This window comes from Erwinia tasmaniensis Et1/99 (genome assembly GCF_000026185.1).
Lineage (GTDB): Bacteria > Pseudomonadota > Gammaproteobacteria > Enterobacterales > Enterobacteriaceae > Erwinia > Erwinia tasmaniensis.
Genome location: NC_010694.1, coordinates 346030 through 403700, shown reverse-complemented (window position 1 = coordinate 403700; position 57671 = coordinate 346030). Strand labels below are relative to the sequence as shown.

57 protein-coding genes and 2 tRNA genes (2 of these 59 only partly in view) are annotated in these 57671 nt (G+C 53.9%); 26 read left to right on the top strand and 33 right to left on the bottom strand.

Going from position 1 to position 57671, the window contains the following annotated elements; genetic code table 11:
• From nusA to rlmE, 9 genes are all read right to left on the bottom strand, one after another.
• A protein-coding gene (gene nusA / locus ETA_RS02860) for a transcription termination factor NusA (RefSeq protein ID WP_012440107.1) crosses the window boundary here: on the bottom strand, window positions 1-1195 show its 5' portion. It extends 311 nt beyond the left edge of the window; only the first 1195 of its 1506 coding nucleotides appear in the window; the start codon lies at window positions 1193-1195; the stop codon falls past the left edge of the window.
• A 24-nt stretch (window positions 1196-1219) separates the two neighbouring features.
• Window positions 1220-1672, bottom strand: coding sequence for a ribosome maturation factor RimP (gene rimP / locus ETA_RS02855; RefSeq protein ID WP_023653568.1), 453 nt, complete (start codon window positions 1670-1672; stop codon window positions 1220-1222).
• Between the two features lie 210 nt (window positions 1673-1882).
• Window positions 1883-1959, bottom strand: a tRNA-Met gene (locus tag ETA_RS02850).
• A gap of 48 nt (window positions 1960-2007) precedes the next feature.
• Window positions 2008-2094 (bottom strand) — tRNA-Leu (locus ETA_RS02845).
• Between the two features lie 54 nt (window positions 2095-2148).
• Window positions 2149-2481: a preprotein translocase subunit SecG gene (secG, locus tag ETA_RS02840; RefSeq protein WP_012440105.1), complete on the bottom strand. Its 333-nt coding sequence runs from the start codon at window positions 2479-2481 to the stop codon at window positions 2149-2151.
• A gap of 322 nt (window positions 2482-2803) precedes the next feature.
• Window positions 2804-4138, bottom strand: coding sequence for a phosphoglucosamine mutase (glmM, locus tag ETA_RS02835; protein ID WP_012440104.1), 1335 nt, complete (start codon window positions 4136-4138; stop codon window positions 2804-2806).
• A gap of 4 nt (window positions 4139-4142) precedes the next feature.
• Window positions 4143-4979, bottom strand: a complete 837-nt coding sequence (gene folP, locus ETA_RS02830; RefSeq protein ID WP_012440103.1) for a dihydropteroate synthase — start codon at window positions 4977-4979, stop codon at window positions 4143-4145.
• Between the two features lie 85 nt (window positions 4980-5064).
• Entirely contained in the window at window positions 5065-6999 is a 1935-nt protein-coding gene (gene ftsH / locus ETA_RS02825; RefSeq protein WP_012440102.1) for an ATP-dependent zinc metalloprotease FtsH, read from the bottom strand.
• A gap of 114 nt (window positions 7000-7113) precedes the next feature.
• Window positions 7114-7743, bottom strand: a complete 630-nt coding sequence (gene rlmE / locus ETA_RS02820) for a 23S rRNA (uridine(2552)-2'-O)-methyltransferase RlmE (protein WP_012440101.1) — start codon at window positions 7741-7743, stop codon at window positions 7114-7116.
• A 127-nt stretch (window positions 7744-7870) separates the two neighbouring features.
• Between rlmE and yhbY the strand changes: the two genes are divergently transcribed.
• A complete protein-coding gene (yhbY, locus tag ETA_RS02815) occupies window positions 7871-8164 on the top strand; it encodes a ribosome assembly RNA-binding protein YhbY (protein WP_012440100.1) in 294 nt (97 codons plus the stop codon).
• A gap of 295 nt (window positions 8165-8459) precedes the next feature.
• Here the strand turns inward: yhbY and greA are convergent, their stop codons facing one another.
• Window positions 8460-8942 (bottom strand): transcription elongation factor GreA, encoded by a 483-nt coding sequence (greA, locus tag ETA_RS02810; protein WP_012440099.1) that lies wholly within the window; start codon window positions 8940-8942, stop codon window positions 8460-8462.
• 249 nt (window positions 8943-9191) lie between these two features.
• On the opposite strand from greA, the gene dacB reads away from it, so the two are divergent.
• The 3 genes from dacB to pmrB are packed head-to-tail and all read left to right on the top strand — an operon-like array spanning window position 9192 to window position 12344.
• Entirely contained in the window at window positions 9192-10625 is a 1434-nt protein-coding gene (gene dacB / locus ETA_RS02805) for a serine-type D-Ala-D-Ala carboxypeptidase (protein WP_012440098.1), read from the top strand.
• Between the two features lie 4 nt (window positions 10626-10629).
• Window positions 10630-11292 carry a two-component system response regulator PmrA gene (gene pmrA / locus ETA_RS02800; RefSeq protein WP_012440097.1) on the top strand — a complete coding sequence of 221 codons (663 nt, stop codon included), beginning with the start codon at window positions 10630-10632 and terminating at the stop codon, window positions 11290-11292.
• On the top strand, window positions 11289-12344 hold the full coding sequence (pmrB, locus tag ETA_RS02795) for a two-component system sensor histidine kinase PmrB (protein ID WP_012440096.1): 1056 nt from the start codon (window positions 11289-11291) through the stop codon (window positions 12342-12344). Before pmrA ends, pmrB begins: the two co-directional genes overlap by 4 nt.
• Before the next feature lie 166 nt (window positions 12345-12510).
• On the opposite strand, the gene cgtA is transcribed toward pmrB, so the two are convergent.
• From cgtA to rplU, 4 genes are all read right to left on the bottom strand, one after another.
• Window positions 12511-13689, bottom strand: coding sequence for an Obg family GTPase CgtA (gene cgtA, locus ETA_RS02790; protein WP_012440095.1), 1179 nt, complete (start codon window positions 13687-13689; stop codon window positions 12511-12513).
• Window positions 13686-14672: a DMT family transporter gene (locus ETA_RS02785; RefSeq protein WP_049778773.1), complete on the bottom strand. Its 987-nt coding sequence runs from the start codon at window positions 14670-14672 to the stop codon at window positions 13686-13688. The genes cgtA and ETA_RS02785 overlap by 4 nt, the downstream gene beginning before the upstream one ends.
• Window positions 14673-14784: 112 nt before the next feature.
• A complete protein-coding gene (rpmA, locus tag ETA_RS02780) occupies window positions 14785-15042 on the bottom strand; it encodes a 50S ribosomal protein L27 (RefSeq protein WP_012440093.1) in 258 nt (85 codons plus the stop codon).
• Between the two features lie 15 nt (window positions 15043-15057).
• The gene (gene rplU, locus ETA_RS02775) at window positions 15058-15369 is read right to left on the bottom strand and encodes a 50S ribosomal protein L21 (protein WP_004155106.1); all 312 of its coding nucleotides are present in this window, start codon (window positions 15367-15369) and stop codon (window positions 15058-15060) included.
• Between the two features lie 257 nt (window positions 15370-15626).
• On the opposite strand from rplU, the gene ispB reads away from it, so the two are divergent.
• Window positions 15627-16601 carry an octaprenyl diphosphate synthase gene (gene ispB, locus ETA_RS02770; RefSeq protein WP_012440092.1) on the top strand — a complete coding sequence of 325 codons (975 nt, stop codon included), beginning with the start codon at window positions 15627-15629 and terminating at the stop codon, window positions 16599-16601.
• Window positions 16602-16917: 316 nt separating this feature from the next.
• Window positions 16918-17178 (top strand): helix-turn-helix domain-containing protein, encoded by a 261-nt coding sequence (locus ETA_RS02765; RefSeq protein ID WP_042959237.1) that lies wholly within the window; start codon window positions 16918-16920, stop codon window positions 17176-17178.
• 45 nt (window positions 17179-17223) lie between these two features.
• Here ETA_RS02765 and murA read toward each other — a convergent pair whose 3' ends face one another.
• The 7 genes from murA to mlaF form a co-directional block, all read right to left on the bottom strand.
• On the bottom strand, window positions 17224-18486 hold the full coding sequence (murA, locus tag ETA_RS02760; protein ID WP_012440090.1) for a UDP-N-acetylglucosamine 1-carboxyvinyltransferase: 1263 nt from the start codon (window positions 18484-18486) through the stop codon (window positions 17224-17226).
• Window positions 18487-18565: 79 nt separating this feature from the next.
• Window positions 18566-18820, bottom strand: coding sequence for a BolA family iron metabolism protein IbaG (gene ibaG, locus ETA_RS02755; protein WP_012440089.1), 255 nt, complete (start codon window positions 18818-18820; stop codon window positions 18566-18568).
• A gap of 227 nt (window positions 18821-19047) precedes the next feature.
• The gene (gene mlaB, locus ETA_RS02750; RefSeq protein ID WP_012440088.1) at window positions 19048-19344 is read right to left on the bottom strand and encodes a lipid asymmetry maintenance protein MlaB; all 297 of its coding nucleotides are present in this window, start codon (window positions 19342-19344) and stop codon (window positions 19048-19050) included.
• A complete protein-coding gene (gene mlaC / locus ETA_RS02745) occupies window positions 19344-19979 on the bottom strand; it encodes a phospholipid-binding protein MlaC (protein WP_012440087.1) in 636 nt (211 codons plus the stop codon). Before mlaC ends, mlaB begins: the two co-directional genes overlap by 1 nt.
• On the bottom strand, window positions 19979-20539 hold the full coding sequence (gene mlaD / locus ETA_RS02740; protein ID WP_012440086.1) for an outer membrane lipid asymmetry maintenance protein MlaD: 561 nt from the start codon (window positions 20537-20539) through the stop codon (window positions 19979-19981). The genes mlaC and mlaD overlap by 1 nt, the downstream gene beginning before the upstream one ends.
• Before the next feature lie 3 nt (window positions 20540-20542).
• Complete coding sequence (mlaE, locus tag ETA_RS02735; protein WP_012440085.1) at window positions 20543-21325, bottom strand: lipid asymmetry maintenance ABC transporter permease subunit MlaE; 783 nt, start codon at window positions 21323-21325, stop codon at window positions 20543-20545.
• 7 nt (window positions 21326-21332) lie between these two features.
• Window positions 21333-22145, bottom strand: coding sequence for a phospholipid ABC transporter ATP-binding protein MlaF (mlaF, locus tag ETA_RS02730; protein WP_012440084.1), 813 nt, complete (start codon window positions 22143-22145; stop codon window positions 21333-21335).
• A gap of 222 nt (window positions 22146-22367) precedes the next feature.
• Between mlaF and ETA_RS02725 the strand changes: the two genes are divergently transcribed.
• From ETA_RS02725 to npr, 11 genes are all read left to right on the top strand, one after another.
• Window positions 22368-23348: a calcium/sodium antiporter gene (locus ETA_RS02725; RefSeq protein ID WP_012440083.1), complete on the top strand. Its 981-nt coding sequence runs from the start codon at window positions 22368-22370 to the stop codon at window positions 23346-23348.
• Between the two features lie 12 nt (window positions 23349-23360).
• Window positions 23361-24350 (top strand): arabinose-5-phosphate isomerase KdsD, encoded by a 990-nt coding sequence (kdsD, locus tag ETA_RS02720; RefSeq protein WP_193345522.1) that lies wholly within the window; start codon window positions 23361-23363, stop codon window positions 24348-24350.
• Window positions 24351-24368: 18 nt separating this feature from the next.
• The gene (gene kdsC, locus ETA_RS02715; protein WP_012440081.1) at window positions 24369-24935 is read left to right on the top strand and encodes a 3-deoxy-manno-octulosonate-8-phosphatase KdsC; all 567 of its coding nucleotides are present in this window, start codon (window positions 24369-24371) and stop codon (window positions 24933-24935) included.
• Window positions 24932-25507: an LPS export ABC transporter periplasmic protein LptC gene (gene lptC, locus ETA_RS02710; protein WP_012440080.1), complete on the top strand. Its 576-nt coding sequence runs from the start codon at window positions 24932-24934 to the stop codon at window positions 25505-25507. The genes kdsC and lptC overlap by 4 nt, the downstream gene beginning before the upstream one ends.
• Window positions 25479-26027: a lipopolysaccharide ABC transporter substrate-binding protein LptA gene (gene lptA, locus ETA_RS02705; RefSeq protein WP_012440079.1), complete on the top strand. Its 549-nt coding sequence runs from the start codon at window positions 25479-25481 to the stop codon at window positions 26025-26027. The genes lptC and lptA overlap by 29 nt, the downstream gene beginning before the upstream one ends.
• A 5-nt stretch (window positions 26028-26032) precedes the next feature.
• Entirely contained in the window at window positions 26033-26758 is a 726-nt protein-coding gene (gene lptB / locus ETA_RS02700) for an LPS export ABC transporter ATP-binding protein (protein WP_012440078.1), read from the top strand.
• 48 nt (window positions 26759-26806) lie between these two features.
• Window positions 26807-28240, top strand: coding sequence for an RNA polymerase factor sigma-54 (gene rpoN, locus ETA_RS02695; protein WP_012440077.1), 1434 nt, complete (start codon window positions 26807-26809; stop codon window positions 28238-28240).
• Window positions 28241-28262: 22 nt separating this feature from the next.
• A complete protein-coding gene (gene hpf, locus ETA_RS02690) occupies window positions 28263-28550 on the top strand; it encodes a ribosome hibernation promoting factor (protein WP_012440076.1) in 288 nt (95 codons plus the stop codon).
• Window positions 28551-28726: 176 nt separating this feature from the next.
• On the top strand, window positions 28727-29209 hold the full coding sequence (gene ptsN, locus ETA_RS02685) for a PTS IIA-like nitrogen regulatory protein PtsN (protein ID WP_042958555.1): 483 nt from the start codon (window positions 28727-28729) through the stop codon (window positions 29207-29209).
• 195 nt (window positions 29210-29404) lie between these two features.
• Window positions 29405-30259: an RNase adapter RapZ gene (gene rapZ / locus ETA_RS02680; RefSeq protein WP_012440074.1), complete on the top strand. Its 855-nt coding sequence runs from the start codon at window positions 29405-29407 to the stop codon at window positions 30257-30259.
• A complete protein-coding gene (npr, locus tag ETA_RS02675) occupies window positions 30256-30528 on the top strand; it encodes a PTS phosphocarrier protein NPr (RefSeq protein WP_012440073.1) in 273 nt (90 codons plus the stop codon). Before rapZ ends, npr begins: the two co-directional genes overlap by 4 nt.
• 72 nt (window positions 30529-30600) lie before the next feature.
• Here npr and mtgA read toward each other — a convergent pair whose 3' ends face one another.
• Complete coding sequence (gene mtgA / locus ETA_RS02670; RefSeq protein WP_012440072.1) at window positions 30601-31326, bottom strand: monofunctional biosynthetic peptidoglycan transglycosylase; 726 nt, start codon at window positions 31324-31326, stop codon at window positions 30601-30603.
• Window positions 31327-32115: 789 nt separating this feature from the next.
• Window positions 32116-34455 (bottom strand): aerobic respiration two-component sensor histidine kinase ArcB, encoded by a 2340-nt coding sequence (gene arcB, locus ETA_RS02665; RefSeq protein ID WP_012440071.1) that lies wholly within the window; start codon window positions 34453-34455, stop codon window positions 32116-32118.
• 975 nt (window positions 34456-35430) lie between these two features.
• On the opposite strand from arcB, the gene ETA_RS02655 reads away from it, so the two are divergent.
• Window positions 35431-40965, top strand: coding sequence for a glutamate synthase-related protein (locus tag ETA_RS02655; RefSeq protein WP_012440070.1), 5535 nt, complete (start codon window positions 35431-35433; stop codon window positions 40963-40965).
• Between the two features lie 51 nt (window positions 40966-41016).
• Window positions 41017-42774 (top strand): sulfite reductase subunit alpha, encoded by a 1758-nt coding sequence (locus tag ETA_RS02650; protein ID WP_012440069.1) that lies wholly within the window; start codon window positions 41017-41019, stop codon window positions 42772-42774.
• 153 nt (window positions 42775-42927) lie between these two features.
• On the opposite strand, the gene sspB is transcribed toward ETA_RS02650, so the two are convergent.
• The 5 genes from sspB to zapE form a co-directional block, all read right to left on the bottom strand.
• A complete protein-coding gene (sspB, locus tag ETA_RS02645) occupies window positions 42928-43425 on the bottom strand; it encodes a ClpXP protease specificity-enhancing factor (RefSeq protein WP_012440068.1) in 498 nt (165 codons plus the stop codon).
• Between the two features lie 4 nt (window positions 43426-43429).
• Entirely contained in the window at window positions 43430-44071 is a 642-nt protein-coding gene (gene sspA, locus ETA_RS02640; protein WP_012440067.1) for a stringent starvation protein SspA, read from the bottom strand.
• 303 nt (window positions 44072-44374) lie between these two features.
• Entirely contained in the window at window positions 44375-44767 is a 393-nt protein-coding gene (gene rpsI, locus ETA_RS02635; RefSeq protein ID WP_004168023.1) for a 30S ribosomal protein S9, read from the bottom strand.
• A gap of 15 nt (window positions 44768-44782) precedes the next feature.
• Window positions 44783-45211 carry a 50S ribosomal protein L13 gene (gene rplM / locus ETA_RS02630; RefSeq protein WP_004155066.1) on the bottom strand — a complete coding sequence of 143 codons (429 nt, stop codon included), beginning with the start codon at window positions 45209-45211 and terminating at the stop codon, window positions 44783-44785.
• A gap of 240 nt (window positions 45212-45451) precedes the next feature.
• Entirely contained in the window at window positions 45452-46579 is a 1128-nt protein-coding gene (gene zapE / locus ETA_RS02625; protein ID WP_012440066.1) for a cell division protein ZapE, read from the bottom strand.
• 176 nt (window positions 46580-46755) lie between these two features.
• Here zapE and zapG point away from each other — a divergent pair, with 176 nt between their 5' ends.
• From zapG to degS, 3 genes are all read left to right on the top strand, one after another.
• Entirely contained in the window at window positions 46756-47154 is a 399-nt protein-coding gene (gene zapG / locus ETA_RS02620; protein ID WP_012440065.1) for a Z-ring associated protein ZapG, read from the top strand.
• Between the two features lie 113 nt (window positions 47155-47267).
• Window positions 47268-48653 carry a serine endoprotease DegQ gene (degQ, locus tag ETA_RS02615; RefSeq protein WP_012440064.1) on the top strand — a complete coding sequence of 462 codons (1386 nt, stop codon included), beginning with the start codon at window positions 47268-47270 and terminating at the stop codon, window positions 48651-48653.
• An 80-nt stretch (window positions 48654-48733) separates the two neighbouring features.
• Window positions 48734-49795, top strand: coding sequence for an outer membrane-stress sensor serine endopeptidase DegS (gene degS, locus ETA_RS02610; RefSeq protein ID WP_012440063.1), 1062 nt, complete (start codon window positions 48734-48736; stop codon window positions 49793-49795).
• A gap of 48 nt (window positions 49796-49843) precedes the next feature.
• On the opposite strand, the gene mdh is transcribed toward degS, so the two are convergent.
• Window positions 49844-50779, bottom strand: a complete 936-nt coding sequence (mdh, locus tag ETA_RS02605) for a malate dehydrogenase (RefSeq protein WP_012440062.1) — start codon at window positions 50777-50779, stop codon at window positions 49844-49846.
• A gap of 439 nt (window positions 50780-51218) precedes the next feature.
• Here mdh and argR point away from each other — a divergent pair, with 439 nt between their 5' ends.
• From argR to yhcN (ETA_RS02590), 3 genes are all read left to right on the top strand, one after another.
• Window positions 51219-51689 (top strand): transcriptional regulator ArgR, encoded by a 471-nt coding sequence (gene argR, locus ETA_RS02600; RefSeq protein ID WP_012440061.1) that lies wholly within the window; start codon window positions 51219-51221, stop codon window positions 51687-51689.
• Window positions 51690-52179: 490 nt separating this feature from the next.
• Complete coding sequence (gene yhcN / locus ETA_RS02595) at window positions 52180-52443, top strand: peroxide/acid stress response protein YhcN (RefSeq protein WP_012440060.1); 264 nt, start codon at window positions 52180-52182, stop codon at window positions 52441-52443.
• Between the two features lie 110 nt (window positions 52444-52553).
• Window positions 52554-52823, top strand: a complete 270-nt coding sequence (yhcN, locus tag ETA_RS02590) for a peroxide/acid stress response protein YhcN (protein ID WP_012440059.1) — start codon at window positions 52554-52556, stop codon at window positions 52821-52823.
• Window positions 52824-53031: 208 nt separating this feature from the next.
• On the opposite strand, the gene aaeB is transcribed toward yhcN (ETA_RS02590), so the two are convergent.
• Genes aaeB through aaeX form a run of 3 tightly spaced genes read right to left on the bottom strand, consistent with a single transcriptional unit; the run spans window position 53032 to window position 56147 of the window.
• The gene (gene aaeB, locus ETA_RS02585) at window positions 53032-54990 is read right to left on the bottom strand and encodes a p-hydroxybenzoic acid efflux pump subunit AaeB (RefSeq protein WP_012440058.1); all 1959 of its coding nucleotides are present in this window, start codon (window positions 54988-54990) and stop codon (window positions 53032-53034) included.
• A 13-nt stretch (window positions 54991-55003) separates the two neighbouring features.
• Entirely contained in the window at window positions 55004-55936 is a 933-nt protein-coding gene (gene aaeA / locus ETA_RS02580) for a p-hydroxybenzoic acid efflux pump subunit AaeA (RefSeq protein WP_012440057.1), read from the bottom strand.
• 7 nt (window positions 55937-55943) lie between these two features.
• Window positions 55944-56147: a p-hydroxybenzoic acid efflux pump operon protein AaeX gene (gene aaeX / locus ETA_RS02575; protein ID WP_012440056.1), complete on the bottom strand. Its 204-nt coding sequence runs from the start codon at window positions 56145-56147 to the stop codon at window positions 55944-55946.
• A gap of 277 nt (window positions 56148-56424) precedes the next feature.
• Here aaeX and aaeR point away from each other — a divergent pair, with 277 nt between their 5' ends.
• Window positions 56425-57342, top strand: a complete 918-nt coding sequence (gene aaeR / locus ETA_RS02570) for an HTH-type transcriptional activator AaeR (protein WP_012440055.1) — start codon at window positions 56425-56427, stop codon at window positions 57340-57342.
• Between the two features lie 90 nt (window positions 57343-57432).
• Here aaeR and tldD read toward each other — a convergent pair whose 3' ends face one another.
• On the bottom strand, window positions 57433-57671 hold the end of the coding sequence (tldD, locus tag ETA_RS02565) for a metalloprotease TldD (protein ID WP_012440054.1). Its footprint extends 1207 nt past the window's final position; 239 of the gene's 1446 nt are visible here — the last part of the coding sequence; its start codon lies beyond the right edge, outside the window; it ends in the stop codon at window positions 57433-57435.

Below are 57671 nucleotides of genomic sequence, written 5' to 3'. Positions count from 1 at the left end.
ACAGCTCGTTGATCGGCACGTAAGCCAGCTCTTCCAGAGAAGAGAAGCCTTCTTCTACCAACAGGGTAGCAAAGTCTTCATCAATATCGAGATGTTTGGTAAAGACGTCGATGGCAGCATGAGCTTCAGCCTGATGCTTAGCCTGCAGGTCGTCGACCGTCATCACGTTTAGCTCCCAGCCACTTAGCTGCGAAGCCAGACGCACGTTTTGGCCATTACGGCCGATCGCCTGGGCCAGATTTCCGGCTTCCACAGCGATATCCATGGTGTGATTGTCTTCATCCACCACGATAGAGGCGACATCCGCCGGGGCCATTGCGTTGATCACGAACTGTGCAGGATTGTCATCCCACAGCACGATATCAATACGCTCGCCACCCAGCTCACTGGATACCGCCTGAACACGCGCACCACGCATACCTACACAGGCGCCGACCGGGTCAATACGCTTGTCGTTGGTTTTCACGGCGATCTTGGCTCGGGAGCCCGGATCGCGCGCGGCGGCTTTAATTTCAAGGACTTCTTCGGCTATTTCCGGCACTTCTATGCGGAAAAGTTCGATCAACATTTCTGGTTTAGAACGGCTGACGAACAGCTGCGCGCCACGCGCTTCAGGGCGCACGGCATACAGTACGCCACGAATACGATCGCCAGGGCGGAAGTTTTCGCGCGGCAGCATATCTTCACGAATGATAACGGCTTCTGCGTTGGTACTGGAACCATCGTTTGGCCGAACTTCGAGTGAAATGTTGTCACGGCTGACTTTCTTCACTACGCCAGTGATGATTTCGCCTTCCTGCTCGCGGAACTGGTCGACGACCATTGCACGCTCGGCTTCGCGCACTTTCTGAACGATAACCTGCTTGGCCGTCTGGGTTGTAATACGATCGAAGGTGACAGATTCAATCTGATCTTCGACAAACCCGCCAAGAGAGAACGATTCATCTTCATAGAGTGCAGCTTCCAGCGTGATTTCGCGGGTAGGCTGGGTGACTTCATCAACAATCAGCCAACGGCGGAAGGTATCAAAATCGCCGCTTTTGCGATCGATACTGACGCGCACGTCAATTTCCTGCTCGTATTTTTTCTTGGTGGCTGTGGCCAGCGCGCTCTCCAGCGCTTCGAAAATCTTCTCGCGTGGGAGGGACTTCTCATTAGAGACCGCTTCTACAACAGCTAAGATTTCTTTGTTCATCCTGGTATGCCTCAATCCGGACTTTTAAAAGTGGGGAACCAGGTTCGCCTTCTGGATGTTACTCAGCGCGAACACTTCGTCGTTACCCTCAACGGCAACGGTGATCATCTCACCCTCGACAGACTTAATGATACCCTGCCATTTGCGACGGTTCTGAACCGCCATACGCAGCACCAGGCTCACTTCTTCGCCAGTAAAACGCGCGTAATGCTCTGCGGTAAACATTGGTCGATCAAGGCCCGGCGAGGAAACTTCGAGGTTGTAGGCCACGGTAATCGGGTCTTCGACGTCCATTACCGCACTGACCTGGTGGCTCACATCAGCACAATCATCAACATTGATGCCATCTTCACTATCAATATAGATGCGCAAGGTGGATGTGCGCCCGCGTACAAACTCAATACCAACCAGTTCGTAGCCTAGCGCTTCTACCGGTGCTGAGATCAGCTCTGTTAATTTTTGCTCTAATGTGGACAATCCCACCCCCAAGACGTAAAAAAAGGGCCTATAGCCCAGTGATGCTGCTTCCTGATAACAAAAAACCCCGAAATATCGGGGCTTATTGTGACTGGACCCTGTAAACCGCGAATCGCGGTTCGGCACAGTCCGAAAGAATTTTTTCCAAAATAATCTGCCATGCACATTGCGAAGTAAACAGTATATTTGAAAAAGAACTCTAAGGGAAAGTGGTTGCGGGGGCCGGATTTGAACCGACGACCTTCGGGTTATGAGCCCGACGAGCTACCAGGCTGCTCCACCCCGCGTCCGAATAATACGCATAACTTGCATAATTCACAAGCAAAACTTTGATTTGGTACCGAGGACGGGACTTGAACCCGTAAGCCCATGCGGGCACTACCACCTCAAGGTAGCGTGTCTACCAATTCCACCACCACGGCACTAAAGAGGCGACTTTTTGATTTCTGTCGCGTCGAAACTACTGCACTAACAACTTACTGCGGGATATCGCTGCCCGGCGTTGCCGGTTTGGCTGGCTGAGTCTGTTGTGACTGCGCCGGCTGAGACAGATTTTCCCACTCGCTTCCTTTCTGAGTTTTGTTGCTGTTGATGTTACCCAAGATCAGGCTGATGATGAAGAACAGGGTCGCCAGCACTGCGGTCATACGGGTCATAAAGTTACCTGAACCGTTAGAGCCAAACAGCGTACCGGAAGCGCCTGCACCAAATGATGCTCCCATATCAGCGCCTTTGCCTTGCTGAAGCATGATCAGACCAACAAGGCCGATTGCCACAATAAGGAAAACTACTAAAAGAGCTTCGTACATAATCAACCTTGTTCCTTGCGCGTTAACCGCACATCAAAAGCTTCAAACCAGTGAGAAAGATAGTTTATCACTACCCATCAGAAGCGGGTGTGAATACTAACCAAAGGGGGCCGCGCACGCAAGAGCAATTTCGTTAGCCCATTCCGATTGCGGAAAAAAACGACAAAGAGCGGATTTCAACAGGATAAACGTGTATTTAATAAGCGAAAAAAGCCATGTCAGGCCAGGTGCAGGCAGGACAGCCGGTATAAACCGATCATCCTTACCGGGCACATGAGGCGATTACTGGGCAGCTTTAATCGCCGTATCAAAAATCACCGTATCAAACCGCCTTCACCGCATCGGCAATACGGTTGGCCAAGGTGCTGACCAGGGCTTCATCTTCCCCTTCCACCATCACACGAATTAACGGTTCGGTGCCGGATTTACGCAACAGTACGCGACCACGCCCCTTGAGCTCAATTTCAGCTTCAGCCGTTACCGCCTTGACCCGCGCGTCCTCCAGCGGGTCACTGGAGCCACTGAAGCGGACATTCACCAATATTTGTGGCAGTAGCTTCATACCGCTGCATAAATCGTGCAGGCTCATATGATTGCGCACCATTGCAGTAAGTACCTGCAAACCGGCTACGATGCCGTCACCGGTGGTTGTTTTGTCCAGTAGGATAACATGCCCGGAGTTTTCAGCCCCAAGCCGCCACCCCTTCTCTTTCAGCTTCTCAAGCACATAGCGGTCGCCTACTTTTGCACGGGCAAAAGGAATACCAAGCTGTTTTAGCGCCAGCTCCAGGCCCATATTGCTCATTAAGGTGCCGACCACGCCGCCGCGCAGCTCCCCCTGGCGCAGCCCTTCACGAGCAATCAGATACAGGATCTGATCGCCGTCGACTTTATGCCCCAAATGGTCAACCATCATGATGCGATCGCCGTCACCGTCGTAGGCAAGGCCAACGTCGGCTTTTTCTGCCAGCACGCGCTCCTGCAACAGCCGCAGATCGGTTGCGCCACACTCTTTGTTGATATTCATGCCATCGGGCTGAACGCCAATTGAGATGACCGTGGCCCCCAGTTCACGCAGCACGTTCGGGGCAATGTGATAGGTTGCGCCGTTGGCGCAGTCAACCACGATTTTCAGTCCGTTGAGGCTAAGCTGGCTGGGGAAGGTGCCTTTGCAAAACTCGATGTAGCGCCCGGCGGCATCGACGATACGACTGGCACGGCCCAGCGCAGCAGACTCTACGCAGGTGATCGGTTTTTCCATTTCAGCTTCAATCGCCGCTTCCACGTCATCAGGCAGCTTGGTGCCCTCGGTCGAGAAAAACTTGATGCCGTTGTCGTCAAACGGGTTATGTGAAGCAGAGATCACAATTCCAGCTTCGGCACGGAACGTACGGGTTAGATACGCCACCGCCGGCGTGGGCATTGGCCCGGTGAATGCCGCAGACAGTCCCGCCGCCGCCAGGCCTGCTTCAAGCGCTGATTCAAGCATATAGCCGGATATACGCGTGTCTTTACCAATGATAATCTGCTTGGATCCGTGGCGCGCCAGGACTTTCCCTGCGGCAAAGCCTAACTTCAGGACGAAATCCGGCGTGATGGGCGACTCACCGACCTTGCCGCGGATCCCATCTGTACCAAAATATTTACGCTCGCTCATAATATTATTTTTCCCTTGCAGACTGAGTGGCTTCGACAACGCGCATTGCCTCTACGGTTTCTTTGACATCGTGCACACGCAAAATATGGGCCCCCTGCATTGCGGCAATGACCGCGCACGCCAGGCTGCCGGTCAACCGCTGTGAAGGCCCTACGTTCAGCAACTGGCCGATCATACTCTTACGTGATAATCCGACCAGCAGCGGCAGACCAAAGTGGTGGAAATCGGCCAGATGCGCCAGCAGCTGATAATTGTGGGACAGATTCTTACCGAAACCAAAACCCGGGTCGAGCAACAACTGCGATTTTTTAATCCCGGCGGCTTCGCAGCGGGCAATATTATCCACAAAGAACTTTTCCACGGCGCGCACAACGTTCGGGTATTGCGGCGACTGCTGCATGGTTTTAGGCTCACCCTGCATGTGCATCAAACAGACCGGCAACCCCGTTTGCGCAGCCGCCGCCAGCGCACCGGGCTCTTGTAAGGAGCGAACGTCGTTGATGATATGCGCCCCGGCGCGGGCCGCTTCGAGGATCACCTCTGGCTTGGAGGTATCAACCGAGATCCATACCTCAAAACGTTGAGCGATAGCCTCCACCACCGGAATAACGCGCTCCAGCTCCTGCTCAACGCTGACTTCCGCGGCGCCGGGCCGCGTGGACTCGCCGCCAACATCAATAATCGTTGCTCCGGCGTTGATCATCTCATTCGCGTGGGTCAGTGCCTGGATTAATTCGTTATGCTTACCGCCATCAGAAAAAGAGTCAGGGGTGACATTCAAAATCCCCATCACGTGGGGATGAGAAAGATCGAGCACGGCATCTCTGGCGTACAGCTTCATAACAAATTGTCTCCGTGAATCGGGCTATAAAAAAACCCCGGACATTGCCGGGGTTGATAATAACAACAGTTTACAGCCTGGGCCGTTACTTGTCGCCTAACTGCTCTGACATGGTATTGCCTGGGTTAGGCGCATTCGGTTCGTCCACCGGATGCGGCGCCTGTGGCGTACCGTTTCCACCAGAGTTGTTGGTGCTGCCCGGATCTTCCCAGCCTGCCGGCGGACGCACTTCACGGCGTGCCATCAGATCGTCGATCTGAGGAGCATCAATGGTTTCATACTTCATCAACGCGTCTTTCATCGCGTGAAGGATGTCCATATTCTCGCCGAGGATCACACGAGCCCGCTTGTAGTTAATCTCCACCAGGGATTTAACTTCCTGGTCGATGATACGCGCCGTTTCGTCGGACATGTGCTTAGCTTTCGCTACCGAACGGCCAAGGAACACTTCGCCCTCTTCTTCTGCATACAGAAGCGGTCCGAGTTTTTCCGAGAAGCCCCACTGGGTCACCATGTTACGGGCAATCGACGTAGCGACTTTGATGTCGTTCGATGCGCCGGTGGAAACATGCTCAACGCCGTAGATAATCTCTTCAGCCAGGCGACCGCCGTACAGAGTAGAAATCTGACTTTCCAACTTCTGACGGCTGGCGCTGATGGCATCGCCTTCAGGCAGGAAGAAGGTCACACCCAGAGCGCGCCCACGCGGGATAATCGTCACCTTGTGCACCGGATCGTGTTCCGGTACCAGGCGGCCGATAATCGCATGCCCCGCTTCGTGATACGCGGTCGACTCCTTCTGCGCTTCGGTCATCACCATAGAGCGACGTTCCGCACCCATCATGATTTTGTCTTTGGCTTTTTCAAATTCAACCATAGACACAACGCGCTTGTTACCACGAGCGGCAAAGAGCGCCGCTTCATTGACCAGGTTAGCCAGATCGGCACCGGAGAAGCCTGGCGTACCGCGCGCAATGATTGCCGCATCGATATCCGGGGACAACGGCACACGGCGCATATGGACTTTAAGGATCTGCTCACGGCCACGAACATCCGGCAAGCCGACAACAACCTGACGGTCAAAGCGGCCCGGACGCAGCAACGCCGGGTCAAGTACGTCAGGACGGTTAGTCGCGGCAATAACAATGATGCCTTCGTTACCTTCAAAGCCGTCCATTTCTACCAGCATCTGGTTCAAGGTTTGCTCACGCTCATCGTGACCACCGCCTAAACCGGCTCCGCGCTGACGCCCCACGGCATCAATTTCATCGATGAAGATGATGCAGGGTGCCGCTTTCTTCGCCTGTTCGAACATGTCACGAACGCGGGACGCACCCACACCGACAAACATTTCAACAAAGTCAGAACCAGAGATGGTGAAGAAGGGAACTTTGGCTTCACCGGCAATCGCTTTCGCTAACAGCGTTTTACCGGTACCCGGAGGCCCGACCATCAGTACGCCTTTCGGGATCTTGCCGCCAAGCTTCTGGAAACGGCTCGGCTCACGCAGGTATTCCACCAGCTCGCTAACTTCTTCTTTTGCTTCGTCACATCCGGCAACGTCCGCAAAGGTGGTCTTGATTTGATCTTCTGTCAGCATGCGGGCCTTGCTCTTGCCGAAGGACATCGCGCCCTTTCCGCCGCCGCCCTGCATCTGACGCATAAAGAAGATCCAGACACCGATAAGTAGCAGCATTGGGAACCATGAGATGAAGATAGAAGCCAACAGGCTTGGCTCTTCAGGTGGTTCGCCTACTACTTTTACATTTTTCGTCAACAGGTTATCGAGTAACTTGGGATCGTTAACAGGAATGTAGGTGGTATATCGATTACTGTCTTTTTTGGTTACGTTAATCTCACGCCCGTTAATACGTGCCTCGCGGACCTGATCCTGGTTCACTTCCGACAAGAAGGTTGAATAATCAACTCTACGGCCATTCGACTCGCTGGGCCCAAAGCTCTGGAATACAGACATCAGCACGACTGCGATGACTAGCCAGAGGATCAGGTTTTTCGCCATGTCACTCAAGGGATTAACCTCATATTACAACGGTGTTAACAGACAGCGTAGGGTACTATATATCCTTCACACTTGGAATCGCTGCGATACTGACAGCCATTCCAGCTATTCTGGTTATAGTTTGCGCCCTGTCGCTACAATGTACACTTCACGCGAACGAGAGCGCGAAGCGTCCGGCTTACGAATTTTTACTTTCGTAAACAGGGAGCGAATTTCCCGCAGGTATTCTTCAAAGCCATCTCCCTGAAACACTTTCACTAAAAAACTGCCGCCGGGTGCCAGAACGTCCCGGCACATCGCTAACGCCAGCTCACACAGGTACATTGACCGGGGAATATCTACCGCAGGCGTACCGGTCATGTTAGGGGCCATGTCAGACATCACCACCTGAACTTTGGTCTCTCCCACACGCTCCAACAGGGCTTTCAGTACCAGTTCCTCTCGGAAGTCCCCCTGCAGGAAATCGACGCCAACGATCGGGTCCATTGGCAGAATATCACAGGCGATAACGCGCCCCTTTGACCCAATCTGCGTGACCACATACTGTGACCAACCGCCGGGTGCCGCCCCCAAATCAACCACGGTCATGCCTGGTTTGAAAAGTTTGTCACCCTGCTGTATTTCGTCAAGTTTAAACCAGGCGCGCGAACGCAACCCCTTTTTCTGTGCCTGAAGCACATATTTATCGCTAAAGTGTTCCTGTAGCCAGCGGCTGGAACTGGCCGAACGCTTTTTACCAGTCATACAATTTCCAACTATGATCCAACGTAGCGATAAATAAACCGCATAAATCAGCGCTGCCGATTTGGTGATACACCAGAGATGGCGGTAGAATGACCCGTTTTCAATCCCAATGTAAGTAAAATATACGATGAATCTGAGTACCAAACAAAAACAGCACCTGAAAGGTCTGGCCCATCCGTTGAAGCCAGTTGTTATGCTGGGCAACAATGGTTTGACCGAAGGGGTGCTGGCCGAAATCGAACAAGCACTTGAGCACCATGAACTTATCAAGGTGAAAATCGCCACAGAAGATCGTGAAACGAAAACCCTGATTGTTGAGGCAATCGTGCGCGAAACACGTGCAGTTAACGTGCAGGTTATCGGCAAAACGCTCGTGCTGTACCGTCCAACGAAGGAACGCAAGATCGCCATTCCGCGCTAGAGCAAGATTACGGCCGACATCGCCGACTTCCTGCCGGGCTACGATTCTGGAGAAAGTGCCACGCTCCTGACTCTGATAAAAGGCCGCCCAGCGGCCTTTTTCTTATCTTTACAAAAACATTCACCTGCACTGAATAATCTGCGTCCCATTAAAACGGCAACGGTTCTTATCCCGGCAAGCTGACACAAGTCAGTGATCCGCATGTACGACAGCATTGGCGGGGTGGGTCTACACACCGTGTGCAGCCATACACGCAAAACTCATCTGTGACGAATATTCTTGAGAGTAGCAGAAATCAGAGATATTCCACTTTTACGATTTCGTACTCGACATCGCCGCCGGGGGTTTTGATGACGGTCACATCATCAGCGACTTTACCCACCAGGCCGCGCGCCATCGGTGAATTCACCGAGATCAAATTTTGCTTAAAGTCCGCTTCATCATCGCCAACGATGCGGTAGGTTGACTCTTCGTCAGTCTCTACATTCAGCACGGTCACGGTCGCACCGAAGATCACTCGGCCATTGGCATTGCCGGCCATTTGGGTGACATCAATCACCTGGGCATTCGACAATTTCGCTTCAATTTCCTGAATGCGTCCTTCGCAGAACCCCTGCTCTTCACGCGCGGCATGATATTCCGCGTTTTCTTTCAGATCGCCGTGTTCACGCGCATCGGCAATTGAGGCAATAATTCTGGGCCGTTTGACGGTTTTCAGCTCTTCCAGCTCTTCGCGCAGCTTGTCCGCGCCCCTTAACGTCATCGGAATCTGATTCATCTCAATACCTCGTAAAATCTGTCCTGTTCAAAGTGCCGCCGTCCTGACGACTAGTATGCAGAAAAGGCGTTCTGCGGCGTCTGTTACTGATTTAAAACGAAAGAAACCTGACCCGGAGCAAGCTCCAGGCCAGAATCAATTTCGCAATTTGATACGTATTTTACCCCAGAGTTCCATAGGGGTCATCGTTTACTTTCCACCACGATGCACCGTAGTATGGCAGCATCACCTGTCTGTTACCGCGAGATTATGCGATTTTCACGAATTGTTACCGGCATTACCTGCGCATTTATGCTGCAAGCGCAGGCTGCGCCCGTCGAAGAATACAGCGAATTTTTACCCGACGGCGCAAATCTGGCGCTGATGGTACAGAAAATTGGTGCGGCTGCGCCATCAATTGATTACCACAGCCAGCAGATGGCGTTACCAGCAAGTACGATGAAAGTCATCACTGCCCTGGCTGCTCTGTTACAACTCGGCCCTGACTACCGTTTCCATACCCAGCTGGAAAGCAAAGGCAGCCTGAGTGGTAATACGCTGCGTGGCGATCTGGTGGCACGCTTCGGCGGTGATCCCACGCTGACGCGTCAGGATCTGCGCAATATGGTGACGACCCTGAAAAAGCAGGGAGTCGAGCACATTGAGGGCAACCTGGTCATCGATACGTCGGTGTTCGCCAGCCACGACAAGGCCCCAGGCTGGCCGTGGAACGATATGACCCAGTGCTTCAGCGCACCGCCGGGGGCCGCTATCGTCGACCGTAACTGCTTCTCGGTATCGTTATACAGCGCACCAAACCCGGGTGATAAAGCCTTTATTCGCGTGGCGTCTTATTATCCGGTCAATATGTTCAGTGAAGTGCGCACGCTGGCAAAAGGCTCACCCGACGCCCAGTACTGCGAGCTGGACGTGGTGCCCGGCGAGCTAAACCGTTTCACGCTAACCGGCTGCCTGACGCAGCGTGCTGAACCGCTGCCGCTGGCGTTTGCGATTCAGGATGGTGCCAGCTATGCCGGGGCGTTGCTGAAGGCAGAGCTACAGAATGCCGGAATTGACTACAGTGGCCATCTTGTCCGCCAGACGTTGCTAACCGAGCCTGCCACGGTGCTGGCGCAAACCCAGTCGGCCCCGCTGCACGACCTGCTGAGGATCATGTTGAAGAAGTCGGATAATATGATCGCCGATACGATATTCCGCACCATCGGCCGCGAGCGTTTCGGCGTGCCGGGCACCTGGCGAGCGGGTTCCGATGCCGTGCGTCAGATCCTGCGCCAGAAGGCAAATATCGATTTGGGCAACAGCATTCAGGTGGATGGTTCGGGGCTGTCGCGCCACGATTTAATTTCTCCCGCCACCATGATGCAGGTCCTTCAGTACATTGCGCAAAACGACGGTCAGCTGGACTACATTTCGATGCTGCCGCTGGCCGGTCATGACGGCACACTGCTTTATCGCGGCGGTCTGCACGAGGCGGGCGTTGACGGTAAGGTTTCGGCCAAAACCGGTTCACTTCAGGGCGTCTATAATCTGGCCGGCTTTATGACTACCGCCAGTGGCCAACGCGTGGCCTTTGTGCAGTTCCTGTCAGGCTATGCCGTCCCGCCGCAGGATCAGCGCCAACGCCGCATCCCTCTGGTTCGCTTCGAAAGCCGACTGTACAAGGACGTTTACCGGAATAACTGATCTGATGAAAATATTGATCGTAGAAGATGATGCGCTGCTGCAACAAGGCCTTAGCCTCGCCCTGAGTGGGGAAGGTTATGCCGTTGACTGCGCGGCGAATGCGGCTCAAGGGGCTGCATTTTTGCAAAGCGGTCAGTATAGCCTGGTGGTGCTGGATCTCGGCCTGCCGGATCGGGATGGAGCCCATCTGCTGCGTCAGTGGCGTAAAGAGCAGCAGGACCTGCCGGTGCTGATCCTCACTGCGCGTGATGCGCTATCGGATCGGGTCGATGGGCTGGATGCCGGTGCCGACGACTATCTGATTAAACCCTTTGCGCTGGCGGAGCTGAAAGCGCGCGTTCGTGCGCTTATTCGCCGCTATCAGGGAAAAAGCGATAACCTGTTGCAGCATGGCGATATCTCCCTCAACCTCTCCTCGCAGCAGGTGGCTGTCGACCTTCAGCCGGTGGACGTCACGCCCAAGGAGTTTTCACTGTTAACCCGCCTGCTGATGCGTATTGGTCAGACGGTGCATCGTGAAACATTGCAGCAGGATCTCTACAGCTGGCAGGATGACACCTCCTCGAACACGCTTGAGGTTCACATTCATAATCTGCGGCGCAAGCTGGGTAAAGAGCGAATCAAAACGGTACGCGGCGTGGGTTACCGGCTGGAAGAACGCCCATGAACAGTATGCGTAAGCGTTTGCTGATCATGCTGGCGCTGATCCTGCTCAGCTGTCAGCTCATGAGTGCATTATGGTTATGGCACGAGAGTCGCGAGCAGATCGGATTTCTGGTCAATGAAACGCTCACGGCCCACGCGCGCAATGAACAGGTCGAGAATGAGATCCGCGAAGCGGTAGCCTCATTGCTGCTGCCTTCGCTGGTAATGGTGTGCTTTACCCTGCTGCTTTCCTTCTGGGCAATCAGCTGGATTATCCGGCCTCTGCGCGCGCTGCAAATCAGCCTGGTCACCCGCTCGGCGGATAATCTTACTCCGCTTCCCCTCCATTCGGAGATGGATGAGATTGCCGCGGTGACCGGCTCATTAAATCAGCTGTTGAGCCGGCTTGACCACTCTTCACAACAGGAACGCCTGTTTACCGCCGATGTCGCCCATGAGCTGCGTACGCCGCTGGCGGGGCTGCGCCTGCACCTGGAACTGCTTGAGCAACAGGGGATACAGCAGGGTGCCATGCTCGTAGCGCGTATCGATCGGTTGATTCACGTCATCGAACAGCTGCTTATGCTGTCGCGCGCAGGCCAGGCTCTGACCGGCGGTCATTACCAAACGCTTAGCTGGCATGAGGTCGTCGATCCGCTGCGGATGGAAATAGACGAGTTGTTAACGCTTCGACAGCAGCGGCTCACGGTCAGCGGTGATACGGGGATCGGGGTACAGGGCGATGCCGTACTGCTCCGTCTGATGCTGCGTAATTTACTTGAAAACGCCTCACGCTACAGCCCCGAGGGCTCAGCCATTACGCTGCTGCTGACGGATGACGTGGGAGGCAGCAACATCACGGTGCGTGATGAAGGGCCGGGCATTGATACCGCCGCCCTGCAAGATGCCGTTAAGCCATTTCATCGCATGGACAGGCGTTATGGCGGCAGCGGCCTTGGCCTGAATATCGTGCAGCGTATTGTACAAATCCATCACGGCCACCTCAGCCTGAACAATCGCAGCGACCGCAGTGGCCTGGAAGCCTGCTGCTGGCTACCACACCAACTGAATTAATACTTTCGGTTGCAGAATAATGCCCACTGTCAGCCTGTCATATCCCCTCGATGCAGGCTTTCGCCGTGAACGGTACAGGATGCCGCCGAACGCAGGAAGGTGGGGGCGATGGCGGGATAGCAAAACGGGACGCCGTTGGTCTGGGTCCCGTTTATTTTAGCGAGGCTTAACGCTGATAGATGGTTTCGACGCCCTCTTCGTCGTCTTCATCCCAGTCGTCGTCCCAGTCATCGTCTTCTTCCACTTCCGGCTGCGCTTCTTCCAGCTGCTGGCGGTGGTAGTCATCCCACATGAATTCGACTTTTTCCGGCTGTTTGGCGACCAGCTCAGCTTCTTTCGGGTTGGCTTTAATAAAGGCCATCACGTCCCAGCACAGCGCATTCACGCCCGCACGGTTTGCAGCAGAAATCAGGTAGTATTTCTCGGTCCAACCCAGCGCTTCTGCAATCGCTTTAGCACGGGACTCCGCCTCTTCCTCATCCAGCAGGTCAACCTTGTTGAACACCAGCCAGCGCGGCTTCTGGAACAGCTTCTCGCTGTATTTTTCCAGCTCGCCAAGGATAATGCGCGCATTCTCCACCGGATCGCTTTCATCGATCGGAGCCAGATCGATGGTGTGCAGCAGAACGCGGCAGCGCTCAAGGTGCTTCAGGAAGCGGATCCCAAGACCTGCGCCCTCTGAAGCGCCTTCGATCAGACCCGGAATATCGGCAACGACAAAGCTTTGTTCGCTGTCCATACGTACTACGCCCAGGCTCGGCACCAGCGTGGTGAAGGGATAATCCGCCACTTTCGGCTTCGCAGCGGAGACGGCACGGATAAAGGTCGATTTTCCGGCGTTAGGCAGGCCAAGCATGCCCACGTCCGCCAGCAGCATCAGTTCCAGCTGCAGGTCGCGTTTTTCGCCCGGTGTGCCCATGGTTTTCTGACGCGGAGTACGGTTAACCGATGATTTAAAACGGGTGTTACCCAGCCCGTGCCAGCCGCCTTTTGCCACCATCATTTTCTGCTGATGATGCGTCATATCGCCCAGGGTTTCACCGGTTCCCTGATCGATAATGCGCGTTCCGACCGGAACTTTAATCAAAATGTCGTTGCCCCGTTTACCGGTACAGTCGCGGCTCTGGCCGTTCTGACCACGCTCTGCGCGGAAAGACTTTTCAAAACGGTAATCGATCAGGGTATTGAGGTTCTCATCAGCCTGCATATACACATCGCCGCCGTCGCCGCCGTCGCCGCCATCAGGGCCGCCACGCGGGATATATTTCTCACGACGGAAGCTCACGCAGCCATTACCGCCATCGCCAGCTACTACCAGGATCGTCGCTTCATCAACAAACTTCATTTTACTTCTCCGTCACTCATACGCCCGGGATCCAATGCGCATGACATCGGAACGGGATTGCTCCGCCGTGGCCATAAGCGATGACCAATTGCGGAAAACATGGCGCCTGACACCACGACAATTGCTCCGACAAACCCTAAGGTATTAAGCTGCGGAATAGCAAAAAAGTCGGGCCAGCCAAGCGATAATAATTCTGAAAAAATCAGGGTAAAAAGAGGCGTCAGCGTCACAATAGCGCTCACCTGTGCCGCCTGCCAGCGTGCGTAGGCTTCCGCCAATGCACCATAACCTACCAAAGTATTTAGCGAGCAAAAAATCAGGCACCCGAGCTGCCAGCGATCTAACTGCCACAGCAGATCAAGGTGTGCCAAAGGCAACATGGCCATCGCACATAAAGTGTACAACAAAAGCAGGATCTGTTGCGAGGCCAGGCGACGCAGCAAAATTTTCTGCGTGACGCCGTACACAATCCACACCAGCGCGGCGCTGACGCCAAGCATGACTCCCCAGGTGTAATTGCTCATGCGGGTAAAAATTTCCACCAGGCTGGTATTAAAGAACATAACCAGACCACAAAGCAGCGTAATGCCGCCAATAATCTGGCTAGCCCGCATCTTCTCCTTCAGGATAAAGACGCTGGCCAGCATCATGCCTGGCGGTGCCAGTTGGGCAATCACCTGGGAGGCCGTTGGGCTTAGATACTGCAACGATGAGCTGAACAGCACAAAGTTACCCACCAGTCCGGCGGTGGCAATCACAACCCACATCAGCCAGCGTGGACGGCGAAAAAACGCCTTAGGGGGCAGCTGGCGCTTCAACGCCAAAATCGCACCCAGCCCAAGAGTGGCAAGGAAAAAACGGTAAAACACCACCGTAAAGGGGTCCATCACCTGCAGCACCAGCTTCATGGCGATAGGGAGCGATCCCCAGCTCATGGCGGTGATCAGCGCTAGAACAATCCCCATTCCTGCCTGTTGTTTGATAACTGACATCAGTGTTCCCGGCAGAATGTAAAAAGCCCCGCAGTCTAGTGCGGGGCTTTTTTTTTCGTCGCAGTGAGCGGCTTAACGGCTGCTCTGCGGCACGAAAACCTGATTACTCAGCAACGATGCTGATGTATTTACGGTTATTCGGGCCTTTAACTTCGAACTGGACCTTGCCATTCGCCGTAGCAAACAGGGTGTGGTCACGACCGCAGCCTACATTGTTGCCCGCGTGGAATTTGGTGCCACGCTGACGAACGATGATGCTACCAGCCAGTACAGTTTCGCCGCCGAAACGTTTTACGCCCAGACGTTTTGCATTGGAGTCACGACCGTTACGAGTCGAGCCGCCAGCTTTCTTATGTGCCATTTGTCAGATCTCCTCTTAGGCGCTAATGCCAGTGATCTTCACATCAGTGAACCACTGACGGTGACCCTGCTGCTTACGGTAATGCTTACGACGACGGAACTTAACAATCTTGATTTTGTCGCCACGACCATGAGCAACGATTTCCGCTTTGATCACGCCACCTGAAACTAAAGGTGCGCCGATTTTAACGTCTTCGCCATTGGCGATCATCAGAACCTGGTCGAACTCAATCGTTTCGCCGGTTGCGATGTCCAGCTTTTCCAAGCGAACGGTCTGACCTTCGCTTACTCGGTGTTGTTTACCACCACTTTGGAAAACCGCGTACATATAGAACTCCGCTTCCGCGCTTGCCTTCTTTTGATTTCAGGCTGCGCTATAAATATTCACAATAGGGCGCGAATTCTACGCAAATTCACCGCTAAAGACAAGTGTCTGTTACGCTGTATTGCAGAAAAAAAACGCAACGCGATTGGGGACCTTTCACCGCCGCGTTTTTCAAGTACAATCTGTAAGACATTTCATGCCACAGGCACGGGTAAAGGCGCTTATCATAGCTGCGAACTGAGCGATAGCTGAACAGACTAATGAACTTAGAACAGATAAACGAACTCACCGCGCAAGATATGGCGGACGTCAATGCGACAATACTTGACCAACTGAACTCAGATGTGTCCCTTATCAACCAGTTGGGTTACTACATTATCAACGGCGGAGGTAAACGCATCCGCCCAATGATTGCCGTTTTAGCCGCGCGGGCAATCAACGACTATGCGGGTAAACAGCATATTACCGTGGCAGCACTGATTGAATTTATTCATACGGCCACACTGCTGCACGACGACGTGGTAGACGAATCCGATATGCGCCGTGGCAAAGCCACCGCCAACGCCGCGTTTGGCAACGCGGCCAGCGTGCTGGTCGGTGACTTTATCTACACTCGCGCTTTCCAGATGATGACGAGCCTCGGCTCGTTAAAGGTGCTGGCGCTAATGTCAGAGGCGGTCAACGTCATCGCCGAAGGGGAAGTGTTGCAGCTGATGAACTGTAATGACCCGGATATCACCGAAGAGAGTTACATGCGGGTGATCTACAGCAAAACGGCGCGTCTGTTCGAAGCGGCAGCACAGTCCTCTGCCATTCTGGCCGGTGCCACCGCATCCCAGGAGCAGGCTCTACAGGATTACGGTCGTTATATCGGCACCGCATTCCAGCTGATTGACGATCTGCTTGATTACAGTGCTGATGGCGATACCTTGGGTAAAAACGTCGGGGATGACCTGAGTGAAGGGAAACCTACCCTGCCGTTGCTGCACGCGATGCGCAATGGAACGCCGGAACAGGCCAGCCTGATCCGCACGGCTATTGAAGAAGGTAATGGACGCCACTTACTGGAAACCGTTCTGGAAACAATGAATCAATGCGGTTCTCTGGAGTGGACGCGCAATGCGGCTGAACAGGAAGCGGATAAAGCGATTGCCGCGCTGAAGGTACTGCCGGAGTCACCGTGGCGATCCGCGCTGGAAGCGCTGGCGCATATGTCGGTCCAGCGTACTTTCTGATAGTAAAATCTCAAGTGAAGCCTGGTACAGCGCCTGGCTTCCTTATTTTACCGCTCCCCTCCCCCTGCTCAATTTCCTGAGCGCTATCAAAACATTCTGAAACAACAACACGCAGTTACCTGAACTTTGCGCATCCTTACGCAAAATAAAGTTTACCTCTGGAATTAACTGGAATTTAGTGGAACTAAAGTGTTATAAAAATCCGGTCAAACCCAGATGTGACTGGTTTTTTATGAAGGGAGATCGGCAAAAAGCTGGTGAACAACGTAGATCACTGACCGCTGTTTTTAAAAAAGTGCTCAAGGAGGATAAGCACGTGAAATATAATCGACAAGACTGGCACCCCGCCGACATTATCGCCGCCTTGCGTAAAAAAGGCACCACGCTTGCAGCACAATCACGACAGGCAGGCTTGAGTTCATCCACCTTAGCCAACGCATTATGCCGTCCGTGGCCGAAAGGCGAATGGATAATCGCGCGAGCGTTAGATATTCATCCATCCAAGATCTGGCCAAGTCGTTACTTTGATATGAAGACCCACCGTCTTATCGACCGCCATGAGCGGACTCCCCGATAAAAAAAGGCCGGTATCACTACCGGCCCTTTTTACTTAGCGAAATGATTACTCTTCGCCGCTGATCCGCTGGATATTTGCCCCGAGGGCTATCAGCTTATCTTCAATATGTTCATATCCACGGTCGATGTGGTAAATGCGATCCACCACCGTGACCCCTTCAGCAATACACCCCGCCAGTACCAGGCTGGCAGAGGCACGCAGATCGGTCGCCATAACCTGTGCGCTGGAAAGCTTCTCTACGCCATGGCAGATCAGCGTATGGCTTTCAATTTCGGCGTGCGCACCCATGCGGGCCAACTCTGGTACATGCATAAAGCGGTTTTCGAAGATGGTTTCAGTAATCACCCCCGTGCCTTCAGCCACCAGATTCAACAGGCTGAACTGAGCCTGCATATCGGTTGGGAAGCCGGGATGCGGTGCCGTGCGCAGACTGACCGCCTTCGGGCGTTTACCGTGCATGTCCAGGCTTACCCAGTCATCGCCGACCTCAATTTCCGCCCCGGCTTCGCGTAGCTTGGCCAGCACCGCATCCAGCGTGTCGGGCTGCGCCGCGCGGCAGATAACTTTACCGCCGGAAATCGCACCTGCCACCAGGAAAGTACCGGTTTCAATACGGTCAGGGAGCACGCGATAAACACCGCCACCGAGGCGCTCAACGCCTTCAATAGTGATGCGGTCACTGCCGGCTCCGGAGATTTTCGCGCCGAGGGTGTTAAGGAAGTTGGCGGTATCAACAATTTCCGGCTCACGCGCGGCATTTTCGATAACGGTGGTGCCCGTAGCCAGCGTTGCCGCACTCATAATGGTGACGGTTGCCCCAACGCTGACCTTATCCATAACGATATGCGCCCCCTTCAGGCGACCATCGACAGACGCTTTAACGTAACCTTCTTCCAGCTTGATCTCGGCACCAAGCTGCTCAAGACCGGTAATATGCAGATCGACCGGTCGGGCGCCGATAGCGCAACCGCCGGGAAGCGAGACCTGTCCCTGCCCAAAACGTGCCACCAGTGGACCCAATGCCCAAATGGAGGCGCGCATGGTTTTCACCAGCTCATAAGGGGCGCAGTAGATATCGACTTTGCTGGCATCCAGGTACACAGAACCATTTCGTTCAGCCTTCACGCCAAGCTGGCTGAGGAGCTTCATCGTGGTATCGATATCTTTCAGTTTTGGAACATTCTGGATCTCTACCGGCTCTTCAGCCAGCAGAGCAGCGAACAGGATCGGTAATGCGGCATTTTTAGCACCGGAAATTGTGACTTCACCACTCAGCCGGGTCGGACCCTGTACACGAAATTTATCCATTGCAACTACTCTCTGTTGTCAGACAATAAATCTGCTGTGCAGCCCCTCACCACAAAGCGCGTGGTGAAATCTGCGCAGCTTAAAAACCGTTTAGCTTACGGTCACGCGCCCATTCTTCAGGGGTATAGGTCTTGATAGAAACCGCATGAATACGGTTATCGGCAATATAAGCCATCAGGGGAGCATAGACCGTCTGCTGCTTCTTAACGCGGCTCAGCTCGCCGAAAAGTTCACCGACAGCGATGACCTGAAAATGGCTGCCATCGCCGCTCACGTGGACTTCCTGCAACGGTAACGCGCTCATTAGCACGGACTGAATTTCACTATTTTCCATGAGGCTTCAAATTTCACTTGATAATAAACAGGCGTACATCTTAGTGGAATCTGCCCTACTCTTAAACAAACAAAAAATGTCGGAGGCATAAGAAAAAGGCTAAATCAGGGTCCACAACAGGATGGGCGCGGCACATCATAAAGGGCCAGAACGGCCCTTAGGGAATGAAAGGTAATAAAGTCAATATGTTCCCGCCTTTCACACGGCGAGCGGCGCTCAACAGATCCCTAATCGCTGCTGCTGATAATTTTTTGCAGGTTATAAAGGGCGATCAGCGAGTTCAACCTGTCATTGATACCGGTAAAACGCGGATTTCTGCCGTGCAAGATAGCAATTTGACGCAGATGGACCAATAACGCCAGCCCTCCAGAGTCGACGCGTTCCAGCCCGGAAACATCGATACTCTCCACGTGCTCCATCACCTGCTCACGCTGCTGCCACAATGGCAGTAGCGTTTCACGCTCCAGCTCACCGATGAGACAAAGCTGCCCCGCCTTCATCTCCCAGCGCAGTTGATCGCTCATTATGACTGTTTGTCCAGCGTGACGGGCTGCTGTGCATTGGACTTCAGCCGTTCGGTTAAGCCATCAATCCCTTTCTGACGCAGAAGATCGCTCCACTCATTCTGCTTAGTGGTGATCATACTCACCCCTTCGGCGATCATGTCATACGCCTGCCAGTGGCCGTTAACGCTGTTTTTACGCCATTGGAAGTCCAGACGCACCGGCGGGCGGCCGTTAGGATCGATGATAGTGACGCGGATAGCGATAATATTCGCCCCATCAATCGGCTGCTCTGGCGCAATTTGATAGGTCTGGCCACTGTACATCGCCAGGGCCTGGCCATAGGCCTGAACCAGATAGTCGTTGAAGGCGTTGAAATAGGCATCACGCTGCGCAGGAGTGGCATCTTTATAGTAACGCCCCAACACCAGTGCACCTGCGTATTTTACCTGTACGTAAGGCAGCAGCTCCTCGCGCACAATCTGACGCAGGTAATCAGGATTTTTCCTGATAGCAGGTTGTTCATCCTTAAGACGAGTGAAGGTTTTGGCTGCAGCTTCATCCATCAGCTTGTAAGGATTAGTCTGGTCAGCGGCGGCATTCACCGCTAAGGGTGCCAAAACCAGCATCGCTACCATGAGTAAACGTTTAAACATTATTTTCCCTCTTCTGGATTATTCGCTGCTTCAGGGGCTGGCTGCCCCTGAACGGGCTTATCACCTGCAGCAGGTGGATTCTTTACATCACCGTTGCCGCTCTTGTAAAGAAACTGGCCGATGAGATCTTCCAATACCATCGCAGACTTGGTGTCCTGAATAGTACCGCCATCTTTCAGTATAGCGGTTCCCATTTCCGGATCGTCAAAGCCGATATTCAGCGCCAGATACTGCTCCCCCAGCAGGCCGGAGGTGCGCACCGCCAGCGAGCTGGTATCGGGGATGTTGTTGTACCGATCGTCAATATCCATGCTAACCTTGGGCGAGTAGTTTTTTGCATCGAGCGTAATGTCCGATACGCGGCCAATGACCACCCCGCCGACTTTTACCGGAGAACCCGGCTTTAATCCACCCACGTTATCGAAGGTCGCATACAGCTTCCAGGTCGTCACGCTGCCGAGTGATTTGAGATCGGTCACGCGCAGACAGAGAAAAATAATTGCGCAGAGCGCTAACAGTAAAAAGGCACCTACCCAAATTTCACTTTTTTTTGTTTGCATTGCTTAGTTCCCAAACATCAGTGCCGTAAGCACAAAATCCAGACCAAGTACTGCCAGTGAAGCATGTACTACAGTACGCGTTGTTGCCCGACTTATCCCTTCAGACGTCGGAATGGCATCGTAGCCGTTGAACAGCGCAATCCATGTCACGGTCAGCGCAAATACGGCGCTTTTTATCGTACAGTTGATAATATCAGTGCGCAGATCGACCGCATTCTGCATCGCAGACCAGAAAAACCCCGGATCGATGCCTTTCCAGCTCACGCCAACCAGCGCCCCACCCAGAATACCCACCGCGACAAAGATTAATGTCAGCAGCGGCATGCTGATGAATCCGGCCCAGAAGCGCGGCGAGATAATACGCCGCAACGGGTCAACCGCCATCATTTCCATGCTGGAAAGCTGTTCGGTGGCTTTCATCAAACCAATTTCAGCCGTCAGCGCCGATCCGGCTCGCCCGGCGAACAGCAGTGCCGTCACCACCGGGCCCAGCTCACGCAGTAACGACAGCGCCACCATCATGCCGAGACTGGTTTCAGCGCTGTAGGTTTTCAGGACCAGGTAGCCCTGCAGGCCCAGCACCATACCGATAAACAGTCCAGAAACCACGACGATCAGCAGCGATAACACACCGATGCTATACAGCTGTTTCACCAGCAGCGGCGCATGCTTGCGAAAGCGCGGAATGCCAAACAACGCATGGAACAACATTAATCCGGCGCGACCAAAGGAGGCGCAGAAATTAATTCCCTGACGCCCTAATGACGCCAGCGCTTGTAAAAACATCAGTGTGTTAACTCCCAGAGCCGACTAAATCTTGCAAATAATCCCCAGCGGGGAAGCGGAATGGCACCGGCCCGTCGGCAATCCCATCGATAAACTGACGCACGCGGGCATCGTCATTTTTACGCAGCTCGGGTGCCGTTCCCTGCGCGATCACTTTCTGCCCGGCAATAATATAGGCGTAATCGGCAATGCTCAGCACCTCAGGCACATCGTGAGAAACGACGATGCAGGTCACGCCTAAAGAATGATTGAGTTCGTCGATAAGCTTAACCAATACGCCCATGGTGATCGGGTCCTGGCCAACAAAAGGCTCGTCGAACATAATCAGATCCGGCTCCAGCGCGATCGCCCGCGCCAGCGCCGCGCGCCGCGCCATACCGCCAGACAGCTCGGCAGGTTTGAGATTGGCCGCGCCGCGCAGCCCAACGGCCTCCAGCTTCATTAAGACCGTGCTACGCAGCAAGGGGGCCGGCAAGCGAGTGTGCTCACGCAGCGGCCAGGCCACATTGTCGAATACGCTGAGATCGGTGAACAGCGCTCCCGACTGGAACAGCATGCTCATTTTTTTTCGCGCTTCGTACAGCGCGGAACGGGAAAGTGTTGGAATATTTTGGCCGTTGAACCATATTTCTCCGCTATCAGGCGGGATCTGCCCACCGATTAAGCGTAGCAGCGTGGTTTTTCCAATCCCGGAAGGACCCATGATAGCAGTGACTTTTCCTTTCGGCACCGTAAGAGATATGTTATCGAAAATCGACCGATTGCCGCGGGAAAAGCTGACGCCCCGGACGTCCACCAGATTCGTTCCCGTCTGGCTCATAGTTACCTCGACCCTTATTCTTAGCGATTAATTTACCCCCGATGGTAACGTATTACCCCAGGTGATGAACACTTTTACAGAAACTTACCGCATAAGATGTACCTTGAGTTGCCATAAGTTTTACTTTTTGCTTAGACACCGTCAAAATCACTGCCACCAAAATGACCGTAATCTGTGTGGTATACGGCAGCCGTCGATTATACCCGAATTAAAAGGACATCCATGCTCGTTGCTACAGCACTATTGATTATCGGTTTAGTCTTACTGGTTTACGGTGCCGACCGTCTGGTGTTCAGCGCAGCTATTTTATGCCGCTCTCTGGGTATCCCTCCCCTGATTATCGGCATGACCGTGGTGGGAATCGGAACCTCGTTACCGGAAATGATTGTCTCTTTCTCTGCCGCCACACGCGGGCAGATGGATATCGCCATCGGAACGGCATTGGGATCAAATATCACGAATATTTTGTTGATCCTCGGAGGTGCGGCTCTGCTGCACCCGTTGACGGTGCATTCTAATTTGATTCGCCGCGAACTGCCGCTAATGCTGCTGGTAACCCTGTTATGTGGATTTATCCTGTTTGATAACCAGCTGAGCCGCGGTGATGGCCTGGCGCTGATCGCGATAGCGGTTATCTACCTGCTGTTTATTATTAAAATCGCCCGCCGTGCAGAGCACGAAAATAATGATTCGTTTACCCGCGAACAGCTCGCCGAACTGCCGCGCGATGATAAAGGCAACACGGTTGCCTTTCTGTGGTTAGCGGTTGCGCTGATCGTACTGCCGATGTCGACAAGCATGGTGATCGATAACGCCACGGTGATCGCCGACTACCTTGGGGTCAGCGAACTGGTTATCGGACTGACGATTATTTCTGTCGGCACCAGCCTGCCTGAGCTGGCTACGGTGATTGCCGGGGCGCTGAAAGGCGAAGATGATATCGCTATCGGCAACCTGATCGGGTCTAATATTTATAATTTGGCTATCGTGCTGGGCATTCCGGCATTATTACATCCCGGCACCTTCTATGCTGCGGCTTTCGCCCGTGACTACTGGGTCATGCTCGGTGTCAGCGCAGCGTTTACGCTGATCTGTTTGCAGCGTAGTCGCCGCATAGGACGGCTGGCAGGCGCGCTGCTGCTGTGCGGATTTATCTTTTGGGTGGGCATACTCTACCAATGCCCCTCAGTGACCTTCTGGTAAAAGGACTCAAGAATGATGACGCATCTCGCTAGCGAAAGCGACTTTGATTTTCAACAGGCTGGGAAAGAGGTACTGCGGATTGAACGTGAAGGGCTGGAACAGCTCGATCGGTACATCAATGACGATTTTACCCAGACCTGCAATCTGATTTATCGCTGTCGCGGCAAGGTCGTCGTCATGGGAATGGGCAAATCAGGACACATAGGTAAAAAAATTGCCGCCACCTTTGCCAGTACCGGAACGCCCGCTTTTTTTGTCCATCCCGCTGAAGCCAGCCACGGCGATTTGGGCATGGTTGCCCCAGACGATGTGGTGATTGCCATTTCCAATTCCGGCGAGTCTTCAGAGATTTTGGCACTGATCCCGGTGCTGAAGCGGCGGCATGTGACATTAATCTGCCTCTCCAGCCGGCCAGACAGCTCAATGGGGCGCGCCGCAGATATCCATCTGTGTGTTAAAGTCCCGCAAGAGGCCTGCCCGCTCGGCCTGGCACCGACCACCAGCACGACCGCCACGCTGGTCATGGGGGATGCGCTCGCCGTTGCGCTTTTAAAAGCGCGAGGTTTTACCCAAGAAGACTTTGCGCTTTCCCATCCCGGTGGCGCGCTGGGGCGCAAGCTGCTACTGCGCGTTGATGATATCATGCACTGCGGCAACGATATGCCACACGTTGGCCGCGATGCTTCACTGCGTGATGCCCTGCTTGAGATCACGCAAAAGAACATGGGGATGACGGTTATTTGCGACGATTCGATGCGAATAGAAGGTATCTTCACCGATGGTGATTTACGCCGCGTCTTTGATATGGGCATTAATATTCAGCACGCCAGTATCGAAAGCGTGATGACCCCAGGCGGCATTCGCGTCCGGCCTGGCACGCTGGCAGTGGATGCACTGAACCTGATGCAAACCCGGAATATTACCTGCGTCATGGTCGCTGAGAACGATCGGCTACTTGGCGTGATCCATATGCACGACATGCTGCGCGCTGGCGTAGTTTAATCAAGGAAGCGAAGAATAATGAGTCATCCAGCAACGACCGCCGACACCTGTTACGGGCCGGTAAACCACCAGGTGCTCGCCAAAGCACAGCACATTAAACTGTTAATCTGCGATGTGGACGGCGTGATGTCGGACGGCGTGATTTATCAGGGTAACAACGGCGAAGAGCTCAAAGGCTTTAACGTGCGCGACGGCTACGGTATTCGCTGCCTGCTGACGTCGGGAATAGAAGTGGCCATTATTACCGGGCGCAAAGCCAAACTGCTGGAGGATCGCTGCGCCACGCTGGGAATTACCCATCTTTATCAAGGGCAGTCAGATAAGCTTTTGGCCTTCCGTGAACTTCTGGATACACTGGCACTCGACGCTCACCAGGTGGCTTACATTGGTGACGACCTTATCGACTGGCCGGTTATGGCCGAGGTGGGTCTGAGCGTGACGGTTGCAGATGCGCATCCCATCCTCCTGCCCCGCGCTGACTACGTGACGCGGATCGCCGGTGGGCGAGGAGCGGTGCGCGAAATTTGTGACCTGATTTTAATGGCACAAGGTAAGTTTGAAACGGCTATAGGGCAGTCTGTATGAGCAAAACAAGACGCTGGATGACGCTAATACTGGCGGCGATCGCGATAGTATTAATTGGTTGGAACCTGACGGGCAATGACGGTGGTCAAGATACCGCAACCAGCGGTGAAAATGAACCGACGTATATGAGCGACAATTCACATACGTTGATCTACAGCCCCACGGGCGTCATCAGTTATAAGCTGGTTTCTGACAAAGCGACCTATTACGCTACCGATGCGGTAAGCTGGTTTGATAACCCGGTGCTGACGACATACGATGAGAATAAGGTGCCGTCCTGGTCGGTCCGTGCTGATAAAGCCAAACTCACTAACGATCGGATGTTGTATCTCTACGGGCATGTGCAGGTGGATAGCCTGACTCAGGATGCACAGCTTGAGCGGATTAAAACGGACAACGCGCAGGTTAACCTGACGACCCAAGATGTCACTTCAGAGGATCGGGTAACGCTTTATGGCCGGAGCTTTAACTCTACCGGCATGAAGATGCGTGGAAATTTGCGGAACAAAACTGCCGAGTTGATTGAAAAGGTCAAAACATCTTATGAAATTCAAAATGAACAACAGCATTAAACTCCTGACGGCCAGCCTGTTGCTGGCGATTAGCGTTCCGGTACTGGCGCTGACCGACGACTCCAGCAAACCCGTCAACGTAGATTCAGAGAACCAGGCGCTGGATATGCAGGGTAACGTGGCAACCTTCACGGGCAAGGTGGTGGTGACCCAGGGCAGCATCAAAATCACGGCGGACAAAGTGGTGGTGACGCGTCCGGGCGGCGACAGTAAAAAAACCATCGTGGACGCCTATGGGAATCCTGCAACGTTTTACCAAATGCAGGATAACGGTAAACCGGTTCAGGGCCATGCTCAGAAAATGCATTATGAGTTGGCAAAAGATTTGGTCGAGTTAACCGGCGGCGCCTATCTCGAACAGCTCGACAGCAATGTGAAGGGCGATCGCATTACTTACCTGGTTAAAGAGCAGAAAATGCAGGCCTTCGGTAACACCGGCAAACGCGTTACCACGGTGCTGGTGCCATCACAGCTGCAGGACAAAAACTCACCGTCCAACGGTCAGAAGAAGAGTAATTAACAAATATGGCAACCTTAATTGCAGAAAACCTGGCGAAGGCCTACAAGGGCCGCCGTGTGGTTGAAGATGTCAGCCTGCAGGTTAAGTCTGGCGAAATCGTTGGCCTGCTTGGCCCTAACGGGGCGGGCAAAACAACAACATTTTATATGGTTGTAGGCATCGTGCCGCGCGACGCGGGGCGCATCGTGATTGATGACGAGGATATCAGCATTCTGCCGCTGCACGCGCGCGCGCGCCGGGGGATCGGCTATCTACCGCAGGAAGCCTCTATTTTTCGTCGTCTTAGCGTTTACGACAATTTGATGGCGGTCCTGCAAATCCGTGAAGATCTCACCAAAGAACAACACGAAGATCGCGCGAACGAACTGCTGGCAGAGTTCAATATTGAGCACCTGCGCAACAGCCTGGGCCAGGCGCTGTCTGGGGGAGAGCGCCGCCGTGTGGAAATTGCCCGCGCGCTGGCCGCCAATCCGAAGTTTATCCTGTTAGATGAGCCTTTCGCCGGAGTCGACCCAATCTCCGTTATTGATATAAAAAAAATTATTGAACATCTGCGTGACAGCGGCCTGGGCGTACTGATCACTGACCATAACGTCCGTGAGACGCTGGCGGTCTGTGAACGTGCCTATATCGTCAGCCAGGGGCACTTAATCGCCCACGGTACACCGGAAGCGGTCCTGGCCGATGAGCAGGTGAAGCGTGTCTATTTAGGTGAAGAGTTCAGACTCTGATAAGGTGTTCACCTTAGGTACGATTTCTGGGGAATAAGCATCCTGAATATGAAGCAAGGTTTACAACTCCGGCTAAGCCAACAGCTTGCCATGACGCCACAGTTGCAGCAGGCCATTCGCCTGTTGCAGCTCTCGACGCTTGAACTACAACAAGAAATTCAGCTGGCGCTGGAAAGTAACCCGTTGCTTGAACAGACCGATCTTCATGAAGAGGTCGACAGCCGCGAATATCAGGAAACCGAGGCGCTGGATACCAGGGAAGCGCTGGAACAGAAGGATATGCCGGAAGAGCTGCCGCTGGATGCCACCTGGGATGAGATCTACACGGCGGGTACGCCTTCTGGAACGGGCACTGACTATCATGACGATGAACTGCCCGTCTACCAGGGGGAAACCACGCAGACGCTACAGGATTATCTGATGTGGCAGGTCGAGCTGACGCCCTTTAGCGATACCGACCGGGCGATTGCAACGTCGATTGTCGATGCCGTTGATGATACCGGCTATCTGACGATTTCACTGGAGGAAATCCTCGACAGCATGGGTAACGACGAGCTGGCACCCGATGAAATCGAAGCGGTGCTCAAGCGCGTGCAGCGTTTTGATCCCATCGGCGTCTGCGCCCGCGATCTGCGCGATTGCCTGCTGGTGCAGCTATCGCAATTCGCCCATGACTATCCTTTCCTCAAAGAGGCGCGCCTGATTGTCAGCGAGCATCTCGATCTGCTGGCAAACCACGATTTTCGCAGCCTGATGCGCGTCACGCGCCTGAAAGAAGACGTGCTGAAAAGCGCGATGCAGCTGATCCAGACGCTCGACCCCAGGCCCGGTCAGTCGATTAATACACAGGAACCTGAGTATGTCATCCCTGACGTATTGGTGCGTAAAATCAGCAATCGCTGGGCGGTTGAGCTCAATGCTGACAGCGTGCCACGCCTGAAAATCAATCAGCATTACGCTTCTCTTGGCTCAAGTTCGCGCAATGATAGCGACTCGCAGTTTATCCGCAGTAACCTGCAGGAGGCGAAGTGGCTGATCAAAAGCCTGGAAAGCCGGAACGATACCCTGCTGAAAGTGACCCGCTGCATCGTTGATCGGCAGCAGGCTTTTTTTGAGCAGGGTGAAGAGTTTATGCGCCCGATGGTGCTGGCAGATATCGCCAGCGCGGTCGAGATGCACGAGTCAACGATTTCGCGTGTCACCACGCAAAAGTACCTGCACAGCCCGCGCGGTATTTTTGAACTCAAGTATTTTTTCTCCAGCCACGTCAACACGGAAGGCGGAGGCGAAGCTTCGTCTACGGCCATTCGTGCGCTGGTGAAAAAATTAGTCTCGGCGGAAAACCCCGCCAAACCGTTAAGCGACAGCAAGCTCACCTCCATGCTTTCCGAACAGGGAATTATGGTCGCCAGGCGTACTGTGGCAAAATACCGAGAGTCTTTATCCATCCCGCCATCAAACCAACGTAAACAGCTGGTCTGAACGAACAGAGAAGGAAGACACTATGCAGCTCAATATCACTGGACAACACGTTGAAATCACTGAACCACTGCGCGAGTTTGTTACCGCTAAATTTGCCAAGCTGGAACACTATTTTGACCGGATTAACCAAGTCTATATTGTTTTAAAAGTGGAAAAAGTGACGCAAATTGCAGACGCCACGCTGCATGTAAACGGCGGAGAGCTGCATGCCACCTCGGAAGAAAAAGATATGTACGCGGCAATTGACGGCCTCATTGATAAACTGACGCGTCAGCTAAATAAACATAAAGACAAGCTAAAACAACACTAAATTTCACTAAGCACCGAGTGATCTTTTAGCGCCAGGATAGGGGTTCAGGTAGAAATAATTTGACGGTCCGTTCGCTGTTCACAAGACGGACCGTCACTCTTTAATGAATATTAACCTATTGATTTAAAGCGACTAAAACGCCATTCGCCCGTGGAAGTGAATAAGTAAGTGAAACTATGATGAACAATGATCTAAAACTGGAACTGGGCTCAGTGTTAAGCGTCTGCTGCACGCGTAATGATGTACATTGCCAGAGCAAAAAACGCGCACTGGAAATTATCAGCGAACTGGCGGCTAAACAGCTCAACCTGCCACAACAGATAATTTTTGATGCTATTCTGACGCGCGAAAGAATGGGCAGTACCGGTATCGGTAATGGCATTGCCATCCCGCACGGCAAGCTGGAAGAAGATACTCTGCGCGCCGTAGGCGTCTTTATTCGCCTTGAAAGTCCTATTGCTTTTGATGCCATTGATAATCAGCCGGTGGATCTACTGTTCGCTCTGCTGGTGCCGGCAGATCAGTGCAAGACGCACCTGCACACGCTTTCTCTGGTAGCCAAACGTCTGGCAGATAAAACCGTGCTGCGCCGTCTACGCGCCGCCCGGAGTGATGAAGAGCTATATCAAATCATCACGGAAGATCACCTTGACACGTAACTGCAAGATGATGCTGCCAAAATCATGGCTGTAACGATTAAGCCGACGGCAGAACGGCATAGGGCGAACAATATCAACGCTGTTGTTACCCGTATATCTTGTAGAGACAAAGGTCCGGCGGTATTGGGATTGAACAGTAAATGTTGTTGCAACTTCAGGCACAAAGGTGCAAACGGCTAAACCGGGGGAAAAGAAATGGTGCTGATGATCGTTAGCGGTCGTTCAGGCTCAGGAAAATCAGTGGCGCTGCGAGCCCTTGAGGATATGGGCTTCTACTGCGTGGATAACCTCCCGGTAGTCTTGCTGCCCGATCTGGCGCATTCGCTGGCGGAACGCAACATGTCGGCTGCGGTAAGCATTGACGTGCGCAACATGCCGGAGTCTCCGGAAGTATTCGAAAATGCCCTGACCAGCCTGCCCGATAGCTTCTCGCCGCAGCTGCTGTTTCTTGATGCCGATCGCAATACCCTAATCCGACGTTACAGCGATACCCGCCGTCTCCATCCTCTTTCCAGCAAAAATTTGTCGCTGGAAAGTGCTATCGATGAAGAAAACGTTCTGCTGGAGCCGCTACGCTCCCGCGCCGACCTGATTATTGATACCTCTGAAATGTCGGTCCATGAGCTGGCAGAAATGCTGCGTACCCGCCTGCTGGGCAAGCGTGAACGCGAACTGACGATGGTATTCGAGTCTTTTGGCTTCAAGCATGGCATCCCCATCGATGCCGATTACGTCTTTGACGTCCGTTTCTTACCCAACCCGCACTGGGACCCGAAGCTGCGTCCGATGACCGGTCTCGATCGCCCCGTTGCCGCCTTCCTCGATCGTCACACTGAAGTCCATAATTTCATTTATCAGACGCGCAGTTATCTGGAGCTGTGGCTGCCGATGCTGGAAACCAATAATCGCAGCTATCTTACCGTGGCCATAGGCTGTACCGGTGGCAAACACCGCTCGGTGTACATTGCAGAGCAGCTGGCAGACTATTTCCGTTCGCGCGGTAAAAACGTGCAGTCTCGTCATCGTACGCTGGAAAAACGCAGATCATGAGCATAAAACAAACGGTTGAGATAAAAAATAAGTTAGGCATGCACGCCCGCCCAGCGATGAAGCTGTTCGAGTTGGTACAAAGCTTTGATGCTGAAGTGCTGCTGCGCAACGAGAGCGGTACTGAAGCTGAAGCGAGCAGCGTGATCGCCCTGCTGATGCTTGACTCGGCTAAAGGTGGCCATATTGAGGTGGAGGCCAGCGGGCCGGAGGAAGAAAAAGCACTGGCTGCGGTGGTTGACCTGTTTAACGCAGGCTTTGACGAAGAGTGATCCGAAAATAAGCGGCTGGCATTTTTCAGTCAGCCTTCTCGCTACAGCGCTTCTACATGACAGCGATAATTTTCATCGCAATTTATGTTGCCGCAAAAAATCCTCCCCGCCTAACTGGCGCATTTGACGTAGGATCCATTGCTGGCGCTGGCGCACATAAGCAGACGGCGCATCGGCTCTGAAAAGCACGGGGTTAGGCAAAACAGCCGCCAACAGCGCCGCCTCAGAAGCCGTCAGACGGCCGGCAGGCTTATGGAAATAACGCTGCGCCGCCGCCTCCACGCCGAAAATGCCATTGCCCATTTCAGCAACGTTAAGATAAACGGTAAGAATACGGCGTTTGCTCCAGACGGTCTCAATGCCCAGCGTCAATCCGGCTTCCAGCCCTTTACGAACCCAGCTGCGCCCATCCCACAGGAAGACATTTTTCGCCGTTTGCTGCGATAACGTCGAAGCACCACGCATAGCTTTTTTCTTGCCCTCACCGTCCAGAACCGACTGAATGGCCACAACGTCAAATCCCCAATGAGTGGGGAAATGCTGATCTTCGGAGGCAATCACCGCCAGCGCCATCCACGGAGAAATTTCCGGCATCCCCACCCAATCAGAGTGAGCAATATAACGGAAGTCGCCGCTAAACCAGGCTCCCAGCTGGCGCTCCGCCATAACGGCAGAAAACGGTATCGGTACAAAGGCAAAAATCACTATGCCGCTTAGCCACAGGCCCACCATGCCCAGCAACAAACGGAAGAACCAGGTCTTAATGCGTGCCAGCCTGCTATTTTGACGGCGGCTCATAAACCAGGGCTCCATAAATTTGGTTCAGCATAAGAATACAACAGGATTTCTCCATAAAGTTTAGTTAATCTGTTCCCGCCGGAATCGGTTCCATAAAGACCCCTTATTGGGCTAAAAACCATAATTTGACGGCATAATGGCCGAGCGCACCACATGCAATTGATTTAAATATCTTATGATTAAAGGTATTGCATCAATGTAAACTGACAATTTTTGAAATAACTTCATACTGTTTTTTTCATTATGCTACTTATTTTGTTATGCAAAGGTACTGCTCAGAGAGCTTCAACACCATCACAGACTCAGCTTTTAAATTTTTCTCACTCACTATCGGATAATTTGTACCAGCTGAAGTCAAATTTATTCAGATATTACTTAAAAAAACAGGGTAAAACTAATAAAAACATAAAGTTAAGACGGAATTATGTTACTTTTAAAAAGTTAAGTTCAGCTGCGGTGAGAAACCCTTTCATGTTACGTGTTCCCCCTAATAGTCTTGGTCAAATAAAATACAGAAGCGCTTAAAAAACAAGCAACCTGACGCGTAAACTGATTCCGTGCTTGACTATATGTTCAAATTCGGGTCTCCTGTTGACAAACACCGTTCAACATCACACATTTTAATGAATCTGGTAACATGTGATTCAGAATTTGCTAAGGTAGTGAACAGACGTTTTGAGTTTTACCCAATACCAAACCTGTGCTCCCGACGAGACCTATCAGAACAGCACAGGTTACCAATTTCCCTGGTGTTGGCGCAGTCTTCGCGCACCCCGGCTTCGGTCGGGGTCATTTTTTTTCAGCGTCTGTTACCCATTGCCGCAAAACTTCCATATCATTCCGCCATTCGAGTTTGAGTTCATCGATCCACTCCTGAACGTTGTCCCACCATGCCGGCAGTTCCGGGCTTTGGATCTGTTTTGCCACCTGTTGCAAATGCATCAGCCCGACAGAACCCGCCGCCCCCTTAATCTTGTGCCCTTCTTCCGCAATGCCCTTCTGATCGCGAGCCATCATATTTGAATCCAGTACCGCCAGATATCCAGGCATCATCTGCTCAAACATCGCCAGACTCTGATGGATTAAACTGGGGCCGACCAGTTCCATATACTGTTCCAGCATGGGTAAATCGAGTAGCGCCCGCTCTTTTTCTCCCATGCTAAGCTCGGGGGCCGCCGGAAAGTCCTCTGTCTGAAAGTCCCAGTATTTCTTGATCATTGCCGTCAGCGCAGGAACGGCCAGCGGCTTGCTCAGGACGTCATCCATACCCGCATCCAGATATTCCCGCCTGTCCTTCAGCACGTTAGCCGTCAGCGCCACCAGCGGTGGCAGCTGTGCATGGGGATAACGCTGATGAATAGCGCGTGCCACATCCAGTCCGGTCATATCCGGTAGCTGGATATCCAGCAGCACCAGGTCGAATTCATCCGGCTCAAACATGTTCAGCGCATCCTGGCCGGTCATCGCCACCTCTACGCTGTTGCCCAGCTTTTCCAATACCGAACGGGCGACCACGACATTCAGCTCAATATCCTCCACCAGCAGTACGTGCAGGGCCGGCAGCGGCATGTCATCTTCCGTTCGTGCGTCCTGTGAGGCCTCAGCGACACGCGGGGCGTTAAGCGTCAGTGAAAAACATGAGCCTTCACCGGGTGCGCCTGTAACGCTGATATCACCGCCCATGCTTTGAGCCAGGCGGCGAGAAACGGCCAGCCCAATGCCGGTGCCGGTGGCAGGTTTACCGCCGTGCCGATCTTTCACCTGGTAATACATGGCAAAAATTTTGTCCTGCTCGTCCTGCGGGATGCCAATACCGGAATCCTGAACATCAAAACGCAGGCACTCTTCGCTCTGATAGCCAACGCGCACCACAATTTCACCCTGCTGGGTAAATTTCACCGCATTACCAATCAGATTCCACAGGATCTGGCGCAGGCGGGTGCCATCGACCAGGATTTTTTGTGGCAGGGGTAACTGCGGCTCCAGCACGAACCGGAGTCCTTTGGGCTCGACCAGCAGCCCGGAGATATTTTCCAGGTCAGTAAGAAAGCTGGTGAAGTCCATCGGCTGGTTATCCAGCTGAACTTTGCGCCGCTCCATTTTGTCCATCTCGATCACATCATTAAAAATGTTGCCGAGGGTAATGGCCGACACATGGATAGTTTTAAGGTACTTAAGCTGTTCCGGGTCAAGATGGGTATCCAGCAGGATGCGGCTCAGACCGACAATGCCATTAAGCGGCGTACGCAGCTCGTGGCTGATCGTTGAGATAAAGGTCGTCTTTTCCCTACTGGCGTTCTCTAAAGCGTCCTGATAACGCTTACGCTCGGTTATATCGCGTCCGAAGCCCATCAGCCCGCTGCGTTTACCAACCCGGTCGTAATAGGGCACCTTACGGATTTCAAAACAGGCTTTGCGCCCGTCAGGATATTGCAGCCACTGCTCATAGGTGAGCGAAACATTGTGGTGGAATACTTTTTCGTCCGTTTCCAGCACTTTGGTGGCCGCAGCGTCGTCATACACTTCCCTGGGCGAGAGCCCAATCAACTGCCTTTCACTTTTGCCCGTCAGCAGCTCCATCGCCCGGTTGCAGCCGGAAAATTGACGATCGCTGTTGCGGTAGAACACCAGGTCTGGTGAGGCATCAAGAAAAGATCGCAGAAATGAGGATTGCTGTTCGAGTTCAATCTGCGCCTCTTCGCGACGCGCCATCTCATCTTTAAGCCGCGCCATCACCTGCAGGCGCTCCTCTTCAGCCTTGATGCGATCGGCAATCTCCTGATTTAAGCGGGTGATATTGCCCTGCATCTGCTGATTTAGCTCAAGATCGCGCTTACGCATCTCCTCCAGCTTATCCACCAGCCGCTCCAGCCGCTGACGCGACTCTTCCAGCTGTTCCACGACGACCGAAAGGAAATAGACCGCCCACGGAGTTATCAGCAGGCCGAAAAACACCGAACGTACCATATCAATGCTTTCAACATGACCGTGCAGCACCATCGTGACGGCCATTTGCACAATCATCGCCAGCACGACCAGCGCAGAAGCCAGCAGCAGTGAAAAACGGATCAGCCCCAGTTTTACCATCAAATCCACGTAGTACTGCGCTAACAAACGAATTTGTTTCATAAAAGATCCTTTTCAGCCTGATAGTAGCAATCATACCGGAATTGTTTAAAACACCAATGCGCCGTGCGATCTGCACAAAGCCACGGCCGTGCACGTTTATCGTGCATTCTGACTTGGCGCTGGCAGAATTATCGTCTGCATACGGGCGCGCAGCCCATCGAAGCGCAGTGGCACAAAGGACATGACCCGCAGCCATCCGATCGTGTTGCCGAGGGTGAGAAAGTGAAGCGAAAAACTATTGACTAAATTTTATAACTGCATAATCTGTAGGGCCGTTCCGAATTCAGCCCGGCTCATTCTGCCGACGCCGCTGGCCACCCGCGCCACCTTCAACTTCGCATATCGCATAACCATTCATATTTTATGAAATTTTAACCATTTCGCCTGTCATTAATATTTCTAATATTCTGACTCCTTTTTATTCAAAAACTCCACCACGGCAAATACAGTGCGTTCATGCGGCTTTACTCTCATTATCAGCATATTATGCCAGCGATCACCCCGGCACCAGCATGGTGCAGAGATTTGCTCCCTGCCCTATAGTGAGTCAGCTCACACTATCTAGCCCATCCGCCCCCCACACAACAGAGAATAAAGAGCTGATATATTCTTACATATCAAAACGATAACCCAACAAAAGCGCAAAAAGGCATAAGTAAAGCCGCTATTTGACCTGAGTAAGCTTTCCCGATAAGTTGGAAATTCGCCGGAAGCTTTTCTTATGGGCCAGTGTCTCGGCATATCTATGCAGCAAGACGATCCCCTCGTGATGCAAGTTATCACCCATTTGAGACCAGGATTTTAGCGAGCAGGTCATTAAAGGACGTTAAGATTTTGTCTGATAGTGACATGCCCGGAGTCACAGTGTCCGCATTCTAGCGGCAAGCAAATGATACAGAGCCTGAGGCAACACTCCGTTGCGCTCTGTGCCTGAAAAAATACAGGTAATGTCAAAAGAAGTTCAGGAGGCCCACGATGTCCAACTCAAAACCTTTCCCTTACGGCTTGTATGACCCATCGAAAGACAGCGACAGCTGCGGCGTGGGCTTCATTACGCGTAAGGATGGCGCACAAACCCATGAGGTGCTGGAAATGGCACACGGTGCCCTGTGCACAGTTCCGCACCGTGGGGGGATGTCAGCCGAAGGCGTGGGGGATGGAGCCGGGGTCAACGTGGACCTTTCGCTGCACTTCTTCCGTAAAATCACCGGGCAAGCGCTGGAAGCTGGGCGTTTTGGCGTGGGTAACTTTTTCGTGCCGAAGGACAGCACGCTGCGCGCCAACGCCGAGCGTCTGGTTGAAGAGACGCTGCACTCCTGTGACCTGAAGATTATTGCCCGGCGCGATATGCCGCTGGATAACGGCGTATTGCGTCCGGCAGCGGTCTCTTTCCAGCTGCCCATCGTGCAATGGATATTTGCTGCCCCTGACGATATCACCAGCCAGATTGATTTCGAGAAGCGCATTTATCGCGCCCTGCTGCAAATCGAAGCCCGCGCGTTTAGCGAAAGTGAATTCGGCGGACTCTACCCGCTGTCACTCTCCTCGCGTACCCAGGTGCTGAAAGCACGTCTGAACTCGAATGAAGTGATCCCGTATTTCAAGGACCTGACCGATCCCGATCATCAGGTACGCGGTCTGTTCTTCCACACGCGCTTCTCAACCAATACCGACCCGCATACCACCATGGCGCAGCCGTTCCGACTGATGGCGCACAACGGCGAGCTGAACACCGACCGTAAAAACCGTATTGCCGAAGCCGCGCTGGCGCTGGCGCGCGGTAAGAAAATCGTGCGTCCTAAGGGGCAATCGGACAGCTCGCGTCTTGATCAGAGCATCCACAGCCGCCTGATGGAAGACAATCTTGACCTGATCACCGCCGTGGTGTCCATGATGCCGCCCGCCTGGGAAAACGATCCGTCACTGTCGACGGAAGTGCGCGCCATGCTGGAGTATTTCTCCCTGTATGAAGAGAAAAATGACGGCCCGGCAGCGCTGATTTTCGGCAATGGCGAGGTGATCGGCGCGCGTCTCGACCGCCTCGGCCTGCGCCCACTGCGCTCGGTGGAAACCGCCGACTATATCGGCGCGATGTCGGAAGCAGGCCAGATCGCCTTCCCGCCCGAAAGCGTGCTGCGCCGTGGCCGTATCGAAGCGGGCGGTATGCTGTATTACGATCACCGCGAGAAGCGCAGCTACACCACGATTGAAGCGCTGGAAAAACTGGCGGCGGTGGCAGACTATCCTGCCCTGCTGGCGCAGTCCCGCGTGCTGTTGCAGGATCTGCCGGTGGTGCCGGCTGAGCAGCAGGGATCGCCGTTGCGTTACGGCGGCGATCTCAAAACCTGGCAGCGATTCGTGGCGTACTACTACAATCAGGAAAGCTTCAAGTTTATGATGGACCCGATGCTGACCACTGGCGCAGAGAAAATCTCCGCAATGGGTTACGGCAACGCCATCAACGCCCTGTCCGACCATGAAGGCGGCATGGCGCACTATTTCTCCCAGCGTTTTGCCCAGGTGACCAATCCCCCGCTGGATTCCATCCGTGAGGTTGACGGCATGACCCTGCGAGTTGCTCTTGGTGCCAAGCCGCATTTAGGTCGCAGCAAGGGCCAACAGATCGTCGTTCCCACGCCGATCCTGACGCACCTTGATATGCTGCAACTGCGTGAGCAGACCGTGGCGCCATATGCTCGCTTTGACATGCTCTATACGCCGGCGATCGGCAGCGATGCCGCAAGCCGCGCGGCCAATGCGGATGCACTGGAGCACGCCATTGATGACCTGGCGCAGCAGGTTGTCGACTTCGCCCGTGAACAGGGCGGCATCGCGGTGATCACCGACCGGCATCTCTCCAGCACGCGCGCCGCTATCCCGATGCTGCTGGTGGTGTCCGCCATTAACCAGCGCCTGGTGCAGGAAGGTCTGCGTCTGGACGTGTCGCTGGTGGTTGAAAGCGGCCAGAGCATCTCCTCCCACCATATCGCGGCGGCGCTGGGCTTTGGCGCTTCCGCTATCTATCCCCTGGGCGTGCAGATGCGCGCCGAAGAGAAGTATGGCGAGGGTGAAGGCGGCAATAAAGCCTTTAAGCGTTACGCTAAAGCCGCTGAGAAAGCCCTGATGAAAACCATGGGCAAAGTGGGCCTGTGTACCGTGGAGAGCTACAGCTGCGGCGAATTCTTTGAGCCGAACTTCCTGGATACTGAAGATCGCGTGCTGAAAAAGTATTTCCCTAACATCAAAACCCCGGTGGGCGGTGCGGGCTTTGCCTCTATCGCGCAGATGGCGGTTGACTGGCATCAGAGCGCGCTGCGCGTGCAGGGTGAAAGTGACGTTCCGCTGCTCGGCCTGTTCAAAGAACGGGCGGAAGGCGCAGGCCACTCCTACGGCACCATTGCGGTGCGTACCTTCATTGATATGACGGAGCAGCCTATTCGCTTTGCCGATACACCGCGTGAGGAGGATAACTTTATCCGCCTGATGACGCTGGCAAAACTGGATAATGCTTTTAATATCAAAACAAAATCCTTCGCCGACAGCAGCTTTGAACGTATTCCTGACGAGGTCATCGATAACTTTTCTATTACCACTGACTACCGCCAGTTCTCCAGCCTGATGTTGGAAGAACGCAAACGCCGTCCGGCGGCACTACGCGATATTCTTGCCTTCCCGGCAGATTTAACCCATGTCGACAGCGAAGCGGAATTCACCCGCAAACTGGGCCGTTATTCGCTGGTTAACAACGGCTTTGCGGTGCGCGGCCTGGTATGCGAGGCCATAGCAGAATGCGAAGGCCAGTTCAGGCTGCGCCTGAGCGATGCGGTAAGCGGACTGAAAAGCGAGCAGGAACGCCTGACCACCCTGTGCGGCGTGCTGGCTAAACGCTTCGGTGAAGAAATTTCACGGGCCGAGGTAACGGCGGATGCGCTGCTGCTGACGGCAAGCGGCAAAGCGGCGGAGTATCTGGCGCGCATCTTCACTATCGCTCCGGCGTTGCCGTTAAGCGAGGTTCAGCCGGCGCACGAAATCACCCGCACCTTTGCCTCCGGGGCGATGAGCCACGGCGCGCTGGTCGCTCCAGCGCACGAAGCGGTGGCGCACGGCACCAATATGGTCGGCGGCATGAGCAACTGTGGTGAAGGCGGCGAGCACTATTCGCGTCACGGTACCCTCCGTGCATCACGCATTAAGCAGCTGGCGTCCGGCCGTTTCGGCGTCTGGGCAGCCTATCTGGCCGATCCGATGCTGGAAGAGCTGGAAATTAAAATTGGTCAGGGGGCGAAGCCCGGCGAAGGCGGCCAGCTGCCGTCGGCCAAAGTGACGGTAGAAATCGCCGCAGCCCGTGGCGGTACGCCAGGCGTAGAGCTGGTCTCCCCTCCTCCGCACCACGATACCTACTCAATCGAGGATCTGGCGCAGCTGATCCACGACTGTAAAGCCGCCCGCGTACGCGTCATCGTCAAGCTGGTTTCCTCGGAAGGGATTGGCACCATTGCGGTGGGCGTGGCAAAAGCCGGTGCTGATGTGATCAACGTGGCCGGAAATACCGGCGGCACCGGGGCAGCTTCCGTCACCAGCCTGAAATACACCGGACGCGTGGCGGAAATCGGCATCGCTGAGGTCCATCAGGCGCTCTGCGCCAACGGCCTGCGTGAGAAAGTCCTGCTGCGCTGCTCCGGCGCACAGCAGACCGGCAGCGATGTGGTGAAATCTGCGCTGTTGGGCGGTGACAGCTTTGAGTTCGGTACCACGGCGCTGATGATGCTGAAATGCGTGATGGCAAAAAACTGCAATGTGAAATGCCCGGCGGGTCTGACCACCAACGCCGAGGCGTTTGACGGCGATCCGCGCCAGCTGGCGCAGTATTTTATCAACGTGGCACACGAAGTACGTGAAATGCTGGCGCGGCTCGGCCTGCGTTCACTGCGCGAAGCCCGCGGCCGATCCGACCTGCTGCACCTGATGGATCATCCGCTGGAAGTAGGTAAGCTGGATCTGCGCGCCATGCTGACCGTGGTTCCCGAAGTAAAAATCAGCCATCCGGTGTATCTGGAAAAAGATTTCACGCTGGATAACGACTGGATCGATCGCTTACAGGAACAGCTGGTCACCAAAGGATCGCGCGAGATCCTCCTGGGGGATGGCATCACCCTCAACAACCGTCATAAAAGCGTCGGTGGGCTGCTGGCTATCGATATCGAACGCCTGCTCAACCATCAGCTGAACGCCGAACATGTGGCCCGCATCCCGGCGGCACTACAGGACGATCGCGGTCGTCGCTACCTTGCTCCGGCCACGGTGACGATCGTCACCGCCGGTTCGGCCGGCCAGTCTTATGGTGTGTTCTGTAATGACGGCATGCGGTTACAGCACCAGGGCACCTGCAACGATGGCGTAGGTAAAGGCCAGTGCGGCGGCGAGATTATCGTGATGTCGCCGGGCGGCGGCTCGCAGGATGCGGAAGGCAACGTGCTGATCGGCAACTTTGCCCTGTTTGGGGCCACCGGCGGGCGTCTGTTTGCCCAAGGCCAGGCGGGCGACCGCTTTGCCGTGCGTAACTCGGGGGCCACGGCGGTGGTCGAAGGCGTCGGTGATTTCTGCTGTGAGTATATGACCAACGGCGCGGTGCTGAACCTCGGCACCTACGGAACGGGTTTCGGCAACGGTATGAGCGGCGGTTTCGCCTACCAGTACGACCCCTATGGCACGCTGGCAGGGTCCGCGGCCGCTGACTCGGTGATGATCGCCGCCATCAGTGATGACAATGAGATGGCTCGCGTGCATCAGCAGGCGGTATTGACGATGCTGAACTGGCATCTCGAGGCCACCGGCTCGCCACGCGCCCGTTGGTTACTCGACCACTGGGAAACGGAAAGCCAGCATTTTGTTTACGTGATGCCCCGTTCCCTGCTGCTGTATCAGGACGGTGCGGAAATCCTTAAGGCAAAAGCGCGTAAGGACCTGCTGGAAGAGCTTTCCACCGCCCTCGCGGGTCACCAGGTGGCGAAATTCAAAGCGGCATGGCGTGCTGGCAAACCTATCGCTAACGGATCGGTTCCGGCCTACGGCGCAATGGACACCCCTGAAATGCTGGTGCTGCTGAACAACTACACCGTTTTGAGCTGCGCCCAGCAGCTGGCGCTGTCCCGCCTGCCGAAAGGCACCGCGGTGCAGGACCCGGCGGTGGAAAAAGCGGTGCGCAATCTGCTGATGACGGAGGACTTTACTCTGATTAGCAAATTACAGCGTCACGGCCGCGCCGCGATTGAAAGCTACAGCGATGAGCAGCTGGCCTGCCTGATCGGCGCCAAACGCATGGCGGATTACAAAGCGGCTCTGACGCAACGTAATATTCGTTCAATGGATAGTCTGGCCACCTATGGCTGGATCCTGTATCAGGATGCGTGCAACAGAGATGTACTGGGACGACTGCCTGACTTTGAAGAGCTGTTTGCCCGCGCGGCACTGCCTGAATTAGCGGCAGCGGTCGGGAAATTAGCCGGATAACGCACTGAATATCAACAGTGACTCAGAAACGGGATTGAGTAGATAAACGCGATGAAAATTCCTTATATTCCTGAAGATGCGCCATTTAATGGCGAGCAGAAGTTTTGGCTGGCAGGTTTTCTTGCCGGGTTACACTCACGCCTGCTGGTACTGGAAAATCAGCCCCAGGCAGCCGGGGCATCGGCATCGGCCACCACTACCCAGCTGCATATCCTGTTTGGTTCGCAGACGGGCAATGCCGAAGCGCTGGCGCAAAGCGCCGCCAGGGCCGCGCGTGCGAAAGGCCTGGTCCCGGTCGTTCAGAGCCTTGATGAAGTGGATATCGACGTCTTCGCCACCATGCGCCACGTCCTGGTGATCACGTCGACCTACGGCGAAGGTGAAATGCCGGACAATGCCCAGCTGTTCTGGCAGGCCATCTCTGCCAGCACCGCACCACGCCTTGAACAAATGCACTTTGCGGTGCTGGCGATTGGCGATACCGGCTATGACGGCTTCTGCCAGGCGGGTAAATTTATCGATATGCGTCTTGAGCAGCTGGGCGCTAAACGGGTCTATGAACGTATTGACTGCGATATCGACTATGAGGAGCCGTCCAACGCGTGGCTTGGCCAGTCGATGCCACAGTTCGCCGCCAGCGCCGGCAGCAGCGGCAACGTGCTGGACAGCGCGCCGGAGGCACCGGCTATCCCCGGCGGTAACCGAAATAATCCGTACGCGGCAACGCTGGTCACCAACAAACGTCTTTCCGGCGAAGATTCCGGCAAGGACATCCGCCACTTTGAGTTTGACCTGAGCGACAGCGGCCTGAAGTATGAGGCTGGCGATGCGCTGGGCGTTATTCCGGTAAACGAACCGGCACTGGTTAACCTGCTGCTGGCCCAGCTGAAATCCGACTACGATACGCCGGTGCCGGGCTTTGAGAGAAGCCTGGGCGACCTGTTGACCTACCAGTTCGAGATTTCAGAACCTTCGCGCAAGCTGATCGAATGGGTAGGACAGAACACCGGCAATCAGGAATTGCGTCATGTGCTACAGCACGATGACAGGGATGCGCTAGGCGTATGGCTATGGGGGAAAGACACTCTCGACCTGCTACAGCTCGATGCCACCCGCTCGCTCAGCATTCCCGAATTTATGGCCCTGCTGCGACCGCTACAGCACCGCGCCTACTCTATTTCTTCCAGCCAGAAAGCCCATCCAAACCAGGTGCATCTGACCATTGCTTCCGTGCGCTATCACAGCGGCGGGCGGGCACGCGGCGGCGTCTGCTCGACTTACCTTGCGGAACGCGTGAAGCGCGGTGAAAAGCCGGCTATCTTTATCTCGCCAAATAAGGCCTTCCGCCTGCCGGTGAACAACGATGCGCCGCTGATCATGATCGGGCCAGGTACTGGCATCGCGCCGTTCCGCGCTTTCCTTGAGGAGCGCGAAGCGCTGGGCGCAAAAGGTAAAAACTGGCTGTTCTTTGGCGACCAGCATCAGGAGCACGATTATATCTATCGCGATGAGCTGTCAGCCTGGCAGGAAAGCGGACTGCTGACCCGCCTCGACCTGGCCTTCTCACGCGATCAGGCGGATAAAATTTACGTGCAGGATCGTATGCTGGAACAGGGGGCAGAGCTGTTTGCCTGGCTACAGGAAGGCGGCTGTTTCTACGTCTGCGGCGATGCGTCACGCATGGCGAAAGACGTGGACAAAGCGCTGTACGCCATTATCAGTCAGTTTGGCGGCATGTCGTCAGAACGCGCGGCGGATTATGTGGACCAGCTGAAGAAAGAGAAGCGCTATCTGCGCGATGTGTACTAAACCCCAATGACGTCCTCCGTCGGCCATGTGCTTTATTGGCCGACGGAAAACGCGCCCGGATGCAGCAAAAAAAAATCCGGCAGCCATCAGGCCACCGGATATCTATTCCACCACCGTTTTCATCAGGTCGTTTTAGCCACCTGGAAAGGTGATTTATTTCACCACGCGCAGCGCCGGACGCCCACCGCGCGGAGGCGGTTCGTCATCGGGGCCATCGTCACCGGTCACGCTGTCATCAGGACGATCGCCGTCAATGACCGACATGACCGTTTCCGGGGCTTGATCTTCGCCGTTTGAGGCCTCGCTTTCGTCGACCCCATCGTACTCTGGCTCAGGTTCAAACATCGTGCCGGCACCGTTTTCACGGGCATAAATCGCCAGTACGGCTGCTAGCGGAACTGAAACCTGGCGCGGAACGCCACCAAAGCGTGCGCTGAAGCGGACTTCATCATTGCCCAACTCCAGATCGCCCACCGCGCGAGGTGCGATGTTCAGCACGATCTGCCCATCACGCGCATACTCCAGCGGAACCATCACGTCGGGCAAATTAATGTCGACGACCAGATGCGGCGTGAGATCGTTGTCCAGCAACCACTCATAAAAAGCGCGCAGCAGATAGGGGCGACGTGCGGTCAGTTGAGACATTTCCATCGTATCAGCCCCGCGTGTGCAGGCGCATTTCACGTTCCGCTTCCGTCAGGGAAGCAAGGAAGGAATCACGCTCGAAGACACGAGTCATATAGCCTTTCAGCTCTTTAGAGCCTGCACCCAATAGCTCAATACCCATTTGCGGTAAGCGCCACAGCAGCGGAGCCAGATAGCAATCAACCAGGCTAAACTCTTCGCTCATAAAGAACGGCGTACGCGAAAACAGCGGAGCAATTGCCAGCAGCTCTTCACGCAGCTGCTTACGTGCGGCTTCCGCTTCCTGTGCCGTACCGTTTTCAACTTTACGCATCAGGCTGTACCAGTCCTGCTCAACGCGGTGCATCATCAGGCGGCTTTCACCACGCGCAACCGGGTAGACCGGCATCAACGGTGGGTGTGGAAAACGTTCGTCCAGATATTCCATGATGATGCGCGATTCATACAGCGTCAGCTCGCGATCGACGAGGGTGGGTACGGTACGGTATGGGTTGAGGTCAATCAGATCCTGTGGCAGATTATCCGTTTCAACCTGCTCGATCTCGACACTCACACCTTTCTCAGCCAGCACAATGCGCACCTGATGGCTAAAAATGTCAGTCGGACCAGAAAACAGCGTCATTACCGAACGTTTGTTGGCAGCGACAGCCATGTAAACCTCCAAGTTTATCGAGAAAATTACTGCGAATAGCCATCACGCGGCGACTCATCATTGCCATTAGCCTGAAGACCGCTCCCAAACCATGCAGGATACACGCATCTTTGCCCGACTAATGGGCACAAAGTGACACATAGTTTACCAGATTTTAGCCTGCTTGTGGGGATGGGAACACGCAATTGCGGGGAAAATGGTAAAGGCCCGTGTCTTTGGCGCATTTTGTTGCGGGGTAAAAATAAAAAACCCGGTGCCAGGCACCGGGTTTTCCGATAATTGAATCTGCCGCAGCAGAAAAAATTAACGTTTGGAGAACTGTGGACGACGACGTGCTTTACGCAGGCCGACTTTCTTACGTTCAACCTGACGCGCATCGCGAGTAACGAAGCCTGCTTTACGCAGTTCGCCACGCAGTGACTCGTCATACTCCATCAGAGCACGTGTGATACCGTGACGGATCGCACCAGCCTGACCAGAGATACCACCACCTTTAACGGTGATGTACAGATCGAATTTACCAACCATGTCCAGCAGTTCCAGCGGCTGACGAACTACCATGCGGGCAGTTTCGCGACCGAAGTACTGTTCTAATGAACGCTGGTTGATAACGATGTTACCGCTACCCGGCTTAATAAAGACGCGTGCGGAAGAGCTTTTGCGGCGACCAGTGCCGTAGTTTTGATTCTCAGCCATTGCCTGTAATCCCGATTAAATGTCAAGAACTTGCGGTTGCTGTGCCGCATGGTTGTGCTCGTTGCCCGCGTAAACTTTCAGTTTACGGTACATAGCACGGCCCAGCGGGCCCTTTGGCAGCATGCCTTTAACCGCGATTTCAATCACGCGTTCAGGACGGCGAGCAATCATCTCTTCGAAGGTCGCTTGCTTGATACCACCGATGTGGCCGGTGTGATGGTAATAGATCTTATCGCTACGCTTGTTACCGGTTACGGCAACTTTTTCAGCGTTAAGAACGATAATGTAATCACCAGTATCGACGTGCGGAGTGTATTCCGCTTTGTGCTTACCGCGCAGGCGACGAGCCAGTTCAGTCGCTAAACGACCTAATGTTTTGCCTGTTGCGTCAACAACATACCAGTCACGTTGGACCGATTCTGGCTTAGCTGTAAAAGTTTTCATCTAAAAGCTTACCCAAATTAAGTTACACGTTGGTGAAATCCCAAACGCTTGAATAAACGGTTGGAGCTCACACGACCATCTTGACCAGCAAGCCCACCCCTTCGGATAGAGTTACTGGAACACAAAGAGTTTTGGGAAAAAAACCTTTGCTGTAACGTGGGGTCGCAAGATTATAGAGAAGTCGTCCGTAAAAATCGAACGTTTTCTACGATAAAATTGCAATTCCGCCAGGCCTTCATTTCAGGGCAAATGCGCCAGGCGCAGATACTCTTCGCTCTGCATCTCCTGCAGGCGCGAAACGCAGCGCTGGTATTCAAATTTCAGGCGCGTGCCCTGATAAATTTCGAAAAGTGAGGTTTCCGCCGAGACCACCAGCTTAACGTGACGCTCGTAGAATTCATCTACCAACGCCAGAAAACGCCGGGCCTGGTCTTCGGTGTTGTAAATCATCACCGGCACATCATACAGCAATACGCTATGAAAGCGGCGAGATAGCTCAATATAGTCATGCTGGCTACGTCCTTCACCACAAAGAGCAGTAAAGCTCATTGCCACGACCCCTTCAGCCACACCGAGCGTGGGCAGCTGGCGATGATTGATCTCCAGCGCTTCATGCGCCTGAGGGGACCTGCCCGCCAGCGCAACAAACATCCTTTCCATCTCTTCAGACGTTTCAGCACCCAGCGGGGCGATCCAAAGATGTGCGGCGGTCAGCGTGCGCAGACGATAATCAATACCGGCATCCACATTCATCACTTCGCAGTGCTGCTTGATCATCTCTATCGCCGGGATAAAACGCGCACGCTGCAAGCCATTACGATAAAGATTGTCAGGTGGAATATTTGAGGTCGCCACGAGCGTAATGCCGCGACTGAACAACGCTTCCATTAGGGTCCCCAGCAGCATGGCATCGGTGATGTCAGAAACAAAAAACTCGTCGAAGCACAGCAGATCGGTTTCGGCTTTAAAACGATCGGCAACAATTTGTAGCGGATCGCTGTGCCCCTGCAACTCGGTGAGCTCCTGATGCACGCGCAGCATAAAACGGTGAAAGTGCAGGCGCTGTTTACGCTCACCGGGTATCGCCCGGAAAAACATATCCATAAGCCAGGTCTTGCCGCGCCCCACCCCACCCCACATATACAGGCCGCGTACCGGTGCCTGAACATCGGTTTTCGGTTTTCCCAGCAGCTTATGCAGCTTGCCAAACAGACCGACGCTGGCGGGAGCTGGCGGCGAGCTGGAATGACTTAATGCCTGATAAATACCGTCTAAACGCGTGACGGCGGCATGCTGTACCTCATCGGGCTGATACTCACCGTTGTCCAGCGCCTGTTGATACAGCGCCAGTGGAGACATCGTTTGCATAATTTAGTTACATTCCCTGAAATATTACCCGCCCAGACGGCCGATCGTCGAAAAAAAAGTCGTTCTACACTAAGCGAAGCTGCCGCAGGATTCCACTTCCATCAGATTAGCGGTTATAGTGACGGGTATTAAATGGAACAGCCCTACGTAACAACGAAGACAAAACGGGAGTCATTATGACCTGGGAATACGCGCTCATTGGATTAGTCGTTGGGATTATTATCGGCGCAGTAGCAATGCGTTTTGGTAATCGAAAACTGCGCGAGCAACACAGCCTTCAGTATGAGCTGGAGAAAAGCAAAGCAGAACTGGCGGACTATCATCAGGAGCTGAGCAACCATTTTGCCCACAGCGCCGAGCTGTTGGATAATATGGCACGCGACTATCGCCAGCTGTACCAGCATATGGCAAAGGGATCCCATGATCTGCTGCCTAACCTGCCGGGGGAGAAGAACCCGTTTGCTTACCAGTTAACCGAGTCTGAAGCGGATAACGATCAGGTGCCGGTGCAGATGCCGCGTGATTACCCCGACAGCGCCTCTGGCCTGCTTCGTGGCGACCGCGCCGTTAAGTAAATGAATCGGGGTGCCCGCCACCCCTTTTTTTCCTGACGATCTCACCTGCCCGTCAACACACTTCCTGCCATACTTTTTACCTATTCCACTTCTGCTAGCGAGAGCTGAGCCCGATGAAGAAAAAATCATATCTGTTAAGCGCATTAGCATTAAGTCTCAGTCTGCAGCTCAACGTGACGGCTAACGCCAGCGCACCGCTTCCCACGCAGGTTCAGGGGCAACAGTTGCCCAGCCTGGCACCGATGTTGGAAAAAGTGTTACCTGCCGTGGTTAGCGTGCATGTCGAGGGAACGCCAGGCCCCAGCCAGCAGCAGGAGATACCCGCTCCGCTGAAACGCTATTTCGACCAGAAGGGTCAGGGAGATACGCCCGGCAACGGCAGATCCCCCGTTTTTGAGGGGCTGGCTTCCGGCGTGATCATCGATGCGGCAAAAGGCTACGTGCTGACCAATAACCATGTCGTCAAAGGTGCGGATAAAATCAGCGTGCAGCTAAGCGACGGTCGCGAGTTTAGCGCAAGGCTTGTCGGCCGCGATGAACAAACCGATATCGCACTTATCCAGCTGAACGGGGCGAACAATCTGGCCCAGGTGACCATCGCCGATTCCGACCAGCTGAAGGTCGGGGATTTTACCGTTGCCATTGGCAATCCTTTTGGTCTGGGGCAAACCGCGACGTCGGGTATCGTTTCGGCGCTGGGGCGCAGCGGTTTAAATCTGGAAGGGCTGGAAAACTTTATCCAGACCGATGCGGCGATCAATCGGGGTAACTCCGGCGGCGCGCTGGTAGATCTGAAGGGTAGGCTTATCGGATTAAATACGGCGATTTTGGCCTCGAGCGGCGGCAATATCGGCATTGGCTTTGCCATTCCGAGCAATATGGCGATGAGCCTGGCGCAGCAGCTGATCCAGTTTGGCGAAATCAAACGCGGCCAGCTGGGCATTAAGGGCACCGCGATGACCGCCGATATGGCCAAAGCCTTTAACATTGATGTCCGGCAGGGGGCTTTCGTCAATGAAGTCTTGCCCCAGTCAGCCGCCGCTAAGGCCGGAATAAAAGCCGGAGATATCATTACCACCGTAGATGATAAGCAGATTACCAACTTTGCCGAACTGCGGGTCAAGATTGGTATCACTCCACCAGGTCAGGAAGTGAAGGTGGGGCTGGTGCGCGAAGGTAAACCACTGACCCTGAGCGTGAAGCTGGATAACAGCATTCAGACTAGCGTCAACATTGAGCTGGCGACGCCAGCGTTACAGGGGGTCATCCTGAGCGATGGCGCGGCGAAAAATGGCGCTAAAGGTGTCGTGGTGGATAACGTCGAGAAAAACGCGGCGGCAGCCCAGGTCGGCCTGCAAAAAGGCGATGTCATCACAGGGATTAACCGCGCCCCGGTGAAAAACCTGGTCGAATTGCGCAAAATACTGGCGACAAAACCTCTGCTGCTGGTGCTTAACGTTATGCGTGGCGATGAGAATATCTACCTGCTGTTGCAGTAACTCAAGCGCGGACACGGGGTACTGTGTCCGCGTAACTCATGCTATCCTGCCAGTCGTTTCTCCATTCATCGTTATTAGGCATGATACCCAAACTCTTACGTTCAGCGATCTTCGGGCTAATAATAGCCGGCATACTTTTGTTAGCGATACCGGGTCTCAGACTCGGCAGCGGCCTGTTTTCGCAAACGGAGGACAGCAGCAGCCAGCAGCCGATCAGCTATAATCCGGGGGTACGCCGCGCCGCGCCAGCAGTGGTTTATGTCTATAATCACAACGCTAACGGTGCCAGCGATATCCTTGGCTCTGGCGTGATTATGGACCCACGCGGCTATATTCTGACCAATAAGCATGTGATCAACGCGGCCAGCCAGATTATTGTTAATCTTCAGGACGGGCGCTCCTTTGAAGCGCTTTTAGCCGGTTCTGACTACGTGACCGATTTGGCGGTGCTGAAGATTAATGCGACGAATCTGCCAGTGATCCCCATCAATCCGAGCCGTATTGCGCATATCGGCGACCTGGTGATGGCAATTGGTAACCCCTATAACATTGGCCAGACGGTAACCCAGGGGATTATTGGGGCAACCGGACGTGTCGGCCTTAGCCCCTCACGCCGCCAGGATTTTCTGCAAACCGATGCCTCGATCAATCGTGGTAACTCGGGCGGCGCGCTGATTAACTCGCTGGGTGAACTGGTGGGGATTAATACGCTGTCATTTGATAAAAGCAGCAATGGTGAAACGCCTGAAGGGCTGGGCTTTGCCATCCCTACCAAGCTGGCGACCAAAGTCATGGAAAAATTGATCCGTGATGGTCGGGTGATCCGTGGATATATCGGTATTACCGGACAGGCGATCCAGCACTTTAGCGACCCCAATAACAATATGGAAAACATGCAGGGTCAGGGTATTGCGGTGACGGAGGTCAAGCCTGGCAGCCCGGCCTATACAGCCGGTATACAGGTCAACGATGTTATCACGCGCCTGAATGACGTCGTGGCTCAGTCTCCGCAGGAAACGATGGATCAGGTGGCAGAAATACGCCCGGGAACGGTGATCACCGTTGAAATCAGTCGTAATGAGAAAAAGCTAACGCTTCCCGTCACGGTGCAGGAGTATCCCGAAGAGGAACCGAGTCAGTAGCCGATCGGGTTGGCCCCATCGGGCGATGGGGCCACTCACGCAAAGACGTTATTTAACGAACTCTTCACCCTGCGTAATATCTTTTTTCAACGTATCCAACATGCTGGAAAGCGCATGCTGTTCAAACGCGCTGAGTTCGCCGACAGGCCGACGCTCAACGATGCCGTTCTTACCCAACAGCAGCGGCTGCGAGAAGAAACGCGCATATTCTCCCTCGCCTTCAACATAGGCACATTCAATAACATTGCTTTCACCTTTGAGCGCACGCACCAGCGCCAGCCCAAAACGAGCCGCCGCCTGGCCCATTGACAGCGTTGCTGAGCCGCCACCGGCCTTCGCCTCCACCACTTCGGTGCCCGCATTCTGAATACGTTTAGTCAGGCTGGCCGTTTCCTGCTCATTAAAGCTAACCCCCGGAACCTGGGACAGTAGCGGCAGGATCGTCACGCCAGAATGGCCGCCAATAACCGGAACGTTGACCTCTTCAGGCTGCTTACCTTTCAATTCAGCGACGAACGCATTGGCGCGGATAATATCGAGGGTGGTAATGCCAAACAGCCTGTTTTTATCGTAAACTCCCGCTTTTTTAAGCACTTCCGCAGCAATTGCCACCGTTGTATTAACCGGGTTTGTGATGATACCGATCAGCGCTTTCGGGCAGGTGGCAGCGACCTGCTCAATCAGATTGCGCACTATGCCGGCGTTCACGTTAAACAGATCGGAACGATCCATGCCGGGTTTACGCGCCACGCCGGCCGAAATCAGTACGACGTCAGCACCTTTCAGCGCCGGGGTGGCATCTTCACCGCTGAAGCCTGCAATTTTGACAGAGGTCGGTATGTGGCTTAAGTCAACCGCGACGCCTGGCGTAACGGGTGCGATGTCGTACAGTGAGAGTTCTGAACCTGCCGGGAGCTGGGTCTTTAGCAGCAGGGCAAGCGCCTGGCCAATACCACCTGCTGCACCGAGAACTGTAACTTTCATCCTATACTCCTTATTATATTTTGCGCATTTTGTGTGCCGGGCAACCCGGAAATACCTTTCTGAAATAACGGGAGTGGCGCATAGCGGCGAATGCAAGGATCACCGGACTTTGTTAACGCAAGGTAACCGGGAATGAACAAAGGCAGCAAACAGAGCGACAACTTCAAATATTCAGGGTATTACCGTGATTTTGCGATACATTACACCCTTAATACTAACCTGAACAACCTCCACATTATAACAATTCGTTCACTTTTTGCGCGTAGCACGACAGAGTCGGTCAATTCTTTTTTTCGCTAAAATTTGTTAGACTCCGCCGCCTTGCGGTGAGTTTACATTCAACGCATCATTTGCCATTTGCATAAAAATTCATTTAATTGCATAATAATGTAATATCCCGCTGCGGGTATCCCTTAATAACCCCTTTTATCGGTAACCTATGCGTAATTCATCAAAACAAGAAGACTTGATTAAGGCTTTTAAAGCCTTGCTGAAAGAAGAAAAATTCAGCTCTCAGGGAGAAATTGTCAACGCCCTGCAGGAAGAGGGTTTTGAAAATATCAATCAGTCGAAAGTGTCACGTATGCTGACAAAATTCGGCGCCGTGCGTACGCGCAACGCAAAAATGGAAATGGTTTACTGCCTGCCAGCCGAACTCGGCGTGCCCACCACGACCAGCCCGCTGAAGAACCTGGTGTTAGATATCGACTTTAATGACGCACTGGTGGTTATCCATACCAGCCCTGGCGCAGCGCAGTTGATTGCTCGCCTGCTGGACTCACTGGGTAAAGCGGAAGGGATACTTGGCACCATTGCCGGGGATGACACCATCTTTATCACCCCGGCGCGTTCATTCACCGTTAAGCAACTGCATGATGCCATCCTGGTGCTGTTCGAACAGGAACTGTAGCGTCGCCGCCAAAAGATAGCGTACCGCCCCTTCCCTCCCTCGCGCGACGGAGGATAGCTCCCTACCGCCGTCAGCATCAGCCGTGAGGCATTTTCCATTACCGGGTCGCTTTTCACAGGGTCAATACATCATCGACCCCGCTTTCTTTGTCGCGGGGCTACTGTGGTTTCCAGCATAGTTCACTCGCTGAAAAGGAAGGAACCTCATCTAAAAGCTGCAAATCCTCCACGTAACAATGTGATCTACCGCAAATAAAAGCACGAATAGGTAATTTCACTCATCCCCTTGTTTAATCGTAGAATTTACTTCTCACGCACAAAAAATGAGCGTTTTTTATCACTTAACGTTCTTAAAAGTGCCCATTTATTGCCTTATGCTCACATTAATATTATTAGCGTGCTATTAATTTTTTACGTTATTAGATCTATAATTCTTTCCGTGATGCAAATCAAAACATTCAAAAGTTAAGAACGAATAACGAGGAAATATCATGAACATCAAAACGACTATTGCTGCCTTAGGCGTGCTTTCTACCCTGACATTTGGCGCTTCTGCCGCTCAATTGGTCAACGCGGATCAGGCAAAGGATCTTCAATCGATGGGTATCGTCAGTGTGAGTGGCGTTGCGGGGGCACCGATGGATATCCGCGAGGCGCTGAATGATAAAGCTCGCGAGAAAGGCGCAAACGCCTACCGTGTTATCGAAAACTATCAAAACGGAAACTGGCACGCCACGGCCGAGCTTTATAAATAATTGAAGCGCTAAATTCAAATCACGTATCAATCAGGCCGGTAATCCCAAGAATAAAAAAAGTTTTTCAAACCTTTCGATTACCGTATCAATACTATTCTGGAGCTATCATCATGAAAACAACATTCACTATCGCGACCTTAACTCTTGCCTCCGTGCTGTCGTTCGCCGCTAGTGCGGCTAATCTGGTCAATAATGATCAGGTTAACAGTCAGAACCTACAGCCGATTGGCAGCGTGAGCGTAAGCGGCATCCTCGGAGTCCCTTCAGATATCCGTCATCAGCTTTCGCAAAAAGCCGACGAGCAGGGCGCATCGGCGTATCGAATCATTGAAGCGCGTAACGATGGCAACTACCACGCTACGGCTGAGCTTTATAAATAACCAACGTCCGTCCGACACACTAGCGCCGCAATCCTGAAGCCACCGCCCGTCCAGCTTTTGCTATAAACCTGCCGACAATGCCTTAGCCCCGATCGCCGGGGCTTTTTTTGTGCCAACATCAGGCCATCCCCTGGTAGCGAAAACCAGAGGGCACGGACTAAAAACGGCACCCGCCCTGCTACCGCGGTTCCGATCTGCGCAAACAAACTCAAACCCGGATCAGCGTTTGCTGATATTTCTTCAACACCATCGCCAAACGCGCAACGGGTTCAGTCACGCTTTGCGCCGCCTGATACTGTTGCAGCTTCTGCTGATATACGTCGAACTCGGCAAGTAAACGCGCAAAATAGTCACGCCTTTTCTCATCGCTGCTGGCAGAGATAACGCGGTCAGCGGTGTGGCGCAGCTGCTGATGGAAAGCAGACAGATCGGAATTGATCGGCACATCTGCGGCACGCAGCCGCTGGTGTGCAATAATCAGCGTCAGCGCCAGCCGGTACTTCTCAATATCGCCAGGAAAGCTGTTCATCAGCATAAACAGCTGTTGATAGAGCGCGGGCAGGTGATTCTCTTTGCGGCGCACGGTATTGGTGGTCATCGCCGACACGGCGGCATACATAAAGCGATTGAGCACGGTGCGCCCAACGCGCGCCTTAGACGTGTCGCGGATCAGCAGAATGACCAGCAAAGCAACAAAACAGCCTATCGCCTGGCCAAGTGCATTATCCAGAAACGCGCTGACTTCGAACTTCATCGGATTATCCAGCGTCAGGATGTTAATGGTGCCAACCAGCGCGCCTAACGTACCGATTTGACGCCGCTGGATCAGTATCCCGCTGATAAATGCCATCGCCCCCAGGGCAAGACATAACAGCAGCATGCTTTGCTGGGTATTGGGCATCACTACCATGTAATAGAGCGAACCTAGCGGTATGGCGACGATCATCCCGTAGAGAAAATCTTTAGCAACCATAAGCGGATTAGGCATACGCATAGCCAGTGACGTAATGACGGCCAGCATCACCATCGCCCCACTGCCTGACGTCCATCCGGTCCACAGCCAGAACAGCGATCCCACCGCGGTGGCCACAAAGGTACGCACGCCGTTCACCAGCGCATGCCGTGTTTCCGCCGGGCGCATCTTCACCACCGGATCGGCATTCAGCACCTCTTCCTCCAGGCGGCTGATACGGCTGTTACTGTGGATACCCTTCATCAACAGCAGATAATGGCTGGCCGCGACGACCCAACTACTGAGGGTGTTTGGGGTATTTCTGCTGCCGCTGACGGAGATGACCCGGCGCATGATTTTCATGCGTTTATGAATATCGGCAACGTTATTTACCGGCTTTTCAAAGAACAGCTGGAACTGGGGAGGAACGTAATCAGAATGGTTATTCTGGATCAGAAACGTTTCACAGGCCTGGGTGATCAGCGTCAGTGACAGAGTATGGAGCACCCGCAGACGCGGATCGATTTTGTGCCAGCGGCCAGCCTCCATCATCAAATGAGTACGCATTCCGCTGAGTGCGTTAGTACGACGCACCAGGCCGGCCCAGCATTTATCGACCTCGTCTTTATCGACATGCGCCACACACAGCTGCATCAGCCGGTACTGATCCACCAGCAGCGAATCAATTTCGCGATCGATATCCAGCTTGATTGAACGGGGTGAAAACAGCATATCGGCGAGGATCGCACAAACAATCCCGATGATGATTTCACTACAGCGCTCTACGGCAAACTGTGGCGCCAGCAGCACTGAGCCACTGGCATTGAGGCTGACCACAATAATCAAAGCGGTATAGCCAGCCAGTCCGAGAGCATAGGCGTTTTCAACTTTGATCAGCGAAGAAACCCACACGCAGATCCCGGCCCAGATGCAGCACAGCAATAGCATGACCACCGGCGCACGAATGGTGGCAATCATGATCGCCAGCGCGGCGATACAGCCAATAAAGGTGCCGATGATACGTAACATCCCACGGTGACGCAGGGCGCCGGAGAACGGATCGCCCCCGGCAGCAAACGCGGTACCGCCCGCCACAATCGCGGCGGTCATCACCGCCCAGCGCGGAGTTTCCAGGTTGAATTCAAAACCGATAAACAGTGCCAGCAAAATAGCGAAGGTGAGTTTGACCGGAAAGCGCAGACGATAAAACGGCATGATCTCCCCCGCCTCAACCAAACTCACGCAGACGATGTATCAGCTTCATCAGCGGCGGCATATCGTTATCCTTGCGATCCTGGGCACCGGTCACTACCACGGTTGCCGTGGTTCCCGAGGGATACTGATTGCCCGGCTGGCTGTCGAGATGAATGCGAACCGGCACGCGTTGCGCCAGCCGTACCCACTCCAGATTCGAATCAATGGTCGCCATACCTTTGCTGTCAACGGTACTGCTGCTGTTGGTGACTCCGGCGGCAATGCTGTCAACTGAACCGCGCAGCACCTGATTGCTGCCCAATGGGGTAATCTCGACGCGATAGCCAGGACGGATCCCCTCCAGCTTGGTTTCTTCCAGATAGGCCAGCACGTAAAATGAATTCTGTTTTACCAGCGCCACCGACGTTGACCCGCGGGTAATAAATTCGCCGGTATAGACATTCAGATTGGTAACCCAACCTGCTGACGGCGCTTTAACCACGGTGCGTTCCAGATCCAGCTGAGCCAGATCGCGTGAAGCCACGGCTTTGGCCAGCTGGTGCTCCGTGGTTTGGTAGTCGTTATTGGCCTGCTCGATAGCCTCACGCGACATGGCAGAGACCCCAAGCTGATTGCGGCGGGCCGCCTCGCGGCGTTTCTCGCCCATTACCGCCTGGTAATAGGCCACATCGGCCTGTGCCTCATCCAGTGCTTTCTGATAGCGCGGCGGGTCGATGGTAAACAGCACCTGATCTTTCTGCACCAGCTGGTTGTCGCGCACGCGCACTTCGGAAATCAGGCCGCTGACATCGGGGGCAATCGCGACCACATCGGCGGTAAATTTGGCATCACGCGTCCACGGGGATTCGGTGTAAAACACCCAGATGCGGAAGATCAACACGATCGCGATAATCACCAGCAGCAAAGTAATGACAGTACGGGAAATTTTTCTTGTTAGCGTTTTCACTATGACCTCAGACGAACAATCGGGATACAACGTAGAACAGACAGCAGTAAAGCGCGGTATTGAACAGGGCCGGATGCCAGACCAGGTCATAAAGTCCGGTTGGCGTTATCGCACGCCGTATCAGCCAGAACAGCATCAGTGACACAATAATTTCAATAAAAATGGGGGGGAATGACATCCCAAAGACGACAACAACCGGAAGTACACTCATCTTATATCCTTGTAAACACGCTACCGGGCCGTCTGATTCTCGTCACTGGCTCCTCTCCTGGTTCAGGGTAGTGCGCCTGCTGATAACGATAAGCGATCGACGGAACATGATTCAGATGCCGATCGGGAGCGCGGCTTTTTAATGATAGCTTAAGCCGAAACCAGTATAGAACCGAAGTGGGACAACATGATGGTAACCCGTTTCTGCTATAGTAACGCGGTTGACTATAAGTTATCTACCAAATGTGATCTAAATCACTTTTAAGCCAGAGTGAATAATGGAAAGACTCAAGGGGATGTCCGTTTTTACCAAAGTGGTCGAACTGGGCTCATTCACCGCGGCGGCACAGCAGATGCAGCTGAGCGTATCGGCGGTCAGTCAAATCGTCGCAAGGCTGGAAAATGAGCTGCAGGTGAAACTGCTTAACCGCAGCACCCGCAATCTCGGGCTGACCGAAGCCGGTAAAATCTACTTTCAGGGCTGCCGCCGCATGATGGCGGAGGCGCAGCAGGTGCATGAACAGCTGTGGGCCTTTAACAATACGCCCGTTGGCACGCTGCGCATTGGCAGCTCGTCAACCATGTCGCAAAATCTGCTGGCTCCCATGGCCAAAGAGATTTTGCAGCAGTATCCAGGCCTGAAGGTCAACCTGGTGACCGGCATCCCGGCACCGGACCTGATCGCTGACGGGCTGGATTTAGTCATCCGCGTCGGGGATTTACAGGATTCCAGCCTGTACTCCAGACGCCTGGGAGTAATGCCGATGGTTGTCTGTGCAGCAAAGCACTATCTGGTGCAGTTCGGCACGCCGGAAAAACCGTCGGATATCGGCAATCACTCCTGGCTGGAATACAGCGTACGGCCGGACAACGATTTTGAGCTGATCTCGCCCGAAGGCACCGCCATCCGCCTGTCGCCACAGGGACGATTTGCTACCAATGATGCGCAGACGCTTATCCGCTGGCTCAAGGCCGGAACCGGTATCGCCTACGTGCCGCTGATGTGGATAATCGATGAAATTAACGCCGGAGAGGTGGAGATCCTGTTTGCGCATTACCAGTCGGTACCACGCCCGGTCTATGCGCTCCATAGCCAAAAAGACAGGCTGCCGCTGAGGGTTCAGGTGTGTATCAATTACCTGACCGACTATTTCAACAGGGTGGCGGACATCTACCGCGAATTTCGCAAGGGTTAACGAGGGAAGACATGCGGATAACGGCCTGGGCAGACGCTGTCTGCATCCGCCCATGACCGCAAGCCCCTCAACAGGAGCATCACTCGATAGTTAAGCCGTACCGCCCACGGTCAGCCTGTCGAGCTTCAGAGTAGGCTGCCCCACGCCGACAGGCAGGCTCTGCCCCTCTTTGCCGCACACGCCAACGCCTTTATCCAGCGCAAGGTCATTACCCACCATCGAAATTTGCTGCATCGCCTCAATACCCGACCCGATGAGCGTTGCCCCTTTCACCGGCCTGGTCACCTTGCCGTTTTCAATCAGATAGGCTTCTGAAGTAGAGAAGACAA

Coding starts and splice junctions, on each gene's coding strand:
- ispB (WP_012440092.1), top strand. CDS start 15,627: ATGAACTTAGAACAGATAAACGAACTCACCGCGCAAGATATGGCGGAC.
- aaeX (WP_012440056.1), bottom strand. CDS start 56,147: ATGAGTGTACTTCCGGTTGTTGTCGTCTTTGGGATGTCATTCCCCCCC.
- folP (WP_012440103.1), bottom strand. CDS start 4,979: ATGAAGCTGTACGCCAGAGATGCCGTGCTCGATCTTTCTCATCCCCAC.
- mdh (WP_012440062.1), bottom strand. CDS start 50,779: ATGAAAGTTACAGTTCTCGGTGCAGCAGGTGGTATTGGCCAGGCGCTT.
- lptB (WP_012440078.1), top strand. CDS start 26,033: ATGGCAACCTTAATTGCAGAAAACCTGGCGAAGGCCTACAAGGGCCGC.
- cgtA (WP_012440095.1), bottom strand. CDS start 13,689: ATGAAGTTTGTTGATGAAGCGACGATCCTGGTAGTAGCTGGCGATGGC.
- lptA (WP_012440079.1), top strand. CDS start 25,479: ATGAAATTCAAAATGAACAACAGCATTAAACTCCTGACGGCCAGCCTG.
- pmrB (WP_012440096.1), top strand. CDS start 11,289: ATGAACAGTATGCGTAAGCGTTTGCTGATCATGCTGGCGCTGATCCTG.
- degS (WP_012440063.1), top strand. CDS start 48,734: ATGATACCCAAACTCTTACGTTCAGCGATCTTCGGGCTAATAATAGCC.
- ETA_RS02650 (WP_012440069.1), top strand. CDS start 41,017: ATGAAAATTCCTTATATTCCTGAAGATGCGCCATTTAATGGCGAGCAG.
- yhcN (WP_012440060.1), top strand. CDS start 52,180: ATGAACATCAAAACGACTATTGCTGCCTTAGGCGTGCTTTCTACCCTG.
- rlmE (WP_012440101.1), bottom strand. CDS start 7,743: ATGACTGGTAAAAAGCGTTCGGCCAGTTCCAGCCGCTGGCTACAGGAA.
- pmrA (WP_012440097.1), top strand. CDS start 10,630: ATGAAAATATTGATCGTAGAAGATGATGCGCTGCTGCAACAAGGCCTT.
- hpf (WP_012440076.1), top strand. CDS start 28,263: ATGCAGCTCAATATCACTGGACAACACGTTGAAATCACTGAACCACTG.
- yhbY (WP_012440100.1), top strand. CDS start 7,871: ATGAATCTGAGTACCAAACAAAAACAGCACCTGAAAGGTCTGGCCCAT.
- degQ (WP_012440064.1), top strand. CDS start 47,268: ATGAAGAAAAAATCATATCTGTTAAGCGCATTAGCATTAAGTCTCAGT.
- zapG (WP_012440065.1), top strand. CDS start 46,756: ATGACCTGGGAATACGCGCTCATTGGATTAGTCGTTGGGATTATTATC.
- glmM (WP_012440104.1), bottom strand. CDS start 4,138: ATGAGCGAGCGTAAATATTTTGGTACAGATGGGATCCGCGGCAAGGTC.
- rapZ (WP_012440074.1), top strand. CDS start 29,405: ATGGTGCTGATGATCGTTAGCGGTCGTTCAGGCTCAGGAAAATCAGTG.
- sspB (WP_012440068.1), bottom strand. CDS start 43,425: ATGGAAATGTCTCAACTGACCGCACGTCGCCCCTATCTGCTGCGCGCT.
- kdsD (WP_193345522.1), top strand. CDS start 23,361: ATGATGACGCATCTCGCTAGCGAAAGCGACTTTGATTTTCAACAGGCT.
- rpsI (WP_004168023.1), bottom strand. CDS start 44,767: ATGGCTGAGAATCAAAACTACGGCACTGGTCGCCGCAAAAGCTCTTCC.
- rpmA (WP_012440093.1), bottom strand. CDS start 15,042: ATGGCACATAAGAAAGCTGGCGGCTCGACTCGTAACGGTCGTGACTCC.
- rplM (WP_004155066.1), bottom strand. CDS start 45,211: ATGAAAACTTTTACAGCTAAGCCAGAATCGGTCCAACGTGACTGGTAT.
- greA (WP_012440099.1), bottom strand. CDS start 8,942: ATGAATCAGATTCCGATGACGTTAAGGGGCGCGGACAAGCTGCGCGAA.
- mlaC (WP_012440087.1), bottom strand. CDS start 19,979: ATGTTTAAACGTTTACTCATGGTAGCGATGCTGGTTTTGGCACCCTTA.
- mlaB (WP_012440088.1), bottom strand. CDS start 19,344: ATGAGCGATCAACTGCGCTGGGAGATGAAGGCGGGGCAGCTTTGTCTC.
- arcB (WP_012440071.1), bottom strand. CDS start 34,455: ATGAAACAAATTCGTTTGTTAGCGCAGTACTACGTGGATTTGATGGTA.
- mlaE (WP_012440085.1), bottom strand. CDS start 21,325: ATGTTTTTACAAGCGCTGGCGTCATTAGGGCGTCAGGGAATTAATTTC.
- rplU (WP_004155106.1), bottom strand. CDS start 15,369: ATGTACGCGGTTTTCCAAAGTGGTGGTAAACAACACCGAGTAAGCGAA.
- mlaD (WP_012440086.1), bottom strand. CDS start 20,539: ATGCAAACAAAAAAAAGTGAAATTTGGGTAGGTGCCTTTTTACTGTTA.
- kdsC (WP_012440081.1), top strand. CDS start 24,369: ATGAGTCATCCAGCAACGACCGCCGACACCTGTTACGGGCCGGTAAAC.
- ETA_RS02655 (WP_012440070.1), top strand. CDS start 35,431: ATGTCCAACTCAAAACCTTTCCCTTACGGCTTGTATGACCCATCGAAA.
- aaeB (WP_012440058.1), bottom strand. CDS start 54,990: ATGCCGTTTTATCGTCTGCGCTTTCCGGTCAAACTCACCTTCGCTATT.
- argR (WP_012440061.1), top strand. CDS start 51,219: ATGCGTAATTCATCAAAACAAGAAGACTTGATTAAGGCTTTTAAAGCC.
- sspA (WP_012440067.1), bottom strand. CDS start 44,071: ATGGCTGTCGCTGCCAACAAACGTTCGGTAATGACGCTGTTTTCTGGT.
- ftsH (WP_012440102.1), bottom strand. CDS start 6,999: ATGGCGAAAAACCTGATCCTCTGGCTAGTCATCGCAGTCGTGCTGATG.
- npr (WP_012440073.1), top strand. CDS start 30,256: ATGAGCATAAAACAAACGGTTGAGATAAAAAATAAGTTAGGCATGCAC.
- aaeR (WP_012440055.1), top strand. CDS start 56,425: ATGGAAAGACTCAAGGGGATGTCCGTTTTTACCAAAGTGGTCGAACTG.
- ibaG (WP_012440089.1), bottom strand. CDS start 18,820: ATGGAAAATAGTGAAATTCAGTCCGTGCTAATGAGCGCGTTACCGTTG.
- secG (WP_012440105.1), bottom strand. CDS start 2,481: ATGTACGAAGCTCTTTTAGTAGTTTTCCTTATTGTGGCAATCGGCCTT.
- murA (WP_012440090.1), bottom strand. CDS start 18,486: ATGGATAAATTTCGTGTACAGGGTCCGACCCGGCTGAGTGGTGAAGTC.
- ptsN (WP_042958555.1), top strand. CDS start 28,727: ATGATGAACAATGATCTAAAACTGGAACTGGGCTCAGTGTTAAGCGTC.
- rpoN (WP_012440077.1), top strand. CDS start 26,807: ATGAAGCAAGGTTTACAACTCCGGCTAAGCCAACAGCTTGCCATGACG.
- yhcN (WP_012440059.1), top strand. CDS start 52,554: ATGAAAACAACATTCACTATCGCGACCTTAACTCTTGCCTCCGTGCTG.
- mlaF (WP_012440084.1), bottom strand. CDS start 22,145: ATGAGCCAGACGGGAACGAATCTGGTGGACGTCCGGGGCGTCAGCTTT.
- dacB (WP_012440098.1), top strand. CDS start 9,192: ATGCGATTTTCACGAATTGTTACCGGCATTACCTGCGCATTTATGCTG.
- lptC (WP_012440080.1), top strand. CDS start 24,932: ATGAGCAAAACAAGACGCTGGATGACGCTAATACTGGCGGCGATCGCG.
- zapE (WP_012440066.1), bottom strand. CDS start 46,579: ATGCAAACGATGTCTCCACTGGCGCTGTATCAACAGGCGCTGGACAAC.
- mtgA (WP_012440072.1), bottom strand. CDS start 31,326: ATGAGCCGCCGTCAAAATAGCAGGCTGGCACGCATTAAGACCTGGTTC.
- ETA_RS02725 (WP_012440083.1), top strand. CDS start 22,368: ATGCTCGTTGCTACAGCACTATTGATTATCGGTTTAGTCTTACTGGTT.